This window comes from Serratia sp. CoH_134_PS_4 (assembly GCF_058190535.1).
Genome location: NZ_JBXWKI010000020.1, coordinates 1 through 56,070, shown reverse-complemented (window position 1 = coordinate 56,070; position 56,070 = coordinate 1). Strand labels below are relative to the sequence as shown.

Here is a 56,070-nt window from a genome sequence, read left to right as displayed (position 1 = left end):
CCGTCAGTGACCAAAAATTTAACGATTGGCGCGATGTCTTCGATGTCGGTCAGACCCGTTTTCGAAAACTTGCTCAGTGCAGCAGCACTGCTGTGATAGTCCACCGCTTCTTTGCTTTCCTGGCCGTAGAAGAACGGGGTATCCATTGGCCCTGGGCCGATTGCATTCACGCTGATCCCGCGTTCGCCAAATTCTTTGGATGCAGCGCGGGTGAAGTGCTCTACCGGCGCCTTGCTGCCAGGATAGACCGCATAAAATGGCGTGTAGGCAGCCAACAATGAACTGACAATCGTCACAATGCGCCCGTTGTCGGCCAGATGTTTACCCGCCTGTTGGATAAAGAAAAACGCCGCCTTGGCGTTGATGTCAAAACTGCTGTCGTAATCTGCTTCGGTGACGTCGGCAATCGGTTTTTTGATCACCAGACCCGCTGTATTGATCGCAATATCCACTTTGCCGAACGCCGTGACCGCCTCTTCGAACAGCCGTGCCACGTTACCAGGCTGCGTCAGATCGCCCTGTACCGCTATCGCCTGTGCACCTGCTGCTTTCACTGCCTTCAGCGTGTCTTCCGCTGCCGTTCGAGTCGCATCACTGTTGTAATGCACCACCACGGCCGCCGCACCGTTAGCCGCCAGATCGCGTGCTACCAGGCCACCCAAGTTCTTCGCGCCGCCCGCGATCAAAACGACTTTTCCATTTAAAGATTGCTTGCTCATTACAGTCACTCCGTTAGTGAAGGGTGTAACGAGTATAGAAACTGTGACCGCTCAGATAATCTGTCCAAACTGGGATGAACTGTCCCGGTTTTTTGGCCAATAGCCCCCGCAATGCAAGAAATTCTTACAGCGTGATCGCCCACAAGGCATTCAGCGCTAATCGCACTACACTTGTAAGTTGCCAACGGCAATAGTCGCAAACAGAAACTATTGCTTCCCGCCCGTGGGCACTCAAAGGTTCTGACGGGCCATAACAGAGGTCAATGTCATGTTGATTCAACCCTATTTATTTTTTAGCGGTAACTGTGAGCAGGCGGTTAACTTCTACGTGGCGCAGTTGGGCGCTAAACTTGAAATGATGATGCGTTACAAAGAGATGCCGGAAGAGGCCAAGCAAGGAAACCCGCAAGATGTCGATCCAGAGGCCATCATGCATGCGCGGTTATTGATTGGTGAAACCGCGTTGATGGCCTCCGACGGCTGCCCACAAGATGGCGCCGACGCATCGCACAAAGGATTTGCGCTGTCACTCAATCCGAGCAACGTCGAACAAGGGCGTGAGCTGTTTGAAAAGCTTTCACAGGGCGGTCAAGTGACCATGCCTTTCCAGCCCACCTTCTGGGCCAAGGGTTTCGGCATGCTAACCGACAGGTTTGGTGTTAATTGGATGGTTAACGTTGAATAACGCGTCATCTCGGTGCGGTGTCCGCCGCCGATAGCGGCCATCGTACCGCCAACGCTCAGTTGTAGTGATACCAGTCGTACGCCGCCATGGCGAACAACACAAACATGGCAGCCAACAGCACCAGCCCTAAACGCCAGTAAGGCGATTTACGCCGCCGCCAGGCAAACCCAATCAATAACGCCAGCACCCCCAAGGTTACTGGATAATAAACAACCAACGTCAATAAACTAATAATGATGTAATCAGACATGCCGGGATCCCTTATTATTCTCTAATCCGGTTTTATGGCGAATTGTATACCGATGAATTTCACCTTGTCTCTAGAGGAACACCCCGCTCATCGCCATGTTTGAATGGGACTCGCATACGACACCTACGCAATCGGGAACGAATATGTTCGCATGGCAGTTTGCTCATTTTGCGTAAGGGAGTAGTGGTCTGCCGGATTAACGAATAAGATGTAGGATTGTTCTTAACACGATTTGAAGATTGTATAGCAAGGGTGACATGACACAGCAGCAACCTCAGAATGCCGAGCAGCCGCACAACGGTAAAAATTCCCCGTTATTATTCCAGGCCGGCGTATTTGTCGTCATCGTTGCCGCCACGTTGATCCTGTTTAACGCCTGGCAGATTTGGAATGCGCACCAGCGTGACCTGCAAAGCGCCAACCATGAATCTGCTAATCTGGCACGCTCTTTGGCGCAGCATGCTGATGATACCTTTATGCAGACAGACAGCACGCTGGCTGATCTTACCGAACGGATTCAACACGATGGGTTAGGCCAACTGCAACAATTGCGGCTGCAAAGAGTCATGCAATCCCAGGTCAGTAACCTGCCTCAACTGCACGGTCTGTTTGTCTACGATGCTAAAGGAAATTGGATCGTCACTTCATCGGGAAGATTCGTACAAAACGCCAACAATGCCGATCGCGAGTATTTTAAATATCACCTCGATCACAACAGCAACACGATCTATATCGGTAAAGTCGTGCGTAGCCGTTCTACCGGCGATTTAATCATCCCGGTGTCGCGGCGTTTTAATAACCCGGACGGCAGTTTTGCCGGGGTAATCTTGGCCACACTGTACGTCGATTATTTCCGCCAGTTTTACGATACCTTTGCGTTGAACAGCGATGCATCACTCAACCTGTTATTGGCGGACGGCACCATTCTCTACCGTCGCCCTTATTCCGTTGCCTCCATCGGCAAGAACATCTCTGATGGCGTACTGTTTCGCGAAATTCTGCCGCACTCCGAATTCGGTAATGCCACCATTATCTCGCGCTACGACAAGGTGGAACGGATTTATGGCTATTCGCGAGTGAACCGTTACCCATTGGTGATTGCGGCGGGCTTGTCGAAAGAAGATGCACTGGCCGATTGGCGCAATGACTCTGGCGTATTTGCCCTGGGGGGGGTCACCCTACTGGCTATTCTGCTGGCGTTGGGCCTCGTGCTGATGCGCCAAATCAATCACAGTGTACGAACCGAAGCGGAACTCATGCGCACCCGAGATCAGCTCACCAGCATCAATCGCACGCTGGAAGAGCTGGCACTGCTGGATGGCCTGACTGGCCTGGCCAACCGCCGTCAGTTTGATATCGCGTTAAAAAATGAGCTGATGCGCGCTTCACGCAATTATCGCAGCGTGGCGTTGTTGATGCTGGATATCGACTATTTCAAGCAGTATAACGACATCTACGGCCACGTCGCCGGCGATCAGTGTCTGCAGCAGATCGGGCAGATGCTTAAAGGGTTAGCCAGCCGCAGTAACGACATTATGGCCCGTTACGGTGGTGAAGAAATGGGCATCATTCTGCCGGATACCGATGCTCAAGGCGCGTTTATCTTCGCTGAACGCGTTATCGAGGCGATGCGTGATTTGAAAATACCGCATCGGGGCAACCCTCATGGCATCGTCACCATCAGTATTGGTATCTATGCCAAGGTTCCGCATATGTATAACGACACACCTATTGGTTTTATCAACCAGGCAGACAGTGCGCTGTACCAAGCCAAAGAACAGGGTAAAAACTGCATTTATTCCGCTTAACATTCTGGGCCGCCTCCGCAGGAGGTGGCCCAGCGATAAAATAACCGCCCAACACACCAAAAAAACACAATCCACTGATTAAAAACAAAAAATATAATTAACCTTTTGATTTGTTTTTATATGGGAAGAATTAACGCTCAGCCACTCTTTTTTTACCTATTCGTGCGCTTGGCATCTTCGTTTAATGTCTGTTTACTATTTACCGCATTTTAATAGTGCTACGCTTAAAAACGCGTTCCTATTAATAATAATTAATAAAACCCAATGAAATAATCCCCCTTGGTTATAAATTCCTTTCAAAGTAAAAACAATTAAAGCATCAACCCTTCGCAAGGAGATATTATGCGTGCGGATAGCCTTACGCCTGAACAGGCAGTGATGAACTTGCCACAACGGCAGTGGGATATGGCTCCCTCATCCCTTTCCTTCTCCGCCGTAGAGGCACTGGAGCAAGGTAAGATCCTCTTTTTACCGGAGCTGGCTTTTTCATTATCGCCAGAGGAAATAACGTTACTTGACCCTACACTGGTCGATGCCAAACGTAAAAACATCAGTTATTGGCCAGAAAGGGATAAATTATCCGGCGTGGCGGTCGCGGGACAACAGCCACAAGTCCAGGCACTGTTGGCACGCTATTATCAGTCCTGCCGTCAGTTGATCTCCGGGTTATTGCCGCACTACCAGCAAACGCTGCATTCGCCCACCAACAGCTTGCGTCTGCATCCGGTTTCGGCCTGGCGTGCAACCAGTTCATGGCGTAAAGACGACAGCCGGCTGCACGTTGATGCCTTCCCTTCTCGTCCAAATCACGGGGAACGCATCCTGCGAATCTTTACCAATATCAACCCGAACGGAGAGCATCGCCAATGGCGTATTGGTGAGCCTTTTCCCGAATTAGCGCAACGTTTTATCCCGCGCCTGTCCCGCTATTCACCGTTGAGCAGTTGGTTGCAGCATAAAGTCGGTATTACCAAGCGCCGACGTAGCCATTACGACCACCTGATGCTGCAACTGCATGACGCCATGAAAGCCGACCAACACTATCAGCAGCAGGGCCCGCAACTGGCGCTGGATTTGCCACCGGGTAGCAGTTGGATCTGTTTTTCCGATCAGACGCCGCACGCGGCAATGGCAGGCCAATTTATGTTGGAACAGACCTTCCTGCTGCCGGTAGACGCCATGAAAAACCCGCAACAATCGCCGCTAAAAGTATTGGAAACACTGCTGCATCAGCCATTGCTTTAGCCCGGTTCCATCAGCAGGGTTTCCCTGCCGTGTCATCAGTGGCTGGTGCTCCACGCCTGGCTGTAGCGACTGGCTTCAGCCACCGGGGTGCCAATGCCGGCAGCAATTGCAAATGCAGGCCATTGCGTAGACCCAACCATGTTGACCAGAGTAAGGCGCTTCTTAACCCAGGCGCCCTACCCCCGCCGCCATCAGCTTGCCGGCGCAATATCCCCTTCCTGACGCGCTACCAGCGTGAGAATACTGTATAGCGCCACCGCTTGCTGGTGCTGATTGAGTACCTGGACATCCCACACCACCACGCCATGCGGGCGATCTTCTGCCGTTTTCTGCGGCTTACGGATTTTTTTCTTGCAGGTCAGTCGCACCTGAATGGTATCGCCAATCTTCACCGGTTCGATAAAGCGCAAGTTTTCCATGCCATAGTTGGCAATCACCGGCCCTACGCCAGGGTCAACAAACAGCCCGGCCGCGGCGGAAACCACAAAATAGCCGTGGGCGACTCGCTCGCCAAACAGAGACTCGGCAGCGCCGATCTTGTCCATATGCGCATAGAAATGGTCACCGCTCAGACAGGCAAAATTAACAATATCGGCCTCGGTTAGGGTACGGCGTGCCGTCAGCAGGCTTTCGCCCAGTCGCAGTTGTTCAAAGTATTTACGGAATGGATGAACCTGATCCTCAATCACCGTGGCCCCGCGCACCCACTCACGGCCGATTGCCGCCAGCATCGCCGGGCTACCCTGGATCGCGGTGCGTTGCATATAGTGTTTCACCGCCCGCAATCCGCCCAACTCTTCGCCGCCGCCGGCGCGCCCTGGCCCGCCGTGTACCAGCATCGGCAGTGGCGAACCGTGGCCGGTGGATTCCGTCGCCGCATGCCGATCCAGAATCAGCATGCGGCCATGCGCGCAGGCAGTGGCGCGAATAAACTGCGTCGCCAACGCTTCATCGGCAGTGACCAACGTTCCTGCCAGGCTCCCTTGGCCCATCAAGGCCAGTTCTATCGCCTGTTCGGTGTGTTGATAGGGCATCAGCGTTGCCACTGGGCCAAATGCCTCAGTGCCGTGCACGGCCTGATGAGCAAAGGGATCGGCGCAATAAAGCAGGGTGACCGGGTAAAATGCCCCGTTTTTCGCGCCGTCCCCCATGATGTCCAGTTTATCTGCCACCGCGCCGCACAACGGCTCGCACCCGTTGTGCAGCAAGTAGTCGACCTTCTGCTGCACATCATCGCGCTGCTCATGGCTGACCAACGCGCCCATGCGCACCTGCTCCAATTTTGGATCGCCGATTGTCACGCCCGCTAACCGCTGTAACAGTGCCTGCTGCACGTCCGCCACCCGCTTCGCCGGTACGATAATCCGCCGGATAGCCGTACATTTTTGCCCGGCTTTGGCGGTCATCTCACGGCACACCTCTTTGATAAACAGCGCAAACTCGGGCATCTGTGGCGTGACGTCTTCCCCCAACACGCAGCAGTTGAGTGAATCCGCTTCCATGGTGAAGGCTATAGATTTCTCCAGCAGGCGCGGATGAGCACGCAGCTGCTGGCCGGTCTGCGCCGACCCCGTGAAGGTCACCGCGTCCTGGTAATCCAGATGTTCAAACATGTCACCTACGCCGCCACAGACCAATTGCAATGCGCCTTCAGGTACTAAGCCACTGTCGACAATCAGCCTGACCATCGCCTGCGTTAATTGGGCCGTCGCCGTTGCCGGCTTAATGACAGCCGGCATGCCAGCCAGCCAGGTGGGTGCCAGTTTTTCCAGCATCCCCCAACAAGGGAAGTTAAAGGCATTAATATGCAGCGCGACACCTGGCCGCGATGTCAGTACGTGGCGAGCGGCAAACTGCGACTGTTTGGACAGTGGAATCAGTTCATCCTCCGGCCACAGGGTATCGTCCGGCAGTTCACGCCCCGCCAGCCCGGCATAGGCGAACAACGTGGCAATCCCCCCCTCGATATCCACCCAACCGTCACTGCGCGTCGCGCCGGTCTGGTATGAAATTTCATACAGCGCCTCTTTATGCGCCAACAGGTGTTTCGCCACCGCTTTCATCATTTGTGCACGCTGCTGGAAGGTCATTTGTGCCAGCGCCTTGCCACCTTTATTGCGTGCGTACTCCAGGCTGGCAGCCAGTGGCAACCCCTCGGAACAAACCTGATACAAGGGTTCGCCGGTGACGGCATGATGGATTTCGCGGGCGGCGCCCTGACCGAACACCCAGCCGCCAGAAAGGTAACTGTGTAACTGCTGCATTTGATCCTCCGGAATTCATAATTTTACACAACAAGGATTAATGACGTATCACATATTGTCCAGTTCATACCAAGGTAAAATTTAACAAAATTAAAACAAGAAGCCTGTCGGCGTCGCAAAAAAGACGGTTTTCAGCGACGAGGTTATTTTAAATATTCATAAATAACAATTAGATAATTAAATCACTTGTGAGTGCCATCGCAAAACCACACAAATCTCATTTGATCTTTTTGTTATCAGTTTGTAGCCTTATGGTTAGTTAACGTGATTCACACTTTTATATTTAATGTGAAAAATACGAATCACCAAGAGGTAAGCATGACAACTGACGCGCAACAACAGCAACACTTCGACGACAAAATTGCGGCGGATACCGCCATTGAAGCCAAAGATTGGATGCCGGATGCCTACCGCCAAAACCTGATCCGCCAGATTGGCCAGCATGCCCATTCCGAAGTGGTCGGCATGCTGCCTGAAGCCAACTGGTTAACCCGGGCGCCTACCCTGCGTCGCAAAGCGGTATTGCTGGCAAAAGTCCAAGACGAAGCCGGTCACGGCCTGTACCTCTACAGCGCAGCCGAAACCCTGGGTTGCTCGCGCCAGGACATCTACCAAAAGATGCTCGACGGCAAAATGAAATACTCCTCCATCTTCAATTACCCGACGCTTAACTGGGCGGACATCGGGGTGATTGGCTGGCTGGTGGACGGCGCGGCTATCGTCAATCAGGTAGCCCTGTGCCGCGCGTCTTACGGTCCTTACGCACGCGCAATGGTGAAAATCTGCAAAGAAGAAAGCTTCCACCAGCGTCAGGGGTACGAAGCAGTAATGGCAATGGCTAACGGTAACGAACAGCAGAAAGCGATGCTGCAGGACGCGATTAATCGTTTCTGGTGGCCCGTACTGATGATGTTCGGTCCCAGTGATATCGACTCGCCCCACAGCGCACAAAGCATGGCCTGGAAGATCAAACGCCACAGCAACGATGAACTGCGGCAGAAATTTGTCGACAACACCGTGCCGCAATTGGAAGCACTGGGGATTAGCGCACCGGACGCTGACCTGGCGTGGGACGCCGCTGCCGGCCACTACCGTTTCGGCAACATTGACTGGCGTGAACTGCACGAGGTGATCAAAGGGCGTGGGCAATGCAATCACGAACGACTGCAGGCCAAACGTCGCGCCTGGGAAGACGGTGCCTGGGTGCGTGAAGGCGCCCTGACCCACGCGTCGAAAAACACCTCAACCGCTGCATAAAAGGAATCGATGATGACACACGTTGAATGGCCGCTGTATGAAGTGTTTATCCGCAGCAAACAAGGGTTGGCACACCGCCATGTCGGCAGCCTGCATGCCGCTGATGATCAAATGGCGCTGGAAAATGCACGCGATGCCTATACCCGCCGTAATGAAGGCTGCTCAATCTGGGTGGTGCAGTCCAGTCACCTGATCGCCTCACAGCCTGAGGATCGCGAAGCTTTCTTCGATCCGTCCGATGACAAAATTTACCGTCATCCGACGTTCTATACCATTCCCGACGGCATCAAGAACATGTAGAGGCGGTTATGACCCTTAACGATCCGCGAATCACTTATATCCTGCGTCAGGGCGACACGCCACTGATCCTCGCCCAACGGTTGTGCGCCTGGTGTGGACACGCACCGGAGCTGGAAATCGACCTGGCGCTGGCGAACATTGGCCTGGACCTGCTTGGCCAGGCGCGCAACTTTCTCGGCTATGCCGCCGAGCTGGCGGGGCCGCAATACAGCGAAGACCGTTTGGCTTTCGGTCGTGACGAACGCGAGTTTCACAACCTGCTGCTGGCAGAGCAACCCAACGGCGGTTTCAACGACACTCTGGTACGCCAGTTCCTGATCGATGCCTATCACGTACAACTGCATCAGGCCCTGAGCAACAGCCGCGATGCTCAAATAGCCGCTATCGCCGCCAAGTCGCTAAAAGAAGCGCATTACCACCTACGTTTCAGCCGCGGCTGGATGATCCGCCTGGGTGACGGTAGCCCACTCAGCCATCAAAAAATCCAGCAGTCGCTGGACAACCTGTGGCGATTTACCGCCGAACTGTTCCACGCCGATGACCTGGAGCAGCAATTAGCAGAACAGGGTATCGCCGCCGATCCACGTCAGCTTGAAGCACCGTGGCTCGCGCTAGTCAATGATACGTTACAACAAGCCACCCTGACGTTGCCCACAGAGCAGGCGTTCCGCCATGGCGGCAAACAAGGACAGCATAGCGAGCACCTCGGTCCACTGCTGGCAGAGATGCAATTTCTGCAACGCGCCTATCCGAACGCGAACTGGTAGGAGGCCGTTATGAACATAACCCGGCTACAGGCCCCTGAGATCCCGCAAATTTGGCACTGCCTGCAACAGATCAGCGATCCGGAATTGCCGGTGCTGTCGATTACCGATCTGGGCATGGTGCGCGACGTTGAGGCTGAAGGTACCGGCTGGCGCATTACCTTTACGCCGACCTACTCCGGTTGCCCCGCCACCGAGTTCCTGCTTGAGGCAATAGAACAGCGCCTTGCAGAGGCAGGATTCAGCCCAGTGAAAGTGACGATCCAACTCAGCCCAGCCTGGACCACCGACTGGATGAACGCCGCTGCACGCGCACGGCTGCGCGAATATGGCGTTGCGCCGCCACAGGGGCAAACCTGTGACAAACCGCAGTTGCACGGCCCGGTACCTTGCCCGCGTTGTGGCAGCACTCACAGCGAGAAAATCAGCGAATTTGGTTCCACTGCTTGCAAGGCGTTGTACCGCTGCTGCGATTGCCGTGAACCCTTCGATTACTTCAAATGTATTTAGGAAACGCCATGACGGTCTTCCATCGCCTGAACGTCGCCGCCATCGAGCGCGAAACGCCGGACGCCGTAGCCATCACACTGCGGGTGCCCGAAGAACTCAAAGGTCACTATCGCTACACGCCGGGTCAACATCTGACGCTCAAGGCGCAGATTGACGGTGAAGAGTTACGTCGCTGCTATTCCATATGCAGTTCGCCGCAGGAGGGGCTGTTGCAGATTGGCGTTAAAGCCATTCACCAGGGGCGATTCTCCTCGTTCGTTAACCGCATGCTGAAGGTCGGTGACGCGCTGGAGGTCATGGTGCCACAAGGGCGTTTCGGCTATCAGCCACAGGCAGAAAATAGCGGTAACTATCTGGCCATTGCCGCCGGTTCCGGTATTACGCCAATGCTGTCGATCATCAAAGCCACGCTACAACTCGAACCACGCAGCAGCTTCACGTTAATTTACGGCAATCGCAGCAGCCGTTCGATGATGTTCAAAGAAGCACTGTCCGATCTGAAAAACCGCTACCCGCAGCGCTTTCAGCCACTCTATATGTTCAGCCAGGAAAACCTGGACAGCCCTTTGCTGAGTGGTCGTATTGACCGCGAGCACCTGCTGGCTATCGGCAAGACCCTGCTGGATTACCCTGACTATGACCACGCCTTTATCTGCGGGCCTGAAGCCATGATGGACGATGCCCAAAGCGTGCTGGAACAGGCCGGCGTGCCCACTGGGCACATTCATAGTGAACGTTTTAACACCAGCGGCATTGCCGCTCGGCCGGTCAATGATGGCAATCGTAACGCCACCCAGGTGGAAATCTTGCTTGATGGTCGTCGCGTGAATATCGAGGTTGGCGCACAGGACGACAGCATTCTTGATGCAGCGCTGCGTCAAGGCGCCGATCTGCCCTATGCGTGCAAAGGTGGGGTATGCGCCACCTGCAAATGCCGTTTAAGGGCCGGCCAGGTGGATATGGCCGTCAACTACAGCCTGGAGCCGGATCAGTTGGCGGCAGGTTACGTATTGAGCTGCCAGTCGTGGCCTCGCGGCGACGGTGTGGTCTTGGACTTTGACGTATAGGAGCCACCAATGGAAACCCCTTTGATCCTGCGACAGCAACACCAGCGCGTGGTGACACTGACGCTCCACCGCCCAGAGGCCCGCAACGCCCTGAACACCCCGTGCCTGGAACAGCTGGTTTATTTGCTGGAACACGCCGACGCCGACACCGGCGTTGGCGCCGTGGTCATTACCGGTGCCGCCCGTTTCTTTGCAGCCGGTGCCGATCTGCATGAGCTGCAGCAACAAGATCTGCCCGCAGCGCTGACAGATCGTCGCCCGTTGCTGTGGCAACGGCTGGCACAATTTAGCAAACCCCTGCTAGCGGCAGTGAACGGTTATGCGCTGGGTGCAGGCTGCGAACTGGCCCTGGCCTGCGACATCGTTATCTGCGGTGAAAGCGCCCGCTTTGGCCTACCGGAAATTACCCTCGGCTTGATGCCGGGTGCCGGTGGCACACAGCGATTAATCCGCTGCGTCGGTAAGTCTCGAGCCAGCCAAATGGTGCTGACAGGAGAAGCCATTACCGCCGCAAGTGCATTGCAAGCCGGATTGGTCAGTGAGGTATGCGTAGATGCACTCACGCTGGAACGCACACAGCAGATAGCTGAACGCATCAGCCTACAAGCACCGCTGGCACTCCGTGCCGCCAAACAGGCTCTGAAACAGGCTGAAGAAACCGGCCTTAGCCAGGGGCTGGCCATTGAACGTCAGCAATTCGTCACTCTGGCGGCCACCGACGATCGCCGTGAAGGCATCGCCGCCTTCTTCGAAAAACGTACGCCAAACTATCAGGGGCGCTGATTTATGGATAATGCATTGATTCTCACCCACCTCGAAGCCGGGGTGCTGACCCTGACCCTCAACCGTCCGGACCGGCTCAACAGCTTTAACGATGAGATGCACCGCCAGTTAAGTGAAGCGCTCACTCTCGCTGAAAGGGACGACAAGGTACGCTGCCTGCTGATCACCGGAGCCGGGCGTGGTTTTTGCGCCGGACAAGATCTCAATGATCGCAATGTCAGCGTTGAGCAACAGGCACCCGACCTCGGTCTGTCAGTGGAACGTTTCTATAACCCGCTGATCCGCCGCCTGACCGCCTTGCCAAAACCGGTGGTATGCGCCGTCAATGGCGTAGCGGCAGGCGCTGGTGCTGCTCTGGCGCTCGCCTGCGATATCGTGATTGCCGCCGATAACGCCAACTTTATTCAGTCCTTCTGTCGTTTGGGCCTGGTACCGGATTCCGGCGGCAGCTGGTTCCTGCCACGCTTGGCAGGCCACGCCCGCGCCATGGGCATGGCCATGCTGGGTGACAAAATCAGCGCACAACAGGCGCTGGCCTGGGGCATGATCTGGCAAGTTGTGGCTGCGGATGAATTGGCGTCAATCAGCCAAACATTGGCACAGCACCTGGCCACTCAACCAACCTATGGGCTGGGGCTGATTAAAAAAGCCCTCTACAGCTCGGCGAACAACACCCTCGATCAGCAGCTTGATTTGGAGCGCGATCTACAGCGCCTCGGCGGCCGCAGCGACGACTACCGTGAAGGGGTCAGTGCCTTCTTCGCCAAACGCCCTCCTTCTTTCAGCGGGAAATGATCATGAACCTGCCGAACGTCAACGCAAGGGTCGCGGTGATCGGTGCCGGAACCATGGGGATAGGTATCGCCCAAGTCGCGGCTCGCGCCGGGCATCAGGTACTGCTATTTGATATCGCCGCCACCGCCGCCCAACGGGCACTCGACGCGCTCGGGCAGCGGCTGCGCCTACGGGTTGCGTCTGGTAAGGCTGATGCTGCCAGCACCGAAGCGTTGCTGGCACGCATTCATCCGGTAGATGCATTGAGTCAACTGGCCGACAGCGAACTGGTGATTGAAGCGGTAGCAGAAAAACTGCCGATCAAACAGAGCCTGTTCCGCGAGCTGGAGGCCCTGTGCTCCCCTGCCACTCTGTTTGCCAGCAACACGTCATCATTGTCCATCACCGCCATTGCGGGAGCCTTACAGCACCCACAACGCCTGGCTGGTTTGCACTTCTTCAACCCAGCACCGCTGATGAAGCTGGTCGAGATCGTCAGCGGCCTGGACACCAGCGCCGAAACCGTGGCGACGCTGCAAGCGCTCACCCAACAATGGGGTAAACAAAGCGTCCTGTGCCGTTCCACACCCGGTTTTATTGTGAACCGCGTAGCACGGCCTTTTTATGCCGAAACCCTCCGCGCGTTGGAAGAACAGGTCGCCGATGCCACGACGCTCGATGCCGTGATGCGTGACGCGGGTGGCTTCGCCATGGGGCCACTGCAATTGACCGATATGATTGGTCAGGACGTCAACTACGCCGTGACCGAGTCCGTATTTCACGCCTTCTTCCAGGATCCCCGTTTTACACCCTCTCTGGTACAGCAAGAACTGGTCGCCGCCGGCCGCCTGGGGCGGAAAAGCGGCCAGGGGTTTTACCGTTATGGCGATCATCCTCAACCGGCTGCCACCTGCTTACCCGCCTCGACCGCCGCGTTACCACGCAGTATCACGCTGCACGGCGATCCTGCGGGCATGACTCTGTTGGCCACTTTGCTGACGGAAAATGCGGTCACGATCAAACAACCTGGCCAGACCAGCGCATTTGCCCGGATAGATGAAGTTACATTTATGTTAACAAATGGTAAAACAGCTAGCCAAATCGCCGAGGAAACCGGGACCCCCGTGGTGCTGTTTGATCTGTCCGCCCACTATTCGCAGGCGTCCACCGTCGCCATAAGCTGCGCGGCGCAAAACGACGCCCGGCACAACGCCACGGTAGTGCGCCTGCTGCAATCCCTTGGCAAAAAAGTGATTCAGTTACCGGACTATCCCGGCCTGTTGGTCATGCGCACCCTCGCCATGCTGGCGAATGAAGCACTCGACGTGGTGAACAAGGGCGTTGCCAGTGCTGCCGATACCGATCGCGCCATGTGCTGCGGGGTCAATTACCCTCGTGGCCCGCTGGAATGGGCAGCCGCTCTGGGTTGGCAACAGATCCTGACCACGCTGGAAAACCTGCAACACTATTACGGTGAACCTCGCTACCGTCCCATGCCGCTGCTGCGCCACTACGCATCCCTCTCTTCAGGAGCCCAATGATGAACGCCAATACGCCCCATGGGCTGGCGCAACGCTGCGCCGAACAGATGTTTCAACAAGATACCTGCGCGCAGGCAATGGGCATGCGTGTGGATGCCGTAGACGCCGGTTTCGCCCGCGTCAGCATGACCGTCGGCCCGCAGATGCTCAATGGGCACCAGACGTGCCATGGCGGTCAACTGTTTAGCCTGGCGGATACCGCCTTCGCTTACGCCTGCAACAGCCAAGGGTTAGCCGCTGTCGCATCCGGCTGCAGCATCGATTTCATCCGCCCTGCGCTGGCAGGCGATCGCCTGACCGCCAGCGCCGAAGTACGCCATCAGGGCAAAACAACGGGGTTATATGACGTGGAAATCGTCAACCAACTGGGCAAAACCGTCGCTTGGTTCCGCGGCCGTGCACATCGCCTGGGCCACCACATTTTAGGGGAACAACCATGAAACAGGCGTTTATCTGCGACGGCGTCCGCACGCCAATAGGCCGTTACGGTGGTGCACTCGCCAACGTGCGTGCTGATGATTTAGCCGCGCTGCCGTTGCGTACTCTGCTGGCCCGCCATCCCCAGGTGGACTGGTCGTTGGTTGATGACGTGATCCTGGGTTGTGCCAATCAGGCCGGGGAAGATAACCGCAATCTGGCACGCATGGCGGCGCTACTGGCCGGTCTGCCGGTCAATGTGTCCGGTACCACCGTCAACCGTTTGTGTGGCTCAGGGTTGGACGCCCTGGCAATGGCGGCGCGCAGCATCAAAGCCGGTGACGCTGAGCTGGTATTGGCTGGCGGTGCGGAATCGATGACGCGGGCACCGCTGGTGATGGGCAAGGCCGACAGTGCCTTCAGCCGCCAGGCACAACTGTATGACACCACCCTGGGCTGGCGTTTTATTAATCCGCTGATGCAGGCACAGTTCGGCACCGACTCGATGCCAGAAACCGCCGAAAACGTGGCGGCACAGTTCAACATCAGCCGTGCCGATCAAGATGCTTTCGCGCTGCGTAGTCAGCAACGCACTGCTCAGGCACAAGAGCGCGGATGGCTGGCGCAGGAAATTGAGCCGGTCAGCCTCAGCGGCAAAAAAGGCGTCGTCACGCTGTTCAGCCGGGACGAGCATCCACGCGCAGACACTCAGTTGGCACAATTGCAGGCGCTGAAAACCCCGTTCCGCCAACCCGGCACGGTAACCGCTGGCAACGCATCCGGCTTGAATGACGGGGCAGCTGCGCTGATCGTCTCCTCTGAGAAAATGGCCCTAAGCCAGGGTTTAACGCCGCGGGCGCGTATCGTCGCCACCGCCACCTGCGGTGTCGAACCCAGTCTGATGGGTATGGGACCGCTGCCAGCGACCCGCAAGGTGCTGGAGATAGCCGGACTGAGTCTGGCGCAAATGGACGTGATTGAACTCAATGAGGCGTTTGCCGCCCAGGCGCTGGCCGTGCTGCGCCAGCTTGGCCTGCCTGACGACGCACCACAGGTAAACCCCAACGGCGGTGCGATCGCCCTGGGCCACCCGCTGGGTATGAGCGGTGCGCGTTTGGCGCTGGCCGCCCTGTTTGAACTGGAACGGCGTTCCGGTCGCTACGCACTGTGCACCATGTGCATCGGCGTCGGCCAAGGCATCGCCATGATTATTGAGCGAGTTTGATCCCCGAGGCTAACTATGACAACTAATCCACAGCCACTCGATGCCATTGAGTTCGCCTCGCGCGATGAGATTGAAGCGTTGCAATTGGAACGTCTGAAATGGACGCTTCACCACGCTTACAACAATGTGCCGATGTATAAACGCAAGTTCGATCAGGCGGGTGTCCACCCCGACGATCTCAAACAGCTGAACGACCTGACCCGCTTCCCCTACACCACCAAGCAAGACCTGCGTGACAACTATCCCTTCGACACCTTCGCCGTGCCGATGGAGCAAGTGGTCCGTATTCATGCCTCGTCAGGGACTACGGGGCGGCCAACCGTCGTCGGCTACACCCAGCGGGACATCGATAATTGGGCGGATATTGTTGCCCGCAGCCTACGAGCCGCCGGTGCCACCGCCAAAGACAAGGTGCATGTGGCCTACGGCTATGGGTTGTTTACCGGCGGGCTGGGGGCGCATTACGGTGCGGAGCGGCTTGGGGCAACGGTGATCCCGATGTCCGGCGGGCAAACGGAACGACAGGCCCAGTTAATCCTGGACTTCAAACCCGACGTGATCATGGTGACGCCTTCCTACTGTTTGACATTGATCGACGAGCTGGAGCGCAAAATGGGTGGCGACGCTCGCGGCTGTTCACTGCGTCTTGGGGTCTTCGGTGCCGAACCCTGGACCGAAGCGCTGCGGCACGAGATCGAAAGCCGCATGGGCATCAAGGCACTGGATATTTATGGTTTGTCCGAAGTGATGGGCCCAGGGGTCGCCATGGAGTGCGCAGAGAGCGGCGGTGGCCCAACGATCTGGGAAGACCACTTCCTGCCGGAGATCATCTGCCCGGAGACCGGCATCGCACTGCCAGACGGACAGCACGGTGAACTGGTGTTCACCACCCTGACCAAAGAGGCGCTGCCGGTGATTCGCTATCGCACCCGCGATCTCACCCGCCTGCTGCCGGGCGACGCACGCCAAATGCGCCGAATGGGGAAAATTACCGGTCGCTCCGACGACATGCTGATCATCCGCGGCGTCAATGTCTTCCCGTCGCAGGTTGAAGAACAAATTATGCAGTTCGAACAGCTGTCACCGCATTATCAACTGCAAGTCAGCCGCAGCGGGCACCTGGATACGCTGGCGGTGCGCGTTGAATTGAAAGAAGCGGCGCTCAGCCTCAGCCACCAGCAACGCTGTGAGATCTGCCACCAGTTACGCCACCATATCAAGTCGATTATCGGCGTCAGCACCGACGTCAGCATCGCCAACTGTGGCGATATTCCGCGTTCGGAAGGCAAGGCCCAGCGCGTGGTTGACTTAAGACCGCGCTGATTCAACGGGCGTCACGGATGACGCCTTAATGAATTGTGGTAATGTTATGCTTCATCGACGGCTAACCCATGGAAAAATATGGAACATAAACTGGATGAGTTTATCCGCCATGCCATAGACGCTCAGCCGATCAGCGGCACCTCACTGATTATCTCCTTATACGGCGATGCGCTCAGCCATCGCGGTGGCGAGGTGTGGCTCGGTAGCCTGAGCGCGTTGCTGGAAGCGTTGGGTTTCGGCGATCGCTTTGTGCGCACTTCGGTATTTCGCCTGCAAAAAGAGGGCTGGCTGGACGTCGAAAAAATCGGCCGCCGCAGCTTTTATCGGGTGACCGAACAGGGCATGCGCCAATTTCGCCACGCCGAGTCGAAAATCTATCTCAGCGAACCGCCCGCCTGGGATGGCAAATGGGATTTGCTGTTGCTGGAAGGGGCAGAAAAGAACGATCGCGCACGGCTAAAAAAAGAGCTGGGCTGGTTGGGGTTCGGTCAAATAGCCAATAACCTGATGGCCGCCCCGACGCACGTGCAAACCGACGTGACGGCGCTGCTCGGCGAACTTAACGCCAGCGAACAGGTGATCTATTTCCGTGCAGACTACCCCTATAATCGCTCAGAACAAACCTTGCAACAGATCGTGGCGAGCTGCTGGGCGCTGGCGGATGTTGCCGCCGATTATCACGAATTTATCGTTTCTTTCCGCCCGCTTATGGCGCTGCTGCGCGAAACCGATGACGTGCTGCTGACACCCCAGCGCTGTTTCCAGATTAAGCTATTATTGATCCACTTCTTCCGGCGCGTGGTGCTAAAAGATCCTTTACTGCCGGATGCCTTGCTGCCCACGCAGTGGGAGGGGCAAATCGCCCGTAATCTGTGCATCAATATTTATCAACGCGTGGATCGTGCCGCTACCGAGTATGTCAGCACGCTGGCAGAAACCACTATCGGTGCCCTGCCCGCCCCGGCAGCAGGCTATTACCGACGCTTTGGCGGCCTGCCGCGAGATCCTTCACTATAGGGAGCATTAGCTATGCCCGTGTATCAGATTGACGGCCTAACCCCAGTCGTAGACCCCAGCAGCTATGTACACCCGACGGCGGTGTTGATTGGCGATGTGATCGTCGGCAAACACGTTTATATCGGCCCAAACGCCAGCCTGCGCGGTGACTTTGGCCGATTGGTTATCTGCGACGGTGCCAATATTCAAGACAACTGCGTCATGCACGGTTTCCCGCAGCAAGACACCGTTGTGGAGCAAGATGGTCATATCGGCCATGGCGCGATCCTGCACGGCTGCCGCATCCGGCGCAATGCCATGGTCGGCATGAACGCCGTGATCATGGACGGCGCAGAGATCGGTGAGAATACCATCGTGGGGGCGATGGCATTCGTCAAGGCGGCCGCAGTGATCGACGCCAATAAATTGGTGGTCGGCAGCCCGGCGCGAGTCTTGCGTGATTTAACCGAACAGGAGCTGGCATGGAAAGTGGCTGGCACACGCGAATACCACGATCTGGTATCGCGCTGTAAGTCTTCACTGCATGAGGTCGCGCCGCTAACTGCCATTGAACCTGACCGACAGCGCCTGTGCTTTGGCGACCACCTGATTCCGAAAAGTCAGCTTTAATTGCTGCCCCAACAGGCTATTGAGGGACAAAGTGGTTTAAAGTAATGCTCTTACTTACCCCATTTACCTGGACCGGAATAGATGCCCAGAACGGCCAAAACGGTTGACGTTCCTGCGATCGGCGAGCTTGACCGCCACGCAGGGCAACTCAGCCTGCAGCTTGCCCGAGCGTTACGGGCTGCCATCAATAAGGGCGAACTGAAAGCGGGCGACCTCTTGCCCTCCACCCGCGTGCTGGCAAGCGCATTGCAGCTTGCCAGAGGCACCGTACTGGCGGCCTTCGAACAACTGACCGCAGAGGGCTTCCTGGAGGCGCAACCCGGTTCGGGTACCCGCGTAGCCCTGTCACTCACACGCCAGCCCCCTGCTCCCGCTCCGCATTCCGAAGCCTGCGACATGCCGCTTTCCAGTCAGGCACAGGCGCTGGCAAGCTTTGCAGCCCAGTTGCGGCCGCTGCCGCCAGTGCCCTTCACCGTGTCCGTACCAATCAACGATACCGCGCCCGACGATGTCTGGCGCCGGCTCGGTAACCGAATTCGCGCACGGGGACCCGGTGCCCCCGCCGGTTATGGCGAACCGCTCGGCGCATTGGCATTGCGCAAGGCCGTCTGTGAATACGTCCGTAAATCCCGCTCGGTGCTCTGTACACCCGAACAGGTCATTATCACCGCCGGTACTCAACAGGGTCTCTATCTCGCCACGCAAATTTTGCTGGATGCCGGTGACACGGCCTGGGTGGAAAACCCCGCCTATCACGGTATTACCGCCATCTTTAACAGCGTATTCAGGGATCGAATCATGGCCAGGGTCCCGGTAGATGAGGAAGGCATAGACATCGCGGCGGGTAAAAAGATCGCGCCACGGGCCAGAGCCGCCTTTGTCACCCCCTCTCATCAATACCCGTTATGCATGCCGATGAGTATGACCCGCCGACTCGAGCTGTTGGCATGGGCCAAGGAAAGCCGCGCCTGGATTGTTGAAGATGACTACGACAGCGAAATGCGCTATTCCGGTCATCCGTTCCCTTCATTACAGGGGGTGGATCCATCCAGAGTGATCTACCTGGGGACCTTCAGCAAGATCCTGTTTCCGTCGTTGCGGCTGGGTTATGCCATCGTGCCCACACCGTTAGTCGATGCCTTCTGTGGTGCCCGCGTGTTGATGGATCGCCACCCGCCCAGCGCCGACCAACACGTGCTAGCCAGTTTTATGGCGCAGGGGCATCTGGATCGCCATATACGCAGGATGCGGGGCGTGTATGCGGAAAAATGGCGTGTGCTCACCGGCGCCATTAACGCCCATATTTCTCCCGAACTGGCGGCCTTGCACCCCAGCGATCAAGGCATGCATATGCTACTATGGTTAAAGGCCGGGTTGGACGATCTGCAGGTTGTGCGCCAGGCAGCCGAAGCAGGTGTGGCCGTAAGCGCACTCTCACCCATGTATGCCAGCGGCAGCGGGAAAAGCGGGTTAATACTCGGGTTGGGCGGCTACGATGAAGCACAGATCCACCGTGCCGCCCAAACGCTCAATCAGGTACTGGTGTCGTTAGCCCACCCAGGGTAAGCCGAAACCTGCCCTCGCAGATTATCGCGAGAAACGCTTCGCGCCGTACACGCAAACCAACACCCCAACCATTACCGCAATCATGGATGGCTGGACAGTTTCATGCAGTATCAGTCCGGCAAGCGCCAGGCCGAAAAACGGTTGCAGCAGTTGCAGTTGCCCAACGGCGGCTATGCCGCCCAGCGCCAAACCACGATACCAAAAAATAAAACCTATCCACATGCTGAACAACGAAATGTAGCCCAGAGAAAGCCAGGCACCAAGACTGACCTGCGGCCATACCGTAGGGGCAGACCCCATGGCAACCGTTGCCGTTAGCGGTAACGCCACCACCAGCGCCCAGGAGATCACCTGCCACCCACCGAGTTTGCGCGTCAGTACCGCGCCTTCTGCATAACCCAGCCCGCAGAGCAGAACCGCAGCCACCATAAACACATCACCGATCCAGGAACCGCCGCTCCCCTGGCTCAGCGCGAAAGCGGCAACTAACATGCCGCCCAACATCGAAAACAGCCAGAACGCGGCCTTCGGTCGTTCCCCACCCCGCAGCACGCCGAAACACGCGGTTGCCAGCGGCAGCAGCCCGATGTACACCAGCGCATGAGCCGACGTGGTGTGCTGTAAAGCTAACGCCGTGAGCAAAGGAAAGCCAATGACCACCCCAACCGCCACCATCACCAGCGGCATGATGTCATGACGCTGCGGCCGGCGTTGGCGCATAACGCCCAGTGCAGCGATGGCCAGCAAAGCGGCAAGCACCGCCCGCATCGCGGTCAGGAACAGCGGATCAAACTCCAGCACCGCCAGTCGCGTCGCGGGCAAAGAACCGCTAAAAATCAACATCCCCAAAAAGCCGCTGGTCCACCCCTGGGCCGAGCGGCGTGCCTCCGCATCGCTAACCCGGACGATAACGCCATTTCTTTCTGTTTCACTGCGCATTGCAATACGACTCCACAATCCCGAAAGACCCTTTATTCTCCGGTTAAAGTGGTTTATTTACAGAGCCACATAATCACATTTTTTACTGAGCCAGTTTATTCCACACTCGGTGTTTCCATCGCAGCGGGCACCGGCTGATGACGACTATAGAAGTAATAGACTGCCACCAGCAGCAGGGTAAACGGGATGCCAAACCACAGGGTCATCTTGAAAAACTCGGTGAATGCCGTCGAAATCAACAGCGCGGTCATCAGTCCTGCCCCGGCCAGCGTGGTGTATGGAAAACCCCACATGCGGAATTTCAGGTGAGTGTGGCGATGCTGACGACGGAAAAACAGGTGGGTGACGAAAATCATCAACCAGGTAAAGCAGGCACCGTATACCGAAATGGACATCATGGCGGCGAACGATTTTTGCGGATACACCAGGCTCAGCACGATCGACACCACAATGCCGATACAGGACATCGCCAGTGCGCTTACCGGTATACCGCGTTGACTGACTCGCCCGAGCGCGGCCGGTGCTTGCCCGGCGCGTGACAACGAGAACATCATGCGCGTGGTGATATACAGCTGGCTGTTCATCGCCGAGAGCGCGGCCACCAGCACGATAAAATTGAAGATGCCGGCGGCGGCTGGCAAGTGGATCACGTTCATCGCCACCAGAAACGGACTTTCGCCGGTACCGGATTGCCGCCAGGGAACAATTGCCAGCATCAGCGCAATCGACAGCATATAAAAAATAAACAGCCGCAAAATCGTGCCTTTGAACGCCGTTTTTACCGCGATCACCGGGTTTTTGGCTTCGCCGGCAGCCACCGCGATCATCTCAATGCTCAGATAGCTGAAAATGGACACGATCACCGCAAACCACATTCCCTTGACGCCAAACGGGAAGAAGCCGCCGTTTGCGGTAAAGTTTTGGATGCCAAAAGACGGGTTGCCGGAGAACACCAAAATACCGATACCAATAGCGATAAACGCCGCGATAGCGACCACCTTAATGGTCGACAGCGCATACTCGACCTGGCCGAATGACTTGACGCCAATAATGTTAATGACGATGACCGCCGCTGAGAACAACAGCACCCAAGGCCAGATTGGCGTGGTCGGGAACCAGAACTGCATATACATGCCAATGGCGGTGACCTCCGTCCCCACCGCCAGCACCACGCAGGACCAATAGGAATAACGCACCAGAAAACCAAACAGTGGGCTGATGTAAAACTCGGCGTAGTCACCGAATGAACCCGGTGTCGGGTGTTCGGAGGTCATTTCCGCCAAACACCCCATCAGCAGCAGCGCAACAACGCCGCCAATAAAATAGCTCAACAATACGCTGGGACCCGCCATCTGGATGGCATAGGCACTGCCGAGAAACAGCCCGGTACCGATCGCGCCACCTATCGCCAGCATCGACATCTGCCCAGCGGTGAGCTGTTTCTGCAAACCGCCCTGCCGCCGAGCTATTTCGTCAAAACCTTTCATCTGTTTCATAGCAGTGTCCTACCTTATTCACGCAGTACGGGTGACATCCAGAATGGCGGCAGTAACGTAGTCGACATTATTTTGATTCAGGCCAGGCAGGCACATACGACCAGGCGCCACCAGATAAATGGCATAGTGTTGCCGTAACCGCTCAAGTTGCGCTTGGTTCAGGCCGGTGTAGCTGAACATGCCTTTCTGATCGCGGATACGGCGGTAGTCCAACTGCGAACCGCCCTGTTCCAGTCCCGTAGACAGGATTTGCCGCATCTGTTTGATACGCTGCCGCATGCCGGCCAGTTCGTCTTCCCACTGTTGCCGCAAGGTTTCGTCCGCCAGCAGCGTTTCCACAATCTGGCTACCGTGAATCGGGGGACACGAGTAACTGCGGCGGATCAGCGTTTTCAGCGCGCCTTTAACGTTCGCCGCACTCTCTGGGCTGGCACAACGTACTGAAAGCCCACCCAGTCGCTGGCCATATAACGCGACATTCTTTGAAAACGAGTTAGCAACCAAGAATGCCAGATCGGTTTTCAGTGCTTCGCGCAGGGCAAAACAGTCTTCTTCCAGGCCGTCACCAAAGCCCTGATAGGCAATATCAAAAAACGGCAACAGGCGACGACGCTGTAACACCTCAAGGGTGGCCCGCCACTGCGCCTGGCTAAGATCGGTACCGGTTGGGTTATGACAACACGGGTGTAAAAGCACCACGCTGCCTTCTGGCAGGCTATTGAGCGTGTCCAGCATGGCGTCAAAGCGCAGACCGCCGTTCACCTCATCAAAGTACGGATAGGTATGTACCTTCAGCCCAGCGCCTTCAAAAATAGCCCAATGGTTCGCCCAGGTCGGATCCGACACCCAAATATCGTGGCGGGACAGGTAGTGATGAATAAAATCCGCCGCCAGCTTCAGAGCGCCAGAACCGCCAACGCTCTGCACCGTGGTGATTGACGATGATGCCTGCTCACCAAATAACAATGCCTGAACCTGCTGGGCAAACAGCGCCGAGCCTTCGATCGGCGGATAACCGTGTGAGCGGCGCTGGTCGAGCAAGCGCCTTTCGGCCGCCTCAACCGCCTGCATCAGCGGGATTTTGCCCTGCCGATCGTAATAAAGACCAATACCCAGATTCACTTTCTGTGTATTTTCGTCCTGCAAATAAGCTTCCATCAACGACATAATAGGATCGGGCGCAGAGCGGCCAATGTGATTAAACATAGCGATTCCTTAACTCATTATTTAATGAATTCTCAGGTGAACTTACTCAAGAATATATCTCATGCATTTAACGGTGCGACTCACTGAACAGCACCGTCAAATGTTATTGCGATAGGTTATTCATCGACGGCACTCACCGTTATTTCTATTTTCATTCCTGGCACCACCAATTTATCTACAATCACCGTTGAGCGATTGGGATAAGGGTAATTAAAATAGTTCTTATAGATTTCATCGAGTAATTTAACGTCATTCACATCGGTGAGATAAACCATAACCTGCAAGACATTGTCGCTTTGGCTATTTGCCGCCTTCAGCGTCTGTGCAAGATTATCGAATGTCAGGGTAATCTGTTTTTCCGGCGCGCCTGTTTCTATCGTGCCGTCGGACCTCACCGGGCCATGGGCGGTGAACAACATGCCGCCACCTTTGGTCGCCCAGGAAAAAGGTTGGCCAATCTCCGGCAGGCCCGTGTCGATGATAGTGCGCATGGTTTATTTCCCCGTGGTGATTAACTGGCGGATCAGTGCCCCATCCCTGGCGAACAACGAATCCAGCACGTTGTAATGGTTCGCACCGGCAACCGGAACCAGGCTGACGGGCAGGTGTTTTTCATGCAGTGCCGTGTAATAGTGCTGCGACTGGCCAATCAGTTCCGGCAACTCTGCGTCGCCATAAAATAACGTCATGGGCTTTATACATTCAGGAATATGACGCGCCGGGCTCAGCCGGGCAATTTGCTGTGGGGTCAGCTGTAATTGCCGGTTAACATAAGTGTTTAACAAAGGCGCCAGTTCGAAAATACCGCTGATGGGCAACACCACATCGACGACCTCATGATGCTGCCAAAAGCTTGCCAGATGCCCGCCCGCAGAATGCCCACACAGATAAACCGGCGCTGAATTATCCTGCCCCAGCCGTTGTTGAACGGCACTCAGTGCGGCCCCCGTTTGCCGGCAAATATCGTCTAACGTGGCGTAAGGTGCCAGTGTATATTCCAGCAGCACAACATCAAAACCCAACGACAGGGGCATGTCGGCAATAAAAGCAAAATCATCTTTATTACAAAATTGCCAATAGCCGCCATGAATAAATATTAATGTGCCTTTATGCGCCTTGTCGGAATATAACCAATCGAAAACGTCCCGTGGAGAATTGCCGTAGGCAATATTACGCTCACTACGTACTTGGCGATAAACTTCCTGACTTCGTGTTTGAAACGACGTCAGGATCTCATCTTCATTGTCCACCGAAGCGCTGTTATCGTAATCCCCTGGAACAAGTTTCATATATTAAACTTCGTTTATTATTTAAGATATGCGTTAACTATTAGCACCGGGAATAATATTGTCAAGAAGGGAACAACAGCAATGCGGGTCGGGTAATATAAATCTTTTTGGCCGCCCAATAAGTTTAACCAGTGAAACTTATTGGGTCGTGGCCTTTATTATTCTACCGGTTGAATGTGCGCTAATTGGCTGAGTTCTTGCCAGGCATAATCCCAAAATGTGCGTACCTTTAGCGGCATTCTCTGTACGTTCTGAGCCACCAATTGCACCGGCATTGGCAAGGGTTCATAGGCCGGCAATAGACGCACCAGCGTACCCGCCGCCAAATCGTCCGCAACCTGGTACGACAACAGCCGGGCGATGCCTTTGCCTGCGCGCACCGCCAATAACTGCGTTTCAACCTCGTTAAGCAGCAAGCGCGGCGTCAAGCGCACCCGCTCGCCATTTTCCTGTGGGCCAAAGCGCCATTCACGCAGCGACGCCCGTTGGGTACCGACGATGGTGTCATGATCCGCCAGTTGCGCCGGTTCTTGAGGTTCCCCGCGCCGTGCCAAATAAGCCGGGCTGGCGACCGTAACCCTGGAGACCTGCCCCAGCCGCCGCGCCACCCGTGAAGAATCTTGCAGATGCCCGATGCGTATTGCCACATCCAGCCCTTCATCGATCAAGTCCAGATTGCGATCGTTGAGCACCAGCTCAATCTGCATCTGAGGATAGCGGTCGAGAAAGGCCATCACCACCGGTGCCACATGCTTGCGCCCAAACTGCACCGGCGATGTGATCCGCAACAGGCCCGTGAGCTGAGTATCCGCCGTGTCTAACACGGCAGCCTGATATTCATGCAGCAATACCTGTGCGCGTTCCATCAGGCGTAACCCCGCCTCGGTTGGTGCCAGCCGCCGGGTGGTGCGCTCAACCAACCGGGCGCCCAAGCGCTGCTCCAGTGAGGCAATGGCCCGGGTGATCGCCGGTGCGGAACGCCGTAGCTTGCGCCCGGCAGCGGCGAGGCTACCCTGCTGGATCACCGCAACAAAGATCGCCAGTTCGTCCAACCGATCCATAGATTGTTCCATAAAGTGAAATTATCAATTTCCACATTGCCGGATTTCGCTCGCTGTCTGCAAGAGTATGCTGATAATAATTGTTGAGGAGCCTTACCATGCAAAAACTGAAACTTTACGGTACCCCGCTTTCCGGCCATGTTCACCGTGTGGCGCTGCTATTGCGGATGCTTGATCTGCCGTATGAATTTATCGAGGCCGGGGCGGAGGTGCGTCAGAGCGAGCAGTTTCGCCGCCTGAACCCTTTTGGCCAGATCCCCGTACTGGAAGATGGCGCCCAGGTGCTGGCCGACAGTAATGCCATTCTGGTGTATCTGGTCAAATGCTACGCCCCGGACAGCCATTGGCTGCCGGAATCCCCCTTCGCGGCGGCTCAGGTGCAAGAATGGTTATCCAAAGCCGCCGGAGAAGTACGCTATGGGCCAGCGTCAAGCCGTTTGATCGCGCAATTCTCTGCGCCAGAGGATTATCAGAGTGCACTGGCGGTCGCCGCCCGTTTTCTGCCACAGATGGAACAGCATCTGACCGACCGTGAGTTTCTGGCAACTGATAATGCCACTATTGCCGATCTGGCCTGCTACAGCTATGTCGCGGTGGCCCCGGAGGGCGGCATTGCTCTGACCCCCTATCCCGCGATTCAACGCTGGGTGGCACGTATCGCTGCGCTGCCCGGTTTCTTCGCCATGCCAACGCTGCCGGAACCCGGCAAGAGGTAACGGATGAGCCAACCGGTGTTTCATCCCGACGAGCTGCGCGCCCAGACGTTAGCCGGGTTTGATCGGGTGAGTGGCGGCATTTACCCCAGCATGCCAGAGCAGCATCGCGCGTTTTTCGCTGCCCTGCCTTATCTGTTCGTCGCCACACTGGACAACCAAGATTGGCCAGTGGCAACACTGTTCTGCGGCCCGCCCGGTTTCCTGCGCACGCCGGACAACGGCCACCTGCGCATCAGCGCCCCTCGGCGAAGTGACGATCCCGCGCAGGCTGCGTTGGAAACGGGTAAAGCGGTGGGTGCGTTGGGGTTGGACTTCAGCAACCGGCGTCGTAACCGCGTCAACGGTATTATTGGACGCACCGACAAGAACCGTATTGAGATCGACGTCAGACAGAGTTTTGGTAACTGCCCGCAGTATATTCAACGGCGTGAGCTGTATCCGGTAAGCGGCTCACCTACGTCGATTGAACAGCTCCTGACATTGGACGCGTCCGCTGAAAGGTTAATCCGCCAGGCTGATACCTGTTTTGTCGCCAGTTGCGCCCACACCACGCTGGCACAAGGTGGGGTCGATATCTCCCACCGCGGTGGTAAACCGGGTTTTATTTATTTGGCGGGTAATACCCTGTGGATACCCGATTTTCGTGGCAACCGGTATATGAATACGCTGGGTAATCTGCTTGCGGAGCCGCGTGCGGCATTGTTGTTTGTCGATTTTGAGCATGGGGATATTTTGCACCTGCAAGGGGAAACCCACATTCTCTGGCAAACGGAAATTGGGCACGCCGTAGTGGGCGCTGAACGCTATTGGCGTTTCGATATACGCAGTGCATGGCGCTTTTCTCAGGCTCTGCCGTGGCGCGGCCGCAATCTGGAGTATTCACCGGCAACGCTGAATACCGGGGTATGGCCGGTATAAAAAACCCCGCTCTGGCGGGGTCGGTTGAGATCGTTTAGACGCTGTGTTCTAAGGTCGAAGCCGCCTGATAAAGCTGGCGGAAATAATTCAAACGTTCAAAGAACAAACGGCTTTGAGACTCAGACATATTGCCGGCCACGTTCTCGGCGTCAATCTCCCGTCCCTGCCACTCCATCAATGCAATGCTTGAAGCCAAAAAATCCATATTACTGCCGCTATGGACTGCAAGGTGCCGATTCACTGAAGTCATCATTCTGCACACTCCTTTTATCCCCTTCGCCTTTCACGTTGCCGCGTTGGTGACTACAGCGTGAAATTCCCAGGGTATGGTCATTTCAAAAAGGGTCATAGACTTGCTAATGTCAGTATCGTCTCGAACGCGGGCGTTTTTTGTACAGAAGGTGCTCAAGGCAATAAATTGATTTCTTGCCACGGATGGGGCAAATGAAGCCGGGAAAGTTTGCTAGGGTAAAGGGTAGCCGTTTGGGATAGGTCACCCTGTGTTGAATTCTGAAAAAGGAAGATAACCGATGAGCAATCACTTCTCTGCCACCCTCAAAGATGCCTCACTGTTCCGCGAAGCCAACTATATCGATGGGCAATGGCTGCCGGTCAAAGATGACCAGAGTATCAAGATCCACAATCCCGCAACCGGTGAATTGATCGGCCAGGTACCGGCTTTGGGTGCCAGGGAAACAGCACGGGCGATTGCCGCCGCCAAGAAAGCCCAGCCAGCCTGGCGTGCGCTGACCGCCAAAGAACGCGCCGGTAAGCTGCGCCGCCTGTTTGAACTGATGATGGAAAATCAGGACGATCTGGCTCGAATCATGACCGCCGAACAGGGTAAACCGCTGGCCGAAAGCCGCGGTGAGATTGCCTATGCGGCGTCCTTTATTGAGTGGTTTGCCGAAGAAGGCAAACGCGTTTACGGCGATACCATCCCGCAACCCCAGCCCGGCCGCCGCATTATCGTGCAGAAAGAACCGATTGGGGTTTTCGCCGCCATTACACCCTGGAACTTTCCTGCTGCCATGATCACCCGCAAGGCCGGTCCCGGTTGGGCGGCAGGCTGCACCGGCGTGATCCGCCCTGCCAGCCAAACGCCATTCTCGGCACTGGCCATTGCGGTACTGGCCGAACGCGCGGGGTTACCGGCGGGGGTCTGCAACGTGATTACCGGCCCAAGCCAGGCCATCGGTGCAGAGCTGACCGCCAACCCAGACGTGCGCAAGCTTTCGTTTACCGGCAGTACTGAGGTGGGCGCACAGTTGCTGGCACAGTGTGCGCCTACGATCAAAAAGACCAGTATGGAACTGGGTGGCAATGCGCCATTTATCGTGTTTGACGATGCCGATCTGGATGCCGCTGTCATCGGCGCCGTGGCCTCTAAATACCGTAATGCCGGCCAGACCTGCGTGTGCACCAACCGTTTCCTGGTACAGGACGGCATTTATGATGCCTTTGCTGAAAAGCTGAAAACCGCGGTAGAAAAACTGAAAGTCGGTAACGGCATGGACGATGGCGTGACCATCGGGCCCTTGATTAACTCTGCTGCCGTCGAAAAAGTCAGTGAACATATCGCTGACGCGGTGCAGCACGGCGCATCGGTTTTGTTGGGGGGAAAACCGCATGCCTTGGGCAAAAACTTCTTTTTGCCCACCATCCTGACCGACGTGCCGCGTCAGGCCAAAATCTTCCATGAAGAGACCTTTGGCCCGGTAGCGCCATTGATCCGCTTTGAACATGAAGCCGAGGCCATTGAGCTGGCTAACGATACGCCATTTGGCCTGGCATCATACTTCTACAGCCGTGATATTGGCCGCGTGATGCGCGTCGCAGAAGCTTTGGAATACGGTATCGTCGGCATCAATGAAGGGTTGATCTCCACCGAGGTCGCGCCGTTCGGCGGGGTCAAAAGCTCCGGCTTGGGGCGTGAAGGGTCAAAATACGGCATCGAGGACTATCTTGAGATTAAGTACCTGTGCCTCGGTGGGCTAGACAGCTAACCACCTGATGTGATGATACGGCCCGTATAATACGGGGCGTATCATCATTGCAAATTAAGAGAGATGAATAATGGAATTCTCCGCCGCCGTCCCTATTCTTCGGATCTTCTCGGTAGCAAAAGCCAAGGAGTTTTATCTGGATTTTCTCGGCTTTACGCTCGATTGGGAGCATCGCTTCAGCGAAGATCTGCCGCTGTACGCACAAGTCTCTCGCTCTGGCCTCACCCTGCATCTCAGCGAACACCACGGTGACAGCACGCCGGGTTCTGCGGTGTTTATCCCCACGGATGACATCGACGCATTACACCGGGAACTGTCGGCCAAACAGTATCGCTATGCCAGACCTGGGGTTGAAAAGGTTGATTGGGGGAAAGAGTTAAACATCACAGACCCCTTCGGCAACCGCCTGCGTTTTTGTGAGCAGATAAGCAACAGCTGACGGCCTCTCTGCGCGCAGGCGTCACTTCTGATACTGTGCGTCACTGACCTTTTCCATCCAGTCAACCGGGCTGCCGTTAAGTGACTCAGCGATTGCAATATGGGTCATGGCAGTATCCGGTGTCGCGCCGTGCCAGTGTTTGACGTCTTCCGGGATCCAAACAATATCGCCCTGATTCATTTCCTGGATCTCGTCACCCCATACCTGGATCCAGCCTCGCCCTTGGGTAACAATCAGCGTTTGTCCAAGTGGATGCGTGTGCCAGGCGGTACGTGCTCCTGGCTCAAAGGTCACAGTCGCGCCGCCGATGCGGGCCGGTGCGCTGCCGGCAAATGGCGCGTCAATACGCACTTTGCCGGTGAAATAATCCTCTGGACCTGGACGAGAAGGTTGGGAACCGCTGCGTTGAATTTTCACGTATTTCTCCATTTCGGTAAAAGCTGCCAACGCTAACATATACCCTAAATAATTCGGGTTGCAGGCAGGAAGGCGGCAACTGAGTGAGTCCCGATGAACTTACCCAGGTGAGAAAGGCAGCCAACACACCTGCAGCTTGAAGCATGACGGGCATGGACAGAATAATTGTAGAAGCTGCGCGTCATTTCACCGGATAACGCCTAAAGCGGGATGAAATGCGCAAGGACCTATGGCCTAAAACCCCAGCCGTCGGCAGCACACTGCGGCCTTCGCCCTACGGGTAGACGCGCCAACCCTGAATTCCCCGCTGCAAACAGCTGCGGCAGGGGGCCACTTTCAACGCCCGACGTTCTGTTGCAAATGTGCAGGATAACGGGCGCCCTGCACCTCAATGGCGGCAAGTGCCCCCTCGATGCTGCGCAGTTCATCCACGTTCAACGTTATCGCCACTGCCCCCAGGTTCTCTTGCAGGCGATGCTGCTTGGTGGTCCCTGGAATAGGAACAATCCACGGATGTTGCGCCAGCAACCAGGCCAACGCAATTTGGGCTGAAGTTACCCCTTTTTGCTGCGCGATTTGCCCCAGGACATCCACCAGCACCTGGTTAGCTTTACGTGCCTCCGCGCTGAAACGCGGCACAATATTGCGGAAGTCACCGCTGTCAAAGGCAGTATTTTCATTAATCGCCCCGGTCAGGAAACCTTTCCCCAGCGGGCTAAAGGGCACAAAACCGATGCCCAACTCGTGCAACGTCGGTAAGATTTCTTGCTCCGGCTCGCGCCACCACAGCGAATATTCACTTTGCAATGCCGTCACCGGCTGTACGGCATGGGCACGGCGAATGGTTTGCGCCCCGGCCTCTGACAAACCAAAATGCTTCACTTTCCCTTCCTGGATCAAGGTCTTCACAGTACCGGCAACGTCTTCAATCGGGACGTTGGGATCGACCCGATGCTGGTAAAGCAGGTCGATCGTTTCAATATTCAGACGTTTCAGTGACCCTTCCACCGCCTGACGGATATGCTCCGGCCGGCTATTGAGCACCTGTTTGCCATCCGGCTGGGGCAGTTCAAAACCAAATTTGGTGGCGATCACGACGCGATCACGCACCGGAGCTAACGCTTCGCCGACCAGTGTCTCATTGGTGAAGGGCCCATATACTTCAGCGGTATCGAAAAAGGTCACGCCCTGATCCACTGCCGCACGAATCAACGCGATCCCCTGCTGTTTATCCGTCGCCGGGCCATAGCCAAAACTCAGCCCCATGCAGCCTAAACCCAACGCCGAGACGTCTAAACCACTGCTACCCAGTTTACGTTTTTGCATTTTTGCCTCCAAAAGTGTCACGCTGGCCACCGCTCACGCCGCGGCAAACAAAGTGTGATTACTGTAGGAGGACGGTCGGCAAATGACTATGGGTTAACTGTGCTTGAGCCTATGAGCTGCATTCATAAAACCAACAAATAATCGCAAAAACAGCACAAGGTATGTAACTAAAGAGTAACAGTTAGAGTAACCTAGCCGCGCTTCAGGCGGTGCTGACTCCCCCGTTTAAGGGCGTTGTCGAACGCTGTGCCTGATTCAGTCTTGTTTTGGTTTTAACCTCGATTTTAGAATTTCTTCAATCATCCAAAACTGTCCTCTCCATTTTTGCTGTCAATGCCGATTGGCGTTGGTGATGAGGGAGGTTGCCGAACATACGGGACGGATTTTTAGGGAGAAACCGCGTGTTTTTTTGGATATGGCTTAATCTCTAAATCGGGGACTTTTCATTTTGGTAAGGATAATACTATGCAAAATAAAGCATCATTGTCGCCGCTCATCATCATCACGGCGCTGTTTGCCGCGTTGAGTGGGCTCTATCTGCTGGGAGGCGGCATCTGGCTGGCCAAACTCGGCGGTTCACTGTACTACATCATCGCCGGCCTGGTTTTGCTGGTTACCGCCTGGCTGCTGGCTCGTCGCCGCGCCACCGCACTGCTGCTGTATGCCGTGTTTTTACTCGGCACCACAATTTGGGCACTGTGGGAGGTCGGCCCGGACTTCTGGGCGCTGACGCCACGGCTGGACGTCACCTTCTTCTTCGGCCTGTGGCTGGTGTTACCGTTTATCTATCACAAGCTAATCGCGAACGGCAAATTGGCCTACAGCGCTCTGAGCATTGCGCTGGTGTTCACCGTCGCGGTACTGGCCTATGCCGTATTTAACGATCCGCAAGAGATCAACGGCACCCTTGAGCCTGCGCAGGTGAAAGCAGAACCCCAGGCGTCTGACGCCGATTGGCCTGCCTATGGCCGGACGCAGGAAGGTACGCGTTATTCCCCTCTGAGCCAGATCAACGACAAAAACGTAGGCCAGCTCAAAGAAGCCTGGACCTTCCAAACCGGCGATCTGAAAACCGCTAACGATCCAGGGGAAATCACCAACGAAGTCACCCCGATTAAAATCCGCGATACGCTCTACCTGTGTACACCTCACCAGAAGCTGTTTGCACTGGATGCGGCCACCGGTAAGCAGAAGTGGAAATTTGATCCTCAGTTGAACTTCAACCCGACCTTCCAGCACATCACCTGTCGCGGTGTTTCTTATCATGAAACCACCGCAGCAGCAGGTTCAACAACTGATGCTTCACCGGCAATGTGCGCACGACGCATTTTCCTGCCAGTGAACGACGGGCGCCTGTTTGCCCTGGATGCCGAAACCGGTAAGCCTTGTGCCGACTTCGCCAATAACGGCGAGCTCAACCTGCAAAGCAATATGCCGTATGCGACGCCAGGCCATTATGAGCCGACGTCTCCGCCCGTGATCACCGACAAGGTGATCGTGGTCAGCGGTGCCGTAACCGACAACTATTCAACCCGCGAGCCGTCCGGCGTGATCCGCGGATTTGACGTCAACAGCGGCAAACTGCTGTGGGCATTTGATCCGGGTGCCAAAGACCCTAACGCGATTCCAGCAGACGAGCATCACTTTACCCCGAACTCACCTAACTCATGGGCACCTGCTGCTTATGATGCCAAGCTGGATATTGTCTACCTGCCAATGGGCGTAGCAACACCGGACATCTGGGGCGGTAACCGCACACCAGAGATGGAACGCTATGCCAGTGGCCTGCTGGCGCTGAATGCCTCAACCGGCAAACTGGTCTGGTTCTATCAAACCGTGCACCACGATCTGTGGGATATGGACGTACCGGCCCAGCCAACGCTGGCGGATATTACCGACAAGAGCGGCAATAAGGTGCCGGTCATCTACGTACCGACCAAAACCGGTAACATCTTCGTACTGAACCGCACCAACGGTGAACTGGTGGTACCGGCCCCCGAAAAACCAGTGCCACAAGGCCCGGCCAAGGGCGACCGTTTGTCACCCACTCAGCCTTTCTCTGAGCTGACCTTCCGCCCTGAGAAAAAACTGACTGGCGCGGACATGTGGGGGGCGACCATTTACGACCAACTGGTTTGCCGCGTGATGTTCCACAGCCTGCGTTATGAGGGCACTTTCACACCGCCTTCAGAACAAGGTACGTTGGTATTCCCAGGTAACCTCGGCATGTTCGAATGGGGCGGTTTGTCTGTCGATACCGATCGTCAGGTCGCGATTGCCAACCCTATCGCACTGCCATTTGTGTCAAAACTGATCCCGCGTGGCCCAGGCAACCCCATTGAACCGCCAGCCGGCGACAAGGGCGGCAGCGGCACTGAGGCAGGCGTTCAACCACAGTATGGCGTGCCGTTCGGCGTCACATTGAATCCGTTCCTGTCACCGTTTGGCCTGCCGTGCAAACAGCCAGCCTGGGGGTATATTTCTGCTGTAGACCTGAAGACCAACGACATCGTGTGGAAAAAGCGCATCGGTACCGTGCGCGACAGCTCTCCGCTGCCGCTGCCGTTCAAGATGGGTATGCCAATGTTGGGTGGCCCTGTCTCTACCGCGGGTAACCTGTTCTTTATTGGCGCGACAGCAGACAACTATCTGCGCGCTTTCAGCGTGACCAACGGTGAAAAACTGTGGGAAGCGCGGTTGCCGGCCGGTGGCCAGGCAACGCCAATGACGTATGAGGTTAATGGTAAGCAATACGTGGTCATTTCAGCAGGCGGTCATGGCTCGTTCGGCACCAAGCTGGGTGACTATATCGTCGCTTATGCCTTGCCTGATGCGAAATAATCGTCGACAGTAGTTCTATCACGGAGCACGCCGCCAGGCGTGCTCCGTCACCGTAAACATCCCCCAACGCATTTCCTTTCCGGCGTAACCCTCTGCAATAAAATTTCACTCTATGTATTGATAATGATTATCATTCGCAATATTATGGTTCCGTTGGCCTCGGCAGTGGCCGACAATCATCTCTACATTACAGGCAGTAGACGGGTGGCCGCCCTCGGGCGGCCCCATTCGGAGGCACATGATCGAACACAGCAGTCGGCAACCACTCAACGTCACACCAGCACAAGTGACGCACATCCACCACAGCATGGAGAATACCCTATGAGCCAACAGCCACTGACCGCCATGCTGATGCTGGTTTATGTGCTGCTGATGGTGCCGGCACTGTTCGCAATCGACAACCGCTTGAGCACAAGCCGCTGGGGCCAGAGTCGTCTTATGCGCAAGACGGTACAAACCGGATTTATCATTGCTCTGACGCTGCTGTTTTTCAGCATCATGACGTTATTGTATTGATTAAGGTTAACTTACCGCCACGGGCAACGCCCCCTCTTCCTTCACCACCACCACTCTGCTACTCAAGGTAAAGGCTGAAATTAGCGTAAACAGCAATGCGATGCAGCCGAGGATCAGATAAGAGGTTTTAAAACCGTAATTAACGTACATCAGACCCGCGGCATAGGACATGCCGATGGCCGAAAGTTGCTTGAAGAAGCAAAAACCCCACAGATAAATCGATGCCGAGAGGTTAACGTTAAACTGTGTCGTGATGTATTTGAAAATACCCACCAACAGGAAGGGAACCTCAAACATATGCAGGGTTTTGAGGAAAATCACCGCCGTCACCGAATCCGCCTGGGACGAACCGATAATCCGCACAGACATTATCACCCCGGCTATCAGCAACGCATTCTTGCCGCCAATGCGGTTGATGATCAAGGGGGCAAAAAACATGATAAAGGCATTAAGAAATTCGCCCAAGGTGGTTACATAGCCAAACGCCTGAGTCCCCGCGTGGCGATCGCTGAAAAACGATGTGAAGAAGTTGGCGAACTGTTGATCAAACACGTCATACACACAGGCTACCCCGACGATATACATCACGAGGCACCAGAACTTACGCATCTTCAGCAGGCTCAGCGCCGCTTTTAATTTGATGGGTTTGCTGTTCAACGCCAAACCCTCTGCGACCGCCAGCGTGTTGCCCTGCTCGGGTTTAAACAAATAAAGCAGACCGGCCAACACCAGCGCAAAGCTCGACGCCAACCAAAACGCAAACTGATTGTTAATCGTGAACATATAGCCGACGATCGACGCGCAAATCGCCCAGCCGATGCAGCCAAATAAGCGTGCGCGGCCATACTCAAATTGGCTGCGCCGGCTCACTTTCTCGATATAGGCTTCAATCGCCGGCGATCCTCCGCTGCAGACCAATCCCAGGTAAATACCGCACAACACCGCCCCGAGCACAAAATTGGTTTGCAGCAGCGGCGAGAACACGTAGATAAACAACGGTGCCAGAAACAGCAGCAGAAAGATGATCATCCACAACAGATGTTTTTTCAGGCCAAACTTGTCGGTGACAAAACCAAAAATGGGTTGGAATACCAGGGCAAACAGCGCCATACAGGCGAACACCAGTCCGGTTTGCTGTTGATCGAGCTGGTTAACGTCATGCAACCAAATCGGAAAGAACGGCAGCACCGCCCCCATGATAAAGAAATAGAAAAAACAGAAGGCACCAAAGATCCAAAAGTTCTTGTTTTTCAAATAAAACATGGCTCACCATCCCATTTATGACGGCGCAGGAAGCCCTGCGCCTTGTGCGTTTTGAGGAGGTAATACGGGGTAGTTCAGCGATCAGTGGTAAGCGGGTAGCCAATTGCCGTGGGCTTCAATCAGCTCATCGCAAAGTTTACGAATATCATCAATCGACAGCTCGGCAGAAGTGTGTGGATCCAGCAGTGCTGCATGGTAAATCGCCTCACGTTTATGCGTCACCGCAGCTTCGATCGTCAACAGTTGGGTATTGATATTGGTGCGGTTGAGCGCGGCCAGTTGCTCCGGTAAATGACCGACGTAGCATGGCGTGACCCCCTGCCCATCGACCAGGCAAGGCACTTCGACACAGGCCTCTGCCGGTAAATTGGTAATCAAACCGGTATTAAGCACATTGCCGCCAATCTTGTAAGGGCGATCGGTTTCCATTGCTTCAATGATGTAAGAGGCATACTCATGGGTACGCGTGTGAGTTAGGTTGGCGTCATGGGTCAGCGCCAGCTTACGTTGCTGCCATTGTTCGATCTGCTCAATACAGCGGCGCGGGTACTCGTCGAGAGGAATGTTAAAGCGCTCAATCAGTTCTGGGTAATGGCGTTTAATCCAATAGGGCATGTACTCCGCGTTATGCTCGGAAGATTCGGTAACGTAATAGCCGAAGGTTTTCATGATTTCATGGCGCACCATATCATCATGCTTGCCCTGTAACGCATTGGCGCGACGTTTAATTTCTGGGTACAAATCCTCGCCGTGGCGACGAACATCCAGCAGCCATGCCATATGGTTAATGCCCGCGATGTGGAACTGCACATCATCGGTCGGCATATCCACGCTTTTCAGCAGCGTTTCCGCGCAAACCTGCACGCTGTGACACAAGCCCACCGTTTTCACCCCCGTATGACGCAGCATGGCACCAGTTAAAGACGCCATCGGGTTGGTGTAGTTCAGCAACCAGGCATCTGGACAAACCGCTTCAATATCCCGAGCAAAATCAAACATGACCGGAATGGTGCGCAGTGCGCGGAAGATCCCACCTATTCCCAGGGTATCGGCAATGGTCTGCTGCAAGCCGTACTTTCTCGCAATGGTAAAGTCGGTGATCGTGCAAGGATCATAACCACCGACCTGAATGGCATTCACCACATAGTTGGCATTTTTCAAGGCCGTACGGCGATTTTCAACCCCGAGATAAGGAGTGATCTTCGCCCTGCCGCCATTAATATTGCGATTGATATTGTTCAGCATAGCGAATGATTCGCTAAGGCGCGCACTGTCAATGTCATACAGCGCAATGTCCACTTCCTTCAATGCCGGCGTCGCCATGATGTCGCCGAGTACGTTCTTGGCGAAGATGGTGCTGCCTGCGCCCATAAATGTCACTTTAATCATCGTATTTCTCCGCTGCACGTGTTTTCGATAGGCTGAAATTACCCTGCAACACCTGAACGATATATGGATAAATGTGACCGTGTTATGGCGAAAAATGACGCACCGCAAAAACTGTGAGCCAGGTCTGGATCTGGAGCGCATTTCACTGGGTTGCCGCAACGACACTGCTACAGTGGGGAAAAAACAGGAGCCATAGCGGATGCACAAGAGTTTTACGTTGAGTCGCACTGACAACATCGAACTGAATCTGTACCAGTATGGTGAGGAAAATTGTGACAAGGGGCACAGCTTTGGGCCTGCGGTACGCCAGCACTATTTATTTCATTATGTGATAAGTGGCACCGGTGTACTGAGCACTGAATACGGCTCATTTCCCGTGGTTGCCGGCGAAGGTTTTTTGATCCACCCGCACGACGTAACCACCTATCGCGCCGACAAAAAAGATCCCTGGCACTACATGTGGCTGGAGGTCGACGGGCTGGTTGCCGGCAAAATTTTTGAAGAGTGCCGCCTGAGCCGCCAATTTCCGATCTATCACCCGCGTCAAAGTGAAGACTCCTTACTGGCACTGCGTTATCTGCGACAACTGGTTAGTCATGGCGATGAACACAGGCTAAAGACGCTCGGCCTGAGCTACCTGTTTTTTTCTGCGCTGATCGATAACGCACTGCAAGGCGGCGGCGAGCTCCCAAGCGACAAACTGCAGCACCTGCATAAGGCGGTTAAACTCATTGAAAACCGCTACCATGAACAGCTTACCATTGAACGCTTGGCCGCCTACTGCAACATCAACCGCAGTTACCTGTGTCGGCTGTTTAAAAACGCTTACGGTATCGGGCCAAAGGCGTATTTACTTAACTTCCGCATGAATATCGCCGCCAGCCTGCTGCGTAATAGCCAGACGGCAATCAAAGTGGTGGGAATTTCTGTCGGTTATGAAAATCAACTGCACTTTTCCAAAGCCTTCAAGCAGGTTCACGGCGTGTCACCGGCCAAATGGCGGCAGGACAATAATCAGCCAGGGCCGACTGACAGCTAAGGGTCACTTCACGACGGTTTTTTCTTCAGTGACGCCCGGTTTTATGCGCGGATACTTCCACAACCAGCGCCCACTGACCATACGCCAGTAGAACAACGCACCGCGTACCGCCCAATCCATAAACATCCCCAACCAGACGCCAACAACGCCCATGCCCAACATAATGCCCAGCGTATAACCGGCAACCACACGGCAGCCCCACATGCCCAACATGGACACCCACATGGCAAAACGGGCATCGCGCGCCCCTTTCAAACCGGCGGGCAATACCCACGAAGCCGCCCAGATAGGCATAAAGGCAGCGTTAAGCCAGAGCAATACCTTTACCACCTCCTTCACGTCATCTTGTTGTGTATAAAACGAGGCGAATATCCCCGCCAAAGGTGCCGTGCCCCAGGCGATCACCGTTAACCCAATCGTCGCCAGCCAGAAAATGTGACGCAGTTGCCTTTCCGCTTGAGCTATCTGCCCTTTCCCCAGGCGTTTTCCCACAATAATGGTCGACGCCGACCCCAGGGCATTGCCCGGCAGGTTGATCAACGAGGCGACAGAGAAAGCGATAAAATTGCCGGCGATCACGTTGGTACCCATACCGGCGACAAACATTTGAGTCAGTAACTTGCCCCCGTTAAACAACACCGACTCGATGCTGGCAGGAATACCGATCCCCAACACCTCCCAGAGGATATTGAGTTTTAAGGGGGTAAAGTAACTTTTCAGTGTGATGTGCAGCGCCGGGTTAAAACCGATCATCAGGACGTAAATAATCGCAATAGCGCCAAGATAACGGGAGATGGTCAGCCCTAACCCCGCGCCGATAAAGCCTAGGCCGTGCCAGCCCAGCATGCCGTAAATCAGTATGCTGCTGATGATAATATTCAGGATATTCATGCCGCCGTTAATCAGCAGCGGGATTTTGGTATTCCCGGCACCACGCAGCGCACCGCTGCCAATCAGTGCAATGGCCGCAGCGGGATAACTCCATACCGTCGTTTGTAGATAAGACAGTGCCAGCGCCTTTACCTCTGGCGTGGCGGCACCGGCGATCACATCAATAATCTGCTCGCCCGCCAAATGAATCCCCGCAGCCAACCCCAAGGCAACCAGGGTCATCAACACCAGCGATTGACGTGCCGCCGCGCGCGCTCTTCTACGATCCCGCTTGCCAAGGCTGAAGGCCACTACCACCGTCGTCCCCAGGTCCACTGCGGCAAAGAACGAGATAATCACCATGTTGAAGCTGTCGGCCAGCCCCACCCCGGCCATCGCCTCCTTGCCGATCCAACTCACCAGAAAGGTGCTTAATACCCCCATCAGCAGGACACAGGCGTTCTCCATAAAGATCGGCACCGCCAGCGGCGTGATCTCACGCCAAAACAGCACGCGGTAGCTTTTCCGTTTGCCATACCAGGGGGTGTTTTCTACGCGCTGACGCAGGGCGACATATGGGTTCAAGATCGGCTCATGAGATAAAAGTGAAACAACATTTCAAATAATGAGCGACAGATCGTTATCCTGCAAAGAATTTTTTGAGAATGCGCCAAGAATTGGGAATAGGCTGATACGCAGCACGCCACACCGGCATGCATCAGGCACGCACTACTCCATATAGTCCTCCTGATCGGACTTCGCTGCGGCAATAAAGTTTGCGGTGCGATTCTCCATCACAGTGCATTTATCCGTCAGCAACTGACGATCCTCCAGCACAGCCAGATAACGTGCCTGGGCCATTGCCGGTAATTGCTGATAGCCCGCTGCATGGGTATCCCAGCCGCGATGCTCCGCTACCCGCATCGCTGTACGTTGTAATTTTACATCGTCAGGAATGTCCGAACGGTGGCAATTTTGTCGCAGGAAATGGCTACCGGCCAGCATCGTAGAAAGCTGATCCAACTGCGCTTGCAGCGGTGGCACCGGTTTATGCGCCTTTTGCTGGCAACCGGCGATCAATAACAATGCCGCAGCGCCAACCATTGATGTGCGTAACAGTGCAAACATAGTGATTACCCGCAAAAAAAGTGATGATTAAATGATAGTAGGTGAGCCATAAAATACTGCAAGGCAATGGGCGGGCATTATTTCTGAGGCGTTATGGGGGCGCAGGTACCCTACCAACCTGTGGGATACTGGTTGAAAAAACAGTATTCCGCGTGCCATGATGGCACAACATCAAGGAGGTGGAATGAAAACCGTAGAAATTCTGTTGTATGCCCTACAAACAGGCACTGGCGAGGCATTTCATCAAATCATGCATGAGATAAGTGTGCCGTTGCACCGGACCTGCGGCATGGATGTTGTTCGTTATGGTCAATCCTTGCATGATCCGGATAGCTATTATTTAATCCGGGCCTACGATAACGCAGAACATCTCGAGACCAGCCAAAGTGCCTTCTATGCCAGCGATGCCTGGCGTTCAGGCCCCCGAGAATCCATCACTGCACTCATCGCCTCCAGCATAAAATCCGTCATTACGCTGGATAACGCCGCCCTTGGGGCATTAAGGCAAGCTGACTTATGAACAACGCCAATGCGATGCGTTATTTTTTAGCCATTTGCTTAATCATTGCGACAATTAATCATCTTGTTGCCGCCCTGAAATTTGGTTTTCTCTGGGATTATGGCTATGGCGAACAGGCATTCCTCGTCAGCCGTTTATTTTGGGGCAGTCTGACATTCCTTGACCCACTCGCGGCTTATCTTCTTATTGCCAAGCCCAAGGCCGGCATCGCCAGCACCTTAGCCATCATTACCGTTGATGTCTTGCACAATGGCTATTACGTTTACCTTAATCACCAATGGTTCGAGCCTTTCTTTATCTTCCAATGTGCCTTTTTGGTTATCAGCTATCTCTTTGCCGTCAGAATAAAAAGAAAGGGTTTTGTTCAGGCAAGGCAATAAGCAGCGCCGCCCTGGGCAGCAGCAGTGATTTTTGATCGCGATGGGGCATGTGAGGCGTGGATCACAGACAAAATCGTCTGTAAGTGATTGAATAATGGCGGAGAGAGGGGGATTTGAACCCCCGGTAGAGTTGCCCCTACTCCAGTTTTCGAGACTGGTCCGTTCAGCCGCTCCGGCATCTCTCCTTCAAGTGCTTGCTATCATGCCCCTTTTTGCGGCATTTTTACAGAGTTAGCCTCCAGCCGAATGTTCAAGTGAAGACTTTGCGAGCAACGCGATGATTAAATGGCCGTGGAAAACGCATCAACCGCAGGCGGAAACGCTTGCCCAGTGGCAAGACGCGCTGGCAATTCCCCTGCTCTCTCCGCTGGATGAGCGGGAACAACAACGGCTGGTTGCCGTTGCCGGGCAGATTTTGCAGCAAAAACGCATTGTCCCGTTACAAGGGCTGGTGCTGACGCCGCAAATGCAGGCGCGCATTGCCCTGCTGTTCGCGTTGCCGGTAATGGAGTTGGGTGCCGAATGCCTTGACGGTTTCAATGAGATTTTGCTCTACCCAACCCCTTTTGTGGTGGAAGATGAATGGCAGGATGATTTCGGCCTGGTGCATTCCGGGCCCGTAGTACAATCTGGCCAGAGCTGGGAACAGGGGCCGATCGTACTCAATTGGCAGGACGTGCAAGACTCTTTCGATCTCTCCGGTTTTAACCTGGTGATCCATGAGGCGGTGCACAAACTGGATATGCGCAATGGCGGCAGCGCTACGGGGGTCCCCCCTATTCCGCTACGCGACATTGCCGCCTGGGAACATGACCTGCACGCCGCAATGGAAAACCTGCAGGACGAGATCGACATGGTCGGCGAAGACGCCGCCAGCATGGATGCCTACGCCGCGACCGATCCGGCCGAGTGCTTTGCCGTGCTGTCAGAGTATTTTTTCAGCGCTCCCGAACTGCTGGCCAACCGTTTTCCCGCGCTATACCAGCATTTCTGCCGCTTCTATAAACAAGATACGCTCGCGCGTTTGCAACGCTGGCAAGCTGAGGGCGGCACAGAACTGCTATAACCACGCCCGCATTGCTCAGATGCTGAGCAGTCGCGCCGAATCGGTGAATTTAGCGTTGACACACTCTGGGCGGCTGGATATGATGCGCCCCGTTCAGACAATTCCTCTGTAGTTCAGTCGGTAGAACGGCGGACTGTTAATCCGTATGTCACTGGTTCGAGTCCAGTCAGAGGAGCCATATTAGAAAAGCCCGCTTAAGGAAACTTAAGCGGGCTTTTTGCATTCATACGTAAAATTATTACCTGTAATTTATCTTCCCTTCCCCCTCACAAGACAATTGTCTCATCAATGCGTAAGACTAGACCGCCTTATTTATTTCTATCCGTACCGTAGCAAATTGTTACATATTAAAAATGCTGTTCCAGAGACTATTCTCATTTATAAAAAATCGTCTGAACTGATAATAACCGAAATAAGTAATCGACGGGAAATATAGGATGAACAACGAAACAGACTGGAACCTTCGGCGTAAAGTTTGGATAGCAATAGTTACATTTTGTAGCATATTTTGGTTGGGCGTTATTTTATTAGTTCTTTGGCTGTTATGAATATAAAAAACCGGACAGGGAAATTAAACCCACCAGAAATACCTGGCGACTGGGGGTTGACAGATGCGCAGAGAAAATTCATTGAAGATATCTTTGATACCTTAGATACCTTAGATACCTCACCGTTAAATGATATATCCGAAGAAGACTTGCAGCACGCGCGACAGCCTAAAAAGCTATCCGATAGCTCACCCTTTGGATAAAATATTTCTCACTGGCAGTTGAATAATGAAGCGCATACCTCCTTCAGGATGAATATTAACTACCAAATGCCCATCATGCAGTTCACAAATTGCTCTGGCAATTGACAGACCCAGCCCACTACCGCCGAAATTGCGTGCTCTTGAGCTGTCCGCTCTGGAGAAACGCTCAAACATCAGCGGTATAAACTCATGACTCACCCCAGGCCCATGATCGCGAAAAGTGATAGCGATATGATCCTGATAATCACGCAGAGTGATATCCAATACCTTACCTTCAGTGGCGTAGTTCAGCGCATTGTCCATCAGAATAGTGAATACCTGCCCCATCCGGAAGGGATCAATCAGGACAATCAAAGGTGAACAAGCCGAGATGTTAAAAGAAAAATCCGCCACATCAAGACGAAGCTGTAGCCAGGCTTCCTTTTCCCGTAACAGCTCAATGACATCGACCGGTGACTTATCCAAAGTCAGCTGCCGCGCTTGGGCAAGAGACAAAAGATGCAAATCATCAATCAACCGATTCAAATGCGTGAGTTGATTCATGATCATCGTAAGATGATGCGTTTCAGGGGGAAAAACGCCATCAATGACCCCGTGGAGCCGTCCCATGGCGGCAGTTAATGGAGCACGAAGTTCGTGTGCCATCGCGGCATGGGAGGTTTTTAGCTCACGATCGAAAGCTGAAAGACGGCCTGTCATGGTATTGAAGTCCGTAGTCAGCTTGATAAGTTCCGCCGGTGCATTTTTGGTTAACCCGGCCCGAGCCGTGAACTTGCCCCTGGATACTGCACGGGCTGCCATAGCCAAACGCGTAAATTGCTCTGACAGCGGCCTGGCGGTATACAGCCCCAGAATGATGATAAATGGGACGATAACGCAGGCGTAAAGCGTCAGCAGCTTCCAGTCAATCGCAAAGGAGAAAGGGCTGGAAAAATCGACGCCATACCATTCATCAACAATTCCATGAAAGCGTTGCAGGTTGCTTTCCGGATTTTTAACCAAGGCCAGGAACTCTTTCCTGACAGCGTCCGGCATCGATCGCACCACAAAAAAATTCAGATAGGTGTACCACGACCACATACATCCGGCGATAAGTGCAAGAGTACCTATCGCCACCAGCAGGATACGTACCGTGATCCAATGCCACAACGAAACACCTTTTTCAGGCTTACCCATAGCAAACCATACCCTTATTCAAAACCGCTAACTGCAGGTCGGATGCCCTACAGTACCCGGAACTTAGCGATGCTTTTCAGACTAGTATAGCCTTGTTGCATGACTCTGATCGGCTAGGGAAACGTAAGCCCCCTTACCCTTTTGTATCTAATAACGCATTGTTGAAAAACATCCCGCACTGAAGTTCAACAAATGAACCGAGTGACTTATTCCCAACTTAAAATAGGCATTGCGTTTATGATTTGAGATAGTTTTAATACTCAGCTGCATTTTTCTGGAAATCGTCACCGGGGACAGGCCAATCATCAAATCCCTCATCACCGTTTTCTCTCTGCGGGTAAGTGAATTCAATTTATCGACCCATCGCATGCTGTTTTCCATAACCAAAAGTCGCTGGCTCCAGTCGCTGAGCTGTTTGTTTTTTCTTATCCCCAATCCCACCAGCCGTTCCACCTCGAACAATGTGTCGCGCTTATGAATTAGCGTATAAGGAAAGGAAAGGTGCAGTACCCTTGTCAGACATCCGGTATCTCCCAGCATGATGATTCCACGAGCCCTTGGGTTTCTAGTGTAAAATTTTGTAATAAGGTCAACCTCATAGGCCTGTGAAATAACCTCCCCGCTTAAATAAAAAAACACCACGGAAGTTAAACGGTTATTTTTCACATGGTAATCCAATGTTTTAAAATCAGGATTCGAAAGATACAATAATGAGGTTTTAAAAGAAGTACAGGTTTTAAAAAACTCCTCAAAAGCTTGTCCCATACCACCGCAAAGATCTGCCAATATGATTTTTCCTTGGCTTTCGCTAATCATAAATCACCCTATCGTTTTTACATTAGTCCCTTATTGGAAGATCAGGTTTTAGCGGTTAATAAATATTCAACAGGCTGTTCTGAATTTCCTCCAATCTGCAAGTGAGCCATATCAGTATTGGGTGTACTTGAGTGAAACTTTGCACCATGGCGACTTTCACGCTTTAGCTTCTGAATCAATCCACGGACACTTTTTGGTACGAAATGTTGCTGGCCCCTTTCGTCGTTATTGACTCTATTTCCAAAAGCATAATATTGACGATCTGATTGAATTAAATTGAATTTTTTAAAATAAAACTCGTGATATTTTACCCCTTTACTGTTAAGCGTAGCACTAACACCGCTCACGGATGGCTGCGACGCTGCGTAGGTTGAATGAAACAAAAAAAAAGAAACAAACAGAGATAAGATTATTGGCTTCACACTGGCTCTCCCCGAAATTACTTAACCGAATTAAACAGGCCAATTATCCAGATGCCATGCATGAATTATCAATGTTTTATCAATACCGAAAAGACATTGGAATAACTTATATTATTTTGTTATTAACAAAATGTACTCTCTTCGGCCGGCATGGTCGTCAAAACCGAACCGGCTAAGCAAAGGTCAATATCACACTGAAGTGACTTACAGCGGCTTAAATCGATAGCCAATCGCCCTTACCGTAAGCAACACATTGGTAATGCCAACACTTTCCAGCTTTCTGCGCAGATTATAGATATGAGTATCCATCACCCGCTCCAAAGCATCGCTTTCCGGCAAGCATTTTTCCAGCAACTCTTGGCGCGTGAACGCCTTGGTGGGCGCACGTAAAAAAATGGCCAACAGGGTTAACTCGGTAGGGGTCAGGGTTAGAAAGCGTGTTTCCCCTGTTGGCAGATCTACTGATACCGCCATCGCCTCAGTATCCAACTGCAAGGGGCCAAATGAAAGAAGGTCCGTGTGCTCGATGCGTTCTGAATAACGACGCATAACAGCCTGTACCCGCGCCATCACCTCGCCGGGATTGTAAGGCTTAACGATATAATCATCTGCGCCATAGCGTAAGGCACCTATCTTGTCCGAGGCATCGCTCATCGCTGATATCATAATCACCGGAGTATCCATTTTTTTACGCAGCCGGTTAAGGACTTCAGTTCCTGCGATACCTGGCAGTAATACGTCCAGCAAGATCAGATCCGGACGCCATTGCTGCGCCATATCCAACCCCTTCACACCATCGGTCGCGATGGAAACCACAAAATGCTCTCTCACCAGGTAAGCCTCCAGTACTTCTGCTGCATCCATATCATCTTCGATGATGAGCACTCGTTTTTTATTCATGGCAAGTCTCGCTAACCTAGCTGCTGGTGAAAAATAAGTCAGTGCCATCACGGCGAACTCTTATTGCACATAATTATAACAAACACTGGTCTGGGCCGCCCGACAAGCAGTGATACTCGCGGTGAAAAACCGGTGTTTATCAACAGCACCTACCAATACCCTTGTTTTATATGCGTAGATTTCACGCCGCAGCACCAGTATTCAGGCAATGGAAGCCCCTTATTGAATCGTTTGAAAAGCTATCACTTTATAACATTATGGATATTCCCCAGATATCATGCGTACCATAAACAGTTAAAAACATGAAAAAACAAGTTACATTCCCATTATGACGAAAAAATAAATCCTAAAAAGAAAGATAATTCTTAATTTAATCGCGCAATGCAGTGAAACTCAAAGCACCAAATAAAATAACAGAGACTATTCTTAACCAATTTAACAAACATTAAACGTAACTAAACTAAATGGTGATGGTATTTTTTAACCCCCGCTGTTGATTTTACCGAAACATCAGAACTACTATATATTCGCCAAGCAGGTTAATTCCCCCATCTCCTGTCTGGCTGTAGATTGCACTTGGTTTTCAAACAAAAATACACGTTCATGTGTATGGCTTTATTTTTCCTAAAAACAATGATTCAAGACAACCGCAGTAGATATTCAAACTTCAACTTGTTAACGAGGCGTAATATGAACAAGAAACTTCTTTCTTGCGCAGTGCTGGCAAGTATCATTGCTACCCCGGTAGCCATGGCCGCCGGCAGTGCCGCGGGTGGCATAATTTCATTCACCGGCGCTATTACCGATACCACCTGCACCATTAACGGAGGTAAAAGCGCGGACTTCACCGTGGCGTTATCGCCTATCACCGTTGCTGATGCCAGCGCCGTTGTAGGGCTTATCAACAAGAACAAGAAGTCGTTTGCGTTGACATTTTCCGACTGCGCACCGGCTTCCGTAACCGCCGGAAGTCCACTACAAATTTATTTCTCCTCTGCAGATAACATATCTAACGACGGCAAATATCTGCTTAATAACTCAGTCAATGAAAACGATGCTACCACGGCCAAAAATGTGGGCTTCGCATTGACCGAAACAGGAAAAACCACGGCCATTCCTTTGAATGTGCCTTACAAAACCACGCTAAAAGGCGATAAGAAATCTCCAGATACCGAAACGCTGACATTTGATGCCTATTACTACAAAACCAATACCTTGGCCGCTAAACCCGGACCTCTGAGCTCCAATCTGACTTATACCATTTCATATCAGTAATCGATGAATATTGGCCAGATCCATCCTGCTGGATCTGGCCATTTAGGGGCTAAAATGAAATATAGCACGCTGGTTAGCGGCCTGATCTTTATCACCGTTTCTGCAAATGCAAATATTGTTATCAATGGTACCCGATTTATTTACCCGGAAAAAAACAAAGAAATTGTCGTACAGCTTAATAATAGCGGCGATGCCCCTTCTTTGGTTCAAGCATGGATTGATAATGGTGATATCAATTCCACACCAGAGACGGCAAAAGTCCCTTTTTTACTTTCGCCGCCCGTAGTCAAAGTCGCTAAAAACAGCGGCCAGCAATTGCGCATACAAAAACTCGCGGTGACATTGCCTGCCGATCGCGAATCGATATTTTTCCTTAACGTGCTTGATATCCCACCGGTACCGGAAAATTTAAAAGATAAAAACACGCTGCAACTGGCGGTAAAGTCCAGGCTAAAGCTATTTTATCGTCCGCAAAAGCTGCAAGGGGGGCCTGATTATTCCGATAAAGAGATTTTGCTTTCTGCTTTGGGCCAAACACTAAAGATAGCCAATAAATCCCCCTATTACTTTTCCATTTCAAACATCAGCGCCCAAGATAAAAAGCCGCTTTTATCCGCACCGGTCATGGTTGCGCCATTTTCTACGCTGACAACGGCAAGCCGTTTTCCCGTCAAGGGGAAAGAAAAATTCACACTGACCTATGTGGATGACTTCGGTGCCTACAACAGCAAAACATTCACCGCGGAATAAACAAGAGTGCGCAGAATGAAGCTAAATAAAAAAGTACTCTCTTTACTGACGGTGTCTTCATTATTACTGCTCAATAAGTCCCTGGCAGCCGTGACCTTTGATACCCGTCTGCTGGCAGGTGCCTCAAAAGAATCTGACCTGTCCCGTTTTTATAAGGAAACCGATCTGCCGGCAGGCAATCAGTTGTTCAATGTTTACGTTAACGGCAACTGGAAAGGTCGTTTTACCCTGAAGCTGGGCCAGTCCAAAGATGATGTCAAAATCAGCCACGCAGATGCCGCTGCTTTGGACATCGATCTCGGTCAATTGCAAAATATCCTGTCCAAAAATGCCGTTCTGACCTTGCAACAGTTGGTTCAGGGCGGACATGCAGAAATGGATGTTCAAACGCTCAGCCTGCAACTCAGCGTGCCGCAGGCCCATATGCTCCATTCAGAGGCGGGCTATGTCGCCCCCCAATTTTGGGATCGTGGCATTTCCGCCCTGCTGCTGTCTTATAACACCAGTTACTACAGCGTAAAATCCAAAACGGCCAACGGCGCCAACAGCGATGACTTTTATCTCGGCCTGGACTCCGGATTAAATCTGGCCGGCTGGCAATTACGCGACAGCAGTACCTTCAGCCATTACTCAAGCAGCGGCAATCGTTGGCAAAATACCACCCGCTACGTGCAACAGGGTATCGCGTCTATCAAGTCGGATTTCAAGGCCGGTGATTTCTATTCGTCGAGCGAACTGTTCGATTCCATCAGATTGCGAGGCGTCTCGCTGGCATCCGACGTCAATATGCTACCCAATTCTCAACAGGGATATTCCCCGGTAGTCCGTGGGGTGGCGCAGACCAATGCCCTGGTGAAGATCTCGCAAAACGGCGGCATTATCTATCAGGAAAATGTGGCGCCAGGTCCCTTCACCATAGATAGCATTCCGCCTACCGGCTCAGGCGGGGATCTTCTGGTGGTGGTACAGGAAGCGAACGGCAGCAAGCAATCCTTTACCGTACCCTTCTCCGCCGTGCCGAATATGCTAAAGCAAAGGGTGTATAAATATAGCCTGATCGCCGGGAAAGTGAATCAGATCAATACCGATTACTCCCCGACCTTTGTCCAAGGCACCCTGCAATATGGTCTGAATAACCTGGTGACCGCCTATGGTGGCACCACCACCAGCAACGACTACCATGCCTATCTGCTCGGTACCGGCTGGAATTTGCCTTTCGGGGCGGTGTCGCTGGATGTTACCCATGCCAACACCCGATTGAAGAACCAAACGGAAAGCGGACAAAGCTATCGCATTGCCTACAGTAAGTTTTTGGACAGCACCGCCACCAACTTCACGCTGGCGGCATACCGCTATTCTACCCGCGGCTATTACTCGTTCACCGACGCCATTTACTCTAATGAAGGCTTCCGTCAACTGGAACAAAGAAGGCGGCAGTATTTAACCGACGCGACCGCAACAGAAGTGGCCGATCTGGACTTGAATACGCTGGACGCCCTGCGCTCAGCACGGCCACGTAACACCTTTAACCTTAGTCTGAATCAACGCCTCGGCGACCACTGGGGTACGCTGTACTTCTCCGGGACCCAGCGTGATTACTGGAGCGAGAATGATAAAACTCGTGAATATCAACTGGGGTACGCCAATACGCTGGGCAACATCAATTACAGCCTCTCAGCCAGCCGAGTGCGCAGTAACGCGGCTAAAGAAGAGACGCGTTATTACCTGTCGTTCAGCGTACCGCTGAGCGCCTTCGACAATAGCGCCTATCTGAGCACCGGGTTGGCGATGACCGACTCGCGCTACCAACAAAGCAACGTCAGTTTGAGCGGCACGGCGCTTGAATCCAACCGATTAAGCTATTCCATTGCCGGAGCCAACCAGAGCAAAGGGGCAAACATGACCAGCCTGAACGCGGCGTATCGGGCCAACTCCTCTACCCTTGGCGGCGCCTACAGTGAATCGCGCGACTACCGGCAAACCGGCATCAGTGCCCGTGGCAGCCTGGTGGCGATCCCTTGGCATATCCTGGCCTCGAACGAGGTCGGCAATACTCTGACGGTGGTGGACGCGCCGCAGGCCAAAGGATTGGTCGTGAACGGTGACCAAAGTATCGTCACAAATGCCGACGGCCTGGCACTGGTGCCTTACGCCACCCCTTATCGCCAAAACACCATCACCTTATCCAACTCGGAGAATGCGTCCGGTGCCGAAATTCTCGGCAACGTGGGCAATATTGTTCCCTACTTTGGTGCCGTCAATTATCTGAAGTTTGACACCGATCGCCGGCAATCTTACCTCTTGCGAGCGCACCAGCCTGACGGAACCCCCTTGCCGTTTGGCACGGAGGTCACCGACGCCTCCGGAACCCCGCTTGGCTTCGTTGGCCAAGCCAGCACGCTGTATATCAAAGCCGATAAACAGCCAGATTATCTGCAGGTTCGGCTCAACGCCGACCGACAACGGCACTGCGCGATCGAACACCCACAGTTTGGCCTGAATTCTGTGCAAAACGTCTGCCAATAACTCTTTCAGAGGTAAGATTATGAAAACCATCCCTTTGGCGTTACTGCTTTCGAGCCTGTTCAGTGGCTATAGCTACGCCGCTTGCTCCGACAATAGCGGTATCAAACTTTCCGCACCGATCTCCATTGATCTATCCGATAAGCTCAGCGCCCAGACGCCGGTATGGAGCCTGACGTTACCTACCCAATATACCGGAACCTTCACTTGTAGTAGCAGAGGTGGCACCATCGGTTTTTTCGTTCCCCTGGAGAAAAATTCAATAGTGATGGGTTTTTCCAATGGAAAATATTTGGTCAATGTCGCTATGCAACCCCTGCAATCCGACTCAATGGAGATTTCAGACAGTAAGCAGCATTCAGCCTCAGAGCTGAACCAAAATATGAATCTCACCTTCTCGCTGGTCACCGATTCCGGAAAAAATGTCAGTGGCGATACCTTCAATATCAGCGATACGGTGATAGCTTCGGATTTGACGTCGCTAAATCTGATCCTCTGGTTGCTAAAACAAGTGGGGAAAATAGTGCAGTGGGTCGCTTCACTGTTCCAGACCTGGCCATATGACAACACTGATATGTTTGGTCAGCCGTTGATTATCAAATATGCGCCAAAACTGACCACTTGCAGCTTCGACAATGCTGGATTAACGGTCGCCCTGCCGACTCAAGGGATCAGCCAGATCCTCAAAAATAATAAACCTGGCTACACACCCTTTATGCTGAATTTTAAATGCGAACAATTAGCGGCGAACAATACCGCTACGCGCGCCATTGATATTTTCCTGTCCAGTAATACTCTGCTGAGTACCGACAATAGCGTGATGGTGGATAACACCAACGGTGCCGCCAAAGGTGCGGGTATCCGCCTGGTCAATGTCGGTCAGCCTGATGCGCCGATTGTACTGTCGACATCTACTGCCAGCCGCAACAACGCCACGTCGCTGTTCAACGTGCAGCGGGGAGGGAGTCTGACGTCCAGTTTCTCGCTTTCTCTGGCGGCGTTTTATTTTGCTTATGCCCCCACTGACGTTAGCGCGGGGAAAATCAATACCACTGCCACGTTGAATATTGTCTATCCCTAACGACTTTATTCAGGCGCCGCGAATGGTGCCGCGCCAGACAAAATCAGCATGGTACAGCCGGGTTTCACCCGGCATATCCTGGCCCAACGCCGGCATCATGCTCTCTTCCTTCTGCTCTTCGGCCACCAGCCACTCAACCGAATCCTCAGCAAATAACGCCACCGGTTGGGTAAAGGTGGTGAGATGGTAAGAAGACCAAGCCGCCTGCGGAATATCGTCGTAGCCTGCGACACAAAGATCTTCTGGAATCCGCAGACCAAAGCGATGGCGCGCCTCGTCCATAAAACCGCAAGCCAATAAATCCGTGACGCAGAATACCGCGTCCGGCCGCTCGCGGCGGGTCAACAGCCGGTGCGCCAGGATCTGACCACTTTCATAAGATGTGGTACCAAAACGCTCAACGCTCACCTGCAAGCCCACGCCTTCTGCCGCCTGAAGAAAACCGCGTTCACGCGCCATCAGGCTTGGCGTACCGGCCAATGAGTTGGCAAAAGCAATGCGCTGGCAGCCCGCACGGGCAAAGGCCATCACAATCCTGCCTGCCGCTTCTTCGTTATCCAGCCGGATGCTGAGTGACCCCGGTAAGGTGTCGTTACGGTTAATCAGCACCAGTCGCTGACCGTGTTTGTGACACAAACGGGCAATGCCACTGTCCGGCATCCCGGACAGCACAAAAGAGGCATCTGCACGGAAGTTAATTGCCTGCTGCAATGCCTGGGAAACACTGTCATCAGAGCGATCGGTGTTAATCAACATGGCAATTTTCCCCACATCCTGCAGGTGCTGGGTCAGCAACCGTACCAGGCTGGCACGATAAGGCGTCGCCAGTTCTGAAACGATCAGGCAGACAATGCCGCTACGGTTACGCACTAGCCCCCGAGCCAAATGATTCACGTGATAACCCAACTCCTCTGCCGCTCATTCCCGAACCTGACACGCTTTTTAGGACAGAACAACAATCACAAACGTGACATACATCACATTTAAAAAAGCAACAACATTTGGGACCTTATTAAGGGCTTCTCTTCAATTTAAAAAATTAAATAAATTTAATTTCAACAAGATATATTAAATGGAGCATCCAGTCAGAGGAACCATATTAGAGACGCCCGCTTAAGGAAACTTAAGCGGGCGTTTTGCTATTCAGCCGTCCCCTCCGTTCATAGTTACCTCAGCCTGTTGATCTTCTGTTTTTCTTTGCATATAGTTAGGCGCCATACTACATGGTGAGATCGAACATGAAACTTGAGCAAAAATACCTCTCCCTGCTCCAGGAAGCCCACCAACGCCAGCTTCCTGACCTGGAGAATATTCGATTATGCTTTCAAACACTTTCGCTGGCTTCAGCCATCGATCGGGACTGTGCCTCACTGCTGGCACCTTATGCCCTGTCTGAAGGCCGCTTCGTTATGCTGTTCTTGCTTGATGCAGCCAAAGAAGGGCTGGCACCGAATGCGCTGGCGGAAAAAGCGGGCGTAACGCGTGCCACCGTCACGGGTCTGCTCAATGGCCTTGAGCGGGAACATTTGCTTGAGCGCCACGCCGATATCAGCGATCGCCGGGCGTTACGTGTTCGGCTGACTCACAAGGGCGAACAGGTTGCCAAACAGGTTTTTGAGCAGCATAGCCGCTGGATAGCAGGATTGTTTGGGAACCTCTCCGCTAGCGAACAAACTCAGCTGGGTCTGTTACTCGAAAAAGTCGCAGCCAACGTAACGCCAGCCAAAGAGGAGCCAGCGATATGAGCCACTCTCCCACGCGTAAAGGAGCAATCCGCGTTTCAGACATTGCTCCCGACACTCTCACTGCATTATCCCGTGGTGAGCAACAGAGCGCTACGCTGGTCGAAGTATTGGCTCTTGACCAAATCCTATTGCTACGTACCGTTTTCCCTACCCTCTCACCTCAATCGCTGCAAGCGGCCGAGGTGGCTTGCCAACAGGGAATCGTCAAGCGAATGGCAGGCATTGGCGACATTTTATTGGCTGAACTGGGTATGGCCGGCATCGAACAATGCATGTCACACCGCTCGGATACCGTGCGTGGTTGGGCCTGTTTTATGATTGGGGCACAGACTGAAATGCGCGTAACCGAAAGGCTAGACGCTATCCGCCCTCTGGCTGACGACGATCATTTCGGTGTCCGAGAATGGGCTTGGTTGGCGGTGCGTCCAGCTTTGGTGCTAGAGCTCGATAACGCTATCGAACAGTTGGCCGTATGGACAAGGTCACCCTCTGAACGTATTCGTCGTTTTGCCAGCGAAGCATTACGGCCACGCGGCGTCTGGTCTGCGCATATTGCTGCGCTAAAACAACAGCCTGAACGAGCACTGCCAATACTTTCCCCTTTGCGGGCCGATCCGTCCCCGTATGTACAAGACTCGCTGGCGAACTGGCTCAACGACGCCGCCAAAAGTCATCCTGACTGGGTAATGGGCTTGTGTCAGCAATGGTTGCAACCCCCTCCCTCTCCAGCGACCCAGCGTATCTGCCAACGCGCTATGCGTAATCTGAAATAAGGAGAAACCGACCATGTCTCATTACCTGATTGAACTATATTCCCCCAACACTCAATGGGGCGCTTTATCCGCCACAGAACGTCAGCAGTTCGTCGACAACGTTCAGCTTGCGATGGGCAACCTATCCCATCTTGGTGTTGAAATTCTGACGTTGAGTGAAACGGACAGCACTATCGACAAATCTACAGGCCATCGTTTTGTGGGTGTCTGGCGTTTTGCTGACATTCAAACGCGGGAGATGTTGCTCGCAGGCATTAAAGCCAGCGGCTGGTATAACTACTTCGACCATGTCAATGCAGCCGGAAGCGACAACGGTTTCGAGGCTCATTTAGTTGCCTTGGCCGCCGGATAACAATGTCGCAGCGCCGCAATAAAACAAGATATTACGCCGGTTTCAGGCCCCGCGAATGGTCCCACGCCAGACAAAATCGGCATGATATAGCCGGGTTTCACCCGGCATCTCCTGTCCCAATGCTGGCATCATGCTCTCTTCTTTCTTTTCTTCCGCCATCAGCCACGCAACGGCATCCTGCGCAAACAACGCCACCGGTTGAGTAAAGGTAGTCAGGTTATAAGAGGACCAGGCCGCCTGCGGAATATCATCGTAACCGGCAACGCACAAATCCTCTGGAATACGTAACCCAAAGCGATGACGCGCCTCATCCATAAAACCGCAGGCCAGCAGATCGGTCACGCAGAATACCGCGTCCGGCCGCTCGCGGCGGGTCAACAGCCGGTGCGCCAGGATCTGACCACTTTCATAAGATGTGGTGCCAAAACGCTCAACGCTCACCTGCAAGCCCACGCCTTCTGCCGCCTGAAGAAAACCGCGTTCACGCGCCATCAGGCTTGGCGTACCGGCCAATGAGTTGGCAAAAGCAATGCGCTGGCAGCCCGCACGGGCAAAGG

56 protein-coding genes, 2 tRNA genes and 1 pseudogene (1 of these 59 only partly in view) are annotated in these 56,070 nt (G+C 53.8%); 36 read left to right on the top strand and 23 right to left on the bottom strand.

Features of this window, described 5'->3' with window-relative positions; translation table 11 throughout:
* A protein-coding gene (locus AC2FCQ_RS22945; RefSeq protein ID WP_209635696.1) for an SDR family oxidoreductase crosses the window boundary here: on the bottom strand, positions 1–719 show its 5' portion. The gene continues 55 nt to the left of window position 1, outside the view; 719 of the gene's 774 nt are visible here — the first part of the coding sequence; its start codon is at positions 717–719; the stop codon falls past the left edge of the window.
* A 268-nt stretch (positions 720–987) separates the two neighbouring features.
* Here AC2FCQ_RS22945 and AC2FCQ_RS22940 point away from each other — a divergent pair, with 268 nt between their 5' ends.
* On the top strand, positions 988–1,404 hold the full coding sequence (locus AC2FCQ_RS22940) for a VOC family protein (protein ID WP_209635698.1): 417 nt from the start codon (positions 988–990) through the stop codon (positions 1,402–1,404).
* Positions 1,405–1,459: 55 nt separating this feature from the next.
* Here AC2FCQ_RS22940 and AC2FCQ_RS22935 read toward each other — a convergent pair whose 3' ends face one another.
* On the bottom strand, positions 1,460–1,654 hold the full coding sequence (locus tag AC2FCQ_RS22935) for a hypothetical protein (RefSeq protein WP_209635700.1): 195 nt from the start codon (positions 1,652–1,654) through the stop codon (positions 1,460–1,462).
* A 257-nt stretch (positions 1,655–1,911) separates the two neighbouring features.
* On the opposite strand from AC2FCQ_RS22935, the gene AC2FCQ_RS22930 reads away from it, so the two are divergent.
* Both AC2FCQ_RS22930 and kdoO read left to right on the top strand, forming a co-directional pair.
* Positions 1,912–3,462 (top strand): sensor domain-containing diguanylate cyclase, encoded by a 1,551-nt coding sequence (locus AC2FCQ_RS22930; protein WP_490309026.1) that lies wholly within the window; start codon positions 1,912–1,914, stop codon positions 3,460–3,462.
* 342 nt (positions 3,463–3,804) lie between these two features.
* Positions 3,805–4,707: a Kdo hydroxylase KdoO gene (kdoO, locus tag AC2FCQ_RS22925; RefSeq protein ID WP_209635704.1), complete on the top strand. Its 903-nt coding sequence runs from the start codon at positions 3,805–3,807 to the stop codon at positions 4,705–4,707.
* A 191-nt stretch (positions 4,708–4,898) separates the two neighbouring features.
* On the opposite strand, the gene paaZ is transcribed toward kdoO, so the two are convergent.
* Positions 4,899–6,971 carry a phenylacetic acid degradation bifunctional protein PaaZ gene (gene paaZ, locus AC2FCQ_RS22920; RefSeq protein WP_490309025.1) on the bottom strand — a complete coding sequence of 691 codons (2,073 nt, stop codon included), beginning with the start codon at positions 6,969–6,971 and terminating at the stop codon, positions 4,899–4,901.
* 318 nt (positions 6,972–7,289) lie between these two features.
* Here paaZ and paaA point away from each other — a divergent pair, with 318 nt between their 5' ends.
* The 14 genes from paaA (at position 7,290) to pdxR (ending at position 20,124) form a co-directional block, all read left to right on the top strand.
* Positions 7,290–8,228 carry a 1,2-phenylacetyl-CoA epoxidase subunit PaaA gene (paaA, locus tag AC2FCQ_RS22915; RefSeq protein ID WP_490309023.1) on the top strand — a complete coding sequence of 313 codons (939 nt, stop codon included), beginning with the start codon at positions 7,290–7,292 and terminating at the stop codon, positions 8,226–8,228.
* Positions 8,229–8,240: 12 nt separating this feature from the next.
* Positions 8,241–8,528 (top strand): 1,2-phenylacetyl-CoA epoxidase subunit PaaB, encoded by a 288-nt coding sequence (gene paaB, locus AC2FCQ_RS22910; protein WP_017893307.1) that lies wholly within the window; start codon positions 8,241–8,243, stop codon positions 8,526–8,528.
* Between the two features lie 8 nt (positions 8,529–8,536).
* Entirely contained in the window at positions 8,537–9,295 is a 759-nt protein-coding gene (paaC, locus tag AC2FCQ_RS22905) for a 1,2-phenylacetyl-CoA epoxidase subunit PaaC (RefSeq protein WP_490309022.1), read from the top strand.
* Positions 9,296–9,304: 9 nt separating this feature from the next.
* Positions 9,305–9,802: a 1,2-phenylacetyl-CoA epoxidase subunit PaaD gene (gene paaD / locus AC2FCQ_RS22900; protein ID WP_209635712.1), complete on the top strand. Its 498-nt coding sequence runs from the start codon at positions 9,305–9,307 to the stop codon at positions 9,800–9,802.
* 8 nt (positions 9,803–9,810) lie between these two features.
* Positions 9,811–10,869, top strand: coding sequence for a 1,2-phenylacetyl-CoA epoxidase subunit PaaE (gene paaE / locus AC2FCQ_RS22895; protein WP_490309021.1), 1,059 nt, complete (start codon positions 9,811–9,813; stop codon positions 10,867–10,869).
* Between the two features lie 9 nt (positions 10,870–10,878).
* Positions 10,879–11,652: a 2,3-dehydroadipyl-CoA hydratase PaaF gene (gene paaF, locus AC2FCQ_RS22890; RefSeq protein WP_265554009.1), complete on the top strand. Its 774-nt coding sequence runs from the start codon at positions 10,879–10,881 to the stop codon at positions 11,650–11,652.
* Positions 11,653–11,655: 3 nt separating this feature from the next.
* Positions 11,656–12,447, top strand: a complete 792-nt coding sequence (paaG, locus tag AC2FCQ_RS22885; RefSeq protein ID WP_490309020.1) for a 2-(1,2-epoxy-1,2-dihydrophenyl)acetyl-CoA isomerase PaaG — start codon at positions 11,656–11,658, stop codon at positions 12,445–12,447.
* 2 nt (positions 12,448–12,449) lie between these two features.
* A complete protein-coding gene (locus AC2FCQ_RS22880) occupies positions 12,450–13,967 on the top strand; it encodes a 3-hydroxyacyl-CoA dehydrogenase (protein WP_265554014.1) in 1,518 nt (505 codons plus the stop codon).
* Complete coding sequence (gene paaI / locus AC2FCQ_RS22875; protein WP_490309041.1) at positions 13,967–14,407, top strand: hydroxyphenylacetyl-CoA thioesterase PaaI; 441 nt, start codon at positions 13,967–13,969, stop codon at positions 14,405–14,407. The genes AC2FCQ_RS22880 and paaI overlap by 1 nt, the downstream gene beginning before the upstream one ends.
* Positions 14,404–15,609, top strand: a complete 1,206-nt coding sequence (gene pcaF / locus AC2FCQ_RS22870) for a 3-oxoadipyl-CoA thiolase (RefSeq protein ID WP_490309019.1) — start codon at positions 14,404–14,406, stop codon at positions 15,607–15,609. The genes paaI and pcaF overlap by 4 nt, the downstream gene beginning before the upstream one ends.
* A gap of 15 nt (positions 15,610–15,624) precedes the next feature.
* Positions 15,625–16,932: a phenylacetate--CoA ligase PaaK gene (paaK, locus tag AC2FCQ_RS22865; protein ID WP_265554018.1), complete on the top strand. Its 1,308-nt coding sequence runs from the start codon at positions 15,625–15,627 to the stop codon at positions 16,930–16,932.
* 78 nt (positions 16,933–17,010) lie between these two features.
* Positions 17,011–17,949: a phenylacetic acid degradation operon negative regulatory protein PaaX gene (gene paaX / locus AC2FCQ_RS22860; protein WP_209635727.1), complete on the top strand. Its 939-nt coding sequence runs from the start codon at positions 17,011–17,013 to the stop codon at positions 17,947–17,949.
* A gap of 12 nt (positions 17,950–17,961) precedes the next feature.
* Entirely contained in the window at positions 17,962–18,558 is a 597-nt protein-coding gene (gene paaY, locus AC2FCQ_RS22855) for a phenylacetic acid degradation protein PaaY (RefSeq protein WP_265554022.1), read from the top strand.
* 81 nt (positions 18,559–18,639) lie between these two features.
* Positions 18,640–20,124 carry a MocR-like pyridoxine biosynthesis transcription factor PdxR gene (gene pdxR, locus AC2FCQ_RS22850; RefSeq protein WP_490309018.1) on the top strand — a complete coding sequence of 495 codons (1,485 nt, stop codon included), beginning with the start codon at positions 18,640–18,642 and terminating at the stop codon, positions 20,122–20,124.
* 21 nt (positions 20,125–20,145) lie between these two features.
* Here the strand turns inward: pdxR and AC2FCQ_RS22845 are convergent, their stop codons facing one another.
* The 6 genes from AC2FCQ_RS22845 to AC2FCQ_RS22820 all read right to left on the bottom strand — a co-directional run bounded on the left by AC2FCQ_RS22845 (position 20,146) and on the right by AC2FCQ_RS22820 (position 26,115).
* Complete coding sequence (locus AC2FCQ_RS22845) at positions 20,146–21,063, bottom strand: DMT family transporter (protein ID WP_490309017.1); 918 nt, start codon at positions 21,061–21,063, stop codon at positions 20,146–20,148.
* Between the two features lie 95 nt (positions 21,064–21,158).
* On the bottom strand, positions 21,159–22,559 hold the full coding sequence (locus tag AC2FCQ_RS22840; protein WP_209635736.1) for an amino acid permease: 1,401 nt from the start codon (positions 22,557–22,559) through the stop codon (positions 21,159–21,161).
* An 18-nt stretch (positions 22,560–22,577) separates the two neighbouring features.
* Entirely contained in the window at positions 22,578–23,765 is a 1,188-nt protein-coding gene (locus AC2FCQ_RS22835) for an amino acid aminotransferase (protein WP_490309016.1), read from the bottom strand.
* Between the two features lie 116 nt (positions 23,766–23,881).
* Positions 23,882–24,256: a RidA family protein gene (locus AC2FCQ_RS22830; protein WP_490309015.1), complete on the bottom strand. Its 375-nt coding sequence runs from the start codon at positions 24,254–24,256 to the stop codon at positions 23,882–23,884.
* 3 nt (positions 24,257–24,259) lie between these two features.
* Complete coding sequence (locus AC2FCQ_RS22825) at positions 24,260–25,054, bottom strand: alpha/beta hydrolase (protein WP_490309013.1); 795 nt, start codon at positions 25,052–25,054, stop codon at positions 24,260–24,262.
* Positions 25,055–25,212: 158 nt separating this feature from the next.
* Complete coding sequence (locus tag AC2FCQ_RS22820) at positions 25,213–26,115, bottom strand: LysR family transcriptional regulator (protein ID WP_209635744.1); 903 nt, start codon at positions 26,113–26,115, stop codon at positions 25,213–25,215.
* Positions 26,116–26,213: 98 nt separating this feature from the next.
* Between AC2FCQ_RS22820 and AC2FCQ_RS22815 the strand changes: the two genes are divergently transcribed.
* Together AC2FCQ_RS22815 and AC2FCQ_RS22810 are read left to right on the top strand one after the other, a co-directional pair.
* Positions 26,214–26,831, top strand: coding sequence for a glutathione S-transferase (locus AC2FCQ_RS22815; RefSeq protein ID WP_404759320.1), 618 nt, complete (start codon positions 26,214–26,216; stop codon positions 26,829–26,831).
* Between the two features lie 3 nt (positions 26,832–26,834).
* Positions 26,835–27,749 carry a pyridoxamine 5'-phosphate oxidase family protein gene (locus AC2FCQ_RS22810; RefSeq protein ID WP_490309012.1) on the top strand — a complete coding sequence of 305 codons (915 nt, stop codon included), beginning with the start codon at positions 26,835–26,837 and terminating at the stop codon, positions 27,747–27,749.
* 34 nt (positions 27,750–27,783) lie between these two features.
* Here AC2FCQ_RS22810 and AC2FCQ_RS22805 read toward each other — a convergent pair whose 3' ends face one another.
* Complete coding sequence (locus AC2FCQ_RS22805; protein WP_209635750.1) at positions 27,784–28,002, bottom strand: glycogen synthesis protein; 219 nt, start codon at positions 28,000–28,002, stop codon at positions 27,784–27,786.
* A gap of 277 nt (positions 28,003–28,279) precedes the next feature.
* Between AC2FCQ_RS22805 and gabD the strand changes: the two genes are divergently transcribed.
* Positions 28,280–29,755 (top strand): NADP-dependent succinate-semialdehyde dehydrogenase, encoded by a 1,476-nt coding sequence (gene gabD / locus AC2FCQ_RS22800; RefSeq protein WP_265554040.1) that lies wholly within the window; start codon positions 28,280–28,282, stop codon positions 29,753–29,755.
* Between the two features lie 70 nt (positions 29,756–29,825).
* Complete coding sequence (locus AC2FCQ_RS22795) at positions 29,826–30,194, top strand: glyoxalase superfamily protein (protein WP_490309011.1); 369 nt, start codon at positions 29,826–29,828, stop codon at positions 30,192–30,194.
* A gap of 21 nt (positions 30,195–30,215) precedes the next feature.
* Here the strand turns inward: AC2FCQ_RS22795 and AC2FCQ_RS22790 are convergent, their stop codons facing one another.
* On the bottom strand, positions 30,216–30,611 hold the full coding sequence (locus AC2FCQ_RS22790) for a (R)-mandelonitrile lyase (RefSeq protein ID WP_490309010.1): 396 nt from the start codon (positions 30,609–30,611) through the stop codon (positions 30,216–30,218).
* 336 nt (positions 30,612–30,947) lie between these two features.
* A complete protein-coding gene (locus AC2FCQ_RS22785; protein WP_490309009.1) occupies positions 30,948–31,937 on the bottom strand; it encodes an aldo/keto reductase in 990 nt (329 codons plus the stop codon).
* A 465-nt stretch (positions 31,938–32,402) separates the two neighbouring features.
* Here AC2FCQ_RS22785 and AC2FCQ_RS22780 point away from each other — a divergent pair, with 465 nt between their 5' ends.
* Positions 32,403–34,778, top strand: coding sequence for a glucose/quinate/shikimate family membrane-bound PQQ-dependent dehydrogenase (locus tag AC2FCQ_RS22780; protein ID WP_490309008.1), 2,376 nt, complete (start codon positions 32,403–32,405; stop codon positions 34,776–34,778).
* A 321-nt stretch (positions 34,779–35,099) separates the two neighbouring features.
* Positions 35,100–35,294, top strand: a complete 195-nt coding sequence (locus tag AC2FCQ_RS22775; protein ID WP_209635763.1) for a hypothetical protein — start codon at positions 35,100–35,102, stop codon at positions 35,292–35,294.
* 6 nt (positions 35,295–35,300) lie between these two features.
* Here AC2FCQ_RS22775 and AC2FCQ_RS22770 read toward each other — a convergent pair whose 3' ends face one another.
* Both AC2FCQ_RS22770 and AC2FCQ_RS22765 read right to left on the bottom strand, forming a co-directional pair.
* The gene (locus tag AC2FCQ_RS22770; RefSeq protein ID WP_490309007.1) at positions 35,301–36,557 is read right to left on the bottom strand and encodes an MFS transporter; all 1,257 of its coding nucleotides are present in this window, start codon (positions 36,555–36,557) and stop codon (positions 35,301–35,303) included.
* An 81-nt stretch (positions 36,558–36,638) separates the two neighbouring features.
* The gene (locus AC2FCQ_RS22765; RefSeq protein WP_490309006.1) at positions 36,639–37,946 is read right to left on the bottom strand and encodes an alpha-glucosidase/alpha-galactosidase; all 1,308 of its coding nucleotides are present in this window, start codon (positions 37,944–37,946) and stop codon (positions 36,639–36,641) included.
* A 199-nt stretch (positions 37,947–38,145) separates the two neighbouring features.
* Here AC2FCQ_RS22765 and AC2FCQ_RS22760 point away from each other — a divergent pair, with 199 nt between their 5' ends.
* Positions 38,146–38,985: an AraC family transcriptional regulator gene (locus AC2FCQ_RS22760; RefSeq protein WP_490309005.1), complete on the top strand. Its 840-nt coding sequence runs from the start codon at positions 38,146–38,148 to the stop codon at positions 38,983–38,985.
* 3 nt (positions 38,986–38,988) lie between these two features.
* Here AC2FCQ_RS22760 and AC2FCQ_RS22755 read toward each other — a convergent pair whose 3' ends face one another.
* Together AC2FCQ_RS22755 and gspS are read right to left on the bottom strand one after the other, a co-directional pair.
* Positions 38,989–40,440: an EmmdR/YeeO family multidrug/toxin efflux MATE transporter gene (locus tag AC2FCQ_RS22755; RefSeq protein ID WP_404759309.1), complete on the bottom strand. Its 1,452-nt coding sequence runs from the start codon at positions 40,438–40,440 to the stop codon at positions 38,989–38,991.
* A gap of 144 nt (positions 40,441–40,584) precedes the next feature.
* Positions 40,585–40,983 carry a type II secretion system pilot lipoprotein GspS gene (gspS, locus tag AC2FCQ_RS22750; RefSeq protein ID WP_265554069.1) on the bottom strand — a complete coding sequence of 133 codons (399 nt, stop codon included), beginning with the start codon at positions 40,981–40,983 and terminating at the stop codon, positions 40,585–40,587.
* Between the two features lie 184 nt (positions 40,984–41,167).
* Between gspS and AC2FCQ_RS22745 the strand changes: the two genes are divergently transcribed.
* Together AC2FCQ_RS22745 and AC2FCQ_RS22740 are read left to right on the top strand one after the other, a co-directional pair.
* The gene (locus tag AC2FCQ_RS22745; RefSeq protein WP_490309004.1) at positions 41,168–41,503 is read left to right on the top strand and encodes an NIPSNAP family protein; all 336 of its coding nucleotides are present in this window, start codon (positions 41,168–41,170) and stop codon (positions 41,501–41,503) included.
* Positions 41,500–41,883: a hypothetical protein gene (locus AC2FCQ_RS22740; protein WP_209635777.1), complete on the top strand. Its 384-nt coding sequence runs from the start codon at positions 41,500–41,502 to the stop codon at positions 41,881–41,883. Before AC2FCQ_RS22745 ends, AC2FCQ_RS22740 begins: the two co-directional genes overlap by 4 nt.
* 95 nt (positions 41,884–41,978) lie before the next feature.
* Here the strand turns inward: AC2FCQ_RS22740 and AC2FCQ_RS22735 are convergent.
* Positions 41,979–42,068 (bottom strand) — tRNA-Ser (locus AC2FCQ_RS22735).
* Between the two features lie 92 nt (positions 42,069–42,160).
* Between AC2FCQ_RS22735 and mtfA the strand changes: the two genes are divergently transcribed.
* From mtfA to AC2FCQ_RS22720, 3 genes are all read left to right on the top strand, one after another.
* Positions 42,161–42,949 (top strand): DgsA anti-repressor MtfA, encoded by a 789-nt coding sequence (gene mtfA / locus AC2FCQ_RS22730; protein WP_209635780.1) that lies wholly within the window; start codon positions 42,161–42,163, stop codon positions 42,947–42,949.
* A 102-nt stretch (positions 42,950–43,051) separates the two neighbouring features.
* A tRNA-Asn gene (locus AC2FCQ_RS22725) sits at positions 43,052–43,127 on the top strand.
* 259 nt (positions 43,128–43,386) lie between these two features.
* Positions 43,387–43,497 carry a YmiA family putative membrane protein gene (locus AC2FCQ_RS22720; protein WP_416221875.1) on the top strand — a complete coding sequence of 37 codons (111 nt, stop codon included), beginning with the start codon at positions 43,387–43,389 and terminating at the stop codon, positions 43,495–43,497.
* Between the two features lie 188 nt (positions 43,498–43,685).
* On the opposite strand, the gene AC2FCQ_RS22715 is transcribed toward AC2FCQ_RS22720, so the two are convergent.
* From AC2FCQ_RS22715 to AC2FCQ_RS22700, 4 genes are all read right to left on the bottom strand, one after another.
* Positions 43,686–44,876: a sensor histidine kinase gene (locus tag AC2FCQ_RS22715; RefSeq protein WP_265554074.1), complete on the bottom strand. Its 1,191-nt coding sequence runs from the start codon at positions 44,874–44,876 to the stop codon at positions 43,686–43,688.
* A gap of 147 nt (positions 44,877–45,023) precedes the next feature.
* Positions 45,024–45,692 (bottom strand): helix-turn-helix transcriptional regulator, encoded by a 669-nt coding sequence (locus AC2FCQ_RS22710; protein ID WP_265554076.1) that lies wholly within the window; start codon positions 45,690–45,692, stop codon positions 45,024–45,026.
* Positions 45,693–45,733: 41 nt separating this feature from the next.
* Positions 45,734–46,114, bottom strand: coding sequence for a hypothetical protein (locus AC2FCQ_RS22705; protein WP_265554078.1), 381 nt, complete (start codon positions 46,112–46,114; stop codon positions 45,734–45,736).
* A gap of 204 nt (positions 46,115–46,318) precedes the next feature.
* Positions 46,319–47,014 carry a response regulator gene (locus AC2FCQ_RS22700; protein ID WP_265554196.1) on the bottom strand — a complete coding sequence of 232 codons (696 nt, stop codon included), beginning with the start codon at positions 47,012–47,014 and terminating at the stop codon, positions 46,319–46,321.
* Positions 47,015–47,704: 690 nt separating this feature from the next.
* On the opposite strand from AC2FCQ_RS22700, the gene AC2FCQ_RS22695 reads away from it, so the two are divergent.
* The 4 genes from AC2FCQ_RS22695 to AC2FCQ_RS22680 are packed head-to-tail and all read left to right on the top strand — an operon-like array spanning position 47,705 to position 52,643.
* Positions 47,705–48,289 carry a fimbrial protein gene (locus AC2FCQ_RS22695; RefSeq protein ID WP_265554080.1) on the top strand — a complete coding sequence of 195 codons (585 nt, stop codon included), beginning with the start codon at positions 47,705–47,707 and terminating at the stop codon, positions 48,287–48,289.
* Positions 48,290–48,343: 54 nt separating this feature from the next.
* Complete coding sequence (locus AC2FCQ_RS22690) at positions 48,344–49,039, top strand: fimbrial biogenesis chaperone (RefSeq protein ID WP_265554081.1); 696 nt, start codon at positions 48,344–48,346, stop codon at positions 49,037–49,039.
* A gap of 15 nt (positions 49,040–49,054) precedes the next feature.
* Positions 49,055–51,565, top strand: coding sequence for a fimbria/pilus outer membrane usher protein (locus AC2FCQ_RS22685; protein ID WP_490309003.1), 2,511 nt, complete (start codon positions 49,055–49,057; stop codon positions 51,563–51,565).
* Positions 51,566–51,584: 19 nt separating this feature from the next.
* On the top strand, positions 51,585–52,643 hold the full coding sequence (locus AC2FCQ_RS22680; protein WP_490309002.1) for a fimbrial protein: 1,059 nt from the start codon (positions 51,585–51,587) through the stop codon (positions 52,641–52,643).
* Between the two features lie 9 nt (positions 52,644–52,652).
* Here the strand turns inward: AC2FCQ_RS22680 and AC2FCQ_RS22675 are convergent.
* Positions 52,653–53,561, bottom strand: a pseudogene (locus AC2FCQ_RS22675) (substrate-binding domain-containing protein); the annotation flags it as partial.
* A gap of 320 nt (positions 53,562–53,881) precedes the next feature.
* Here AC2FCQ_RS22675 and AC2FCQ_RS22670 point away from each other — a divergent pair.
* Genes AC2FCQ_RS22670 through AC2FCQ_RS22660 form a run of 3 tightly spaced genes read left to right on the top strand, consistent with a single transcriptional unit; the run spans position 53,882 to position 55,513 of the window.
* Complete coding sequence (locus AC2FCQ_RS22670) at positions 53,882–54,388, top strand: MarR family winged helix-turn-helix transcriptional regulator (RefSeq protein ID WP_265554087.1); 507 nt, start codon at positions 53,882–53,884, stop codon at positions 54,386–54,388.
* Positions 54,385–55,161: a DNA alkylation repair protein gene (locus AC2FCQ_RS22665; protein WP_490309162.1), complete on the top strand. Its 777-nt coding sequence runs from the start codon at positions 54,385–54,387 to the stop codon at positions 55,159–55,161. The genes AC2FCQ_RS22670 and AC2FCQ_RS22665 overlap by 4 nt, the downstream gene beginning before the upstream one ends.
* 13 nt (positions 55,162–55,174) lie before the next feature.
* On the top strand, positions 55,175–55,513 hold the full coding sequence (locus AC2FCQ_RS22660) for a DUF6616 family protein (protein ID WP_209635852.1): 339 nt from the start codon (positions 55,175–55,177) through the stop codon (positions 55,511–55,513).
* A 42-nt stretch (positions 55,514–55,555) separates the two neighbouring features.
* On the opposite strand, the gene AC2FCQ_RS22655 is transcribed toward AC2FCQ_RS22660, so the two are convergent.
* Positions 55,556–56,070: substrate-binding domain-containing protein (locus tag AC2FCQ_RS22655; RefSeq protein WP_490641563.1), on the bottom strand; the 515-nt coding region annotated here is incomplete at its 5' end.

What these genes read in the sequence shown, in the direction of transcription:
- AC2FCQ_RS22940 (WP_209635698.1), top strand. Translation starts at nt 988, where the DNA reads ATGTTGATTCAACCCTATTTATTTTTTAGCGGTAACTGTGAGCAGGCG.
- AC2FCQ_RS22935 (WP_209635700.1), bottom strand. Translation starts at nt 1,654, where the DNA reads ATGTCTGATTACATCATTATTAGTTTATTGACGTTGGTTGTTTATTAT.
- AC2FCQ_RS22930 (WP_490309026.1), top strand. Translation starts at nt 1,912, where the DNA reads ATGACACAGCAGCAACCTCAGAATGCCGAGCAGCCGCACAACGGTAAA.
- kdoO (WP_209635704.1), top strand. Translation starts at nt 3,805, where the DNA reads ATGCGTGCGGATAGCCTTACGCCTGAACAGGCAGTGATGAACTTGCCA.
- paaZ (WP_490309025.1), bottom strand. Translation starts at nt 6,971, where the DNA reads ATGCAGCAGTTACACAGTTACCTTTCTGGCGGCTGGGTGTTCGGTCAG.
- paaA (WP_490309023.1), top strand. Translation starts at nt 7,290, where the DNA reads ATGACAACTGACGCGCAACAACAGCAACACTTCGACGACAAAATTGCG.
- paaB (WP_017893307.1), top strand. Translation starts at nt 8,241, where the DNA reads ATGACACACGTTGAATGGCCGCTGTATGAAGTGTTTATCCGCAGCAAA.
- paaC (WP_490309022.1), top strand. Translation starts at nt 8,537, where the DNA reads ATGACCCTTAACGATCCGCGAATCACTTATATCCTGCGTCAGGGCGAC.
- paaD (WP_209635712.1), top strand. Translation starts at nt 9,305, where the DNA reads ATGAACATAACCCGGCTACAGGCCCCTGAGATCCCGCAAATTTGGCAC.
- paaE (WP_490309021.1), top strand. Translation starts at nt 9,811, where the DNA reads ATGACGGTCTTCCATCGCCTGAACGTCGCCGCCATCGAGCGCGAAACG.
- paaF (WP_265554009.1), top strand. Translation starts at nt 10,879, where the DNA reads ATGGAAACCCCTTTGATCCTGCGACAGCAACACCAGCGCGTGGTGACA.
- paaG (WP_490309020.1), top strand. Translation starts at nt 11,656, where the DNA reads ATGGATAATGCATTGATTCTCACCCACCTCGAAGCCGGGGTGCTGACC.
- AC2FCQ_RS22880 (WP_265554014.1), top strand. Translation starts at nt 12,450, where the DNA reads ATGAACCTGCCGAACGTCAACGCAAGGGTCGCGGTGATCGGTGCCGGA.
- paaI (WP_490309041.1), top strand. Translation starts at nt 13,967, where the DNA reads ATGAACGCCAATACGCCCCATGGGCTGGCGCAACGCTGCGCCGAACAG.
- pcaF (WP_490309019.1), top strand. Translation starts at nt 14,404, where the DNA reads ATGAAACAGGCGTTTATCTGCGACGGCGTCCGCACGCCAATAGGCCGT.
- paaK (WP_265554018.1), top strand. Translation starts at nt 15,625, where the DNA reads ATGACAACTAATCCACAGCCACTCGATGCCATTGAGTTCGCCTCGCGC.
- paaX (WP_209635727.1), top strand. Translation starts at nt 17,011, where the DNA reads ATGGAACATAAACTGGATGAGTTTATCCGCCATGCCATAGACGCTCAG.
- paaY (WP_265554022.1), top strand. Translation starts at nt 17,962, where the DNA reads ATGCCCGTGTATCAGATTGACGGCCTAACCCCAGTCGTAGACCCCAGC.
- pdxR (WP_490309018.1), top strand. Translation starts at nt 18,640, where the DNA reads ATGCCCAGAACGGCCAAAACGGTTGACGTTCCTGCGATCGGCGAGCTT.
- AC2FCQ_RS22845 (WP_490309017.1), bottom strand. Translation starts at nt 21,063, where the DNA reads ATGCGCAGTGAAACAGAAAGAAATGGCGTTATCGTCCGGGTTAGCGAT.
- AC2FCQ_RS22840 (WP_209635736.1), bottom strand. Translation starts at nt 22,559, where the DNA reads ATGAAACAGATGAAAGGTTTTGACGAAATAGCTCGGCGGCAGGGCGGT.
- AC2FCQ_RS22835 (WP_490309016.1), bottom strand. Translation starts at nt 23,765, where the DNA reads ATGTTTAATCACATTGGCCGCTCTGCGCCCGATCCTATTATGTCGTTG.
- AC2FCQ_RS22830 (WP_490309015.1), bottom strand. Translation starts at nt 24,256, where the DNA reads ATGCGCACTATCATCGACACGGGCCTGCCGGAGATTGGCCAACCTTTT.
- AC2FCQ_RS22825 (WP_490309013.1), bottom strand. Translation starts at nt 25,054, where the DNA reads ATGAAACTTGTTCCAGGGGATTACGATAACAGCGCTTCGGTGGACAAT.
- AC2FCQ_RS22820 (WP_209635744.1), bottom strand. Translation starts at nt 26,115, where the DNA reads ATGGATCGGTTGGACGAACTGGCGATCTTTGTTGCGGTGATCCAGCAG.
- AC2FCQ_RS22815 (WP_404759320.1), top strand. Translation starts at nt 26,214, where the DNA reads ATGCAAAAACTGAAACTTTACGGTACCCCGCTTTCCGGCCATGTTCAC.
- AC2FCQ_RS22810 (WP_490309012.1), top strand. Translation starts at nt 26,835, where the DNA reads ATGAGCCAACCGGTGTTTCATCCCGACGAGCTGCGCGCCCAGACGTTA.
- AC2FCQ_RS22805 (WP_209635750.1), bottom strand. Translation starts at nt 28,002, where the DNA reads ATGATGACTTCAGTGAATCGGCACCTTGCAGTCCATAGCGGCAGTAAT.
- gabD (WP_265554040.1), top strand. Translation starts at nt 28,280, where the DNA reads ATGAGCAATCACTTCTCTGCCACCCTCAAAGATGCCTCACTGTTCCGC.
- AC2FCQ_RS22795 (WP_490309011.1), top strand. Translation starts at nt 29,826, where the DNA reads ATGGAATTCTCCGCCGCCGTCCCTATTCTTCGGATCTTCTCGGTAGCA.
- AC2FCQ_RS22785 (WP_490309009.1), bottom strand. Translation starts at nt 31,937, where the DNA reads ATGCAAAAACGTAAACTGGGTAGCAGTGGTTTAGACGTCTCGGCGTTG.
- AC2FCQ_RS22780 (WP_490309008.1), top strand. Translation starts at nt 32,403, where the DNA reads ATGCAAAATAAAGCATCATTGTCGCCGCTCATCATCATCACGGCGCTG.
- AC2FCQ_RS22775 (WP_209635763.1), top strand. Translation starts at nt 35,100, where the DNA reads ATGAGCCAACAGCCACTGACCGCCATGCTGATGCTGGTTTATGTGCTG.
- AC2FCQ_RS22770 (WP_490309007.1), bottom strand. Translation starts at nt 36,557, where the DNA reads ATGTTTTATTTGAAAAACAAGAACTTTTGGATCTTTGGTGCCTTCTGT.
- AC2FCQ_RS22765 (WP_490309006.1), bottom strand. Translation starts at nt 37,946, where the DNA reads ATGATTAAAGTGACATTTATGGGCGCAGGCAGCACCATCTTCGCCAAG.
- AC2FCQ_RS22760 (WP_490309005.1), top strand. Translation starts at nt 38,146, where the DNA reads ATGCACAAGAGTTTTACGTTGAGTCGCACTGACAACATCGAACTGAAT.
- gspS (WP_265554069.1), bottom strand. Translation starts at nt 40,983, where the DNA reads ATGTTTGCACTGTTACGCACATCAATGGTTGGCGCTGCGGCATTGTTA.
- AC2FCQ_RS22745 (WP_490309004.1), top strand. Translation starts at nt 41,168, where the DNA reads ATGAAAACCGTAGAAATTCTGTTGTATGCCCTACAAACAGGCACTGGC.
- AC2FCQ_RS22740 (WP_209635777.1), top strand. Translation starts at nt 41,500, where the DNA reads ATGAACAACGCCAATGCGATGCGTTATTTTTTAGCCATTTGCTTAATC.
- mtfA (WP_209635780.1), top strand. Translation starts at nt 42,161, where the DNA reads ATGATTAAATGGCCGTGGAAAACGCATCAACCGCAGGCGGAAACGCTT.
- AC2FCQ_RS22720 (WP_416221875.1), top strand. Translation starts at nt 43,387, where the DNA reads ATGAACAACGAAACAGACTGGAACCTTCGGCGTAAAGTTTGGATAGCA.
- AC2FCQ_RS22715 (WP_265554074.1), bottom strand. Translation starts at nt 44,876, where the DNA reads ATGGGTAAGCCTGAAAAAGGTGTTTCGTTGTGGCATTGGATCACGGTA.
- AC2FCQ_RS22710 (WP_265554076.1), bottom strand. Translation starts at nt 45,692, where the DNA reads ATGATTAGCGAAAGCCAAGGAAAAATCATATTGGCAGATCTTTGCGGT.
- AC2FCQ_RS22700 (WP_265554196.1), bottom strand. Translation starts at nt 47,014, where the DNA reads ATGAATAAAAAACGAGTGCTCATCATCGAAGATGATATGGATGCAGCA.
- AC2FCQ_RS22695 (WP_265554080.1), top strand. Translation starts at nt 47,705, where the DNA reads ATGAACAAGAAACTTCTTTCTTGCGCAGTGCTGGCAAGTATCATTGCT.
- AC2FCQ_RS22690 (WP_265554081.1), top strand. Translation starts at nt 48,344, where the DNA reads ATGAAATATAGCACGCTGGTTAGCGGCCTGATCTTTATCACCGTTTCT.
- AC2FCQ_RS22685 (WP_490309003.1), top strand. Translation starts at nt 49,055, where the DNA reads ATGAAGCTAAATAAAAAAGTACTCTCTTTACTGACGGTGTCTTCATTA.
- AC2FCQ_RS22680 (WP_490309002.1), top strand. Translation starts at nt 51,585, where the DNA reads ATGAAAACCATCCCTTTGGCGTTACTGCTTTCGAGCCTGTTCAGTGGC.
- AC2FCQ_RS22670 (WP_265554087.1), top strand. Translation starts at nt 53,882, where the DNA reads ATGAAACTTGAGCAAAAATACCTCTCCCTGCTCCAGGAAGCCCACCAA.
- AC2FCQ_RS22665 (WP_490309162.1), top strand. Translation starts at nt 54,385, where the DNA reads ATGAGCCACTCTCCCACGCGTAAAGGAGCAATCCGCGTTTCAGACATT.
- AC2FCQ_RS22660 (WP_209635852.1), top strand. Translation starts at nt 55,175, where the DNA reads ATGTCTCATTACCTGATTGAACTATATTCCCCCAACACTCAATGGGGC.